This window comes from Xanthomonas sp. DAR33341 (genome assembly GCF_003992815.1).
GTDB lineage: Bacteria > Pseudomonadota > Gammaproteobacteria > Xanthomonadales > Xanthomonadaceae > Xanthomonas > Xanthomonas cissicola.
Genome location: NZ_QEYV01000017.1, coordinates 115,344 through 173,014, shown reverse-complemented (window position 1 = coordinate 173,014; position 57,671 = coordinate 115,344). Strand labels below are relative to the sequence as shown.

Here is a 57,671-nt window from a genome sequence, read left to right as displayed (position 1 = left end):
CGAGCTTGCGCTCGGCCTTGGCCCGCCCGCCGTTTACCCGTACCTGGCCGCTGCGGACCAGCTTGTAGATCAGGCTGCGCGGGGCGCCCTTGAGCTGGCCAAGCAGGAAATTATCCAGCCGCTGCCCAGCACGGTCTTCCGGAACTTTGAGAATGCGCACGCCGACGCGGTCGGCCGGCGGCTTGGGGGGCTGGGGGTCGGTCATCCGGCTCTTTATTCTGTTACACTCGGCGAGCGAGATAAGGGTTTGATTTTGTTGGAAGTTGATTGGCCAGAAGCCTGACTTCCGATGATTCCGGCACAGTGCGCGACCACCGCCCCCGGGGCGGCCATGTTAGCGGCTCACCGGCCTACCCGGCCATCGCCGGCGGTTTTTGACCGCTGCGCTGAACATGTCCCGTGCGCTGCCCCGGTTCGTCCGGACGCGGCTGCCGGCCCTGAAACACCTATAAAACTTAAACAAGCGCTCCCGCGGCCTGCCGTGGTGTTGCAGCGCTGGAAACTCTGGTCAGGCCTGTCCGCGCGTTGCGCGAAGGGCCGACAAGCTGTTCCAGAGGCGAAACGTCACGGCGTTCCGCGCGGTAGAGCGCGTGAGGAACGCAACAATGAAGCGAATGCTGATCAACGCAACGCAGGCCGAAGAGCTGCGCGTGGCGATTGTGGACGGCCAGACCCTGTACGACATCGACATCGAACAGCCGTCCAAGGAACAAAAGAAGTCCAACATCTATAAGGGCCGTATTACCCGGCTTGAGCCTTCCCTGGAAGCGGCGTTCGTGGACTACGGCGCCGAGCGTCATGGCTTCCTGCCGTTGAAGGAAATTTCCCGCGATTATTTCCAGGCCGGCGTCGACCATAACAAGTCGACCATTCGCGAGCTTCTGCGCGAAGGCCAGGAAATCGTGGTGCAGGTCGACAAGGAAGAGCGTGGCAACAAGGGCGCCGCCCTGACCACGTTCATCTCGCTGGCCGGCCGCTACATGGTGCTGATGCCCAATTCGCCGAGCGCCGGTGGCGTTTCGCGCCGCATCGAGGGTGAAGACCGCGCCGCGTTGAAGGAAGCGCTGGACAAGCTCGACATTCCTGACGACATGGGCGTGATCATCCGCACCGCCGGCGTGGGCCGCGATGCCGAAGAACTGCAGTGGGATCTGGACTATCTGCTGCAGACCTGGAAGGCGATTGCCGAAGCTGCGCTGAGCAAGCCGGCCGCGTTCCTGATCTACCAGGAATCGCGCCTGATCATCCGCGCCCTGCGCGACTACCTGCGGGCCGATGTCGGCGAGATCCTGGTCGATACGCCGGAGCTGTACGCCGACGCCCAGGAGTTCATGAAGCAGGTGATGCCGCAGAGCCTGCGCAAGCTCAAGCACTACACCGACGATATCCCGCTGTTCAACCGCTTCCAGATCGAATCGCAGATCGAAGGCGCCTATGAGCGCAACGTGCGCCTGCCCTCGGGCGGCTCGATCGTGGTGGACCAGACCGAAGCGCTGACCGCCGTCGACGTCAACTCCTCGCGCGCCACCAAGGGCAGCGATATCGAAGAAACCGCGTTCCAGACCAATCTGGAAGCGGCAGAAGAAGTTGCACGCCAGCTGCGCCTGCGCGACCTCGGCGGCCTGGTGGTCATCGACTTCATCGACATGGCCTCGTCCAAGCACCAGCGCGAAGTCGAAAACAGATTGCAGAACGCGCTCAAGTACGACCGTGCGCGCGTGCAGTTGGGCCGTATCTCGCGTTTCGGCCTGATGGAAATGAGCCGTCAACGGCTACGTCCGAGCCTGGGCGAATCCAGCCAGATCGTCTGCCCGCGTTGCGACGGCCATGGCCGCATGCGCAGCGTCGAGTCGCTGTCGCTGTCGATCATCCGCGTGGCCGAAGAACACGCCATGAAGGAAAACACCGGGCAGGTGCTGGTCCAGGCGCCGGTGGAAATCGCCAATTACCTGCTCAACGAAAAGCGTAGTGCGCTGCGTGAAATCGAGCAGCGCCATGAGTCGCCGATCATCATCGTCGCCGACGAGCAACTGCACACGCCGCACTACGAAGTCACGCGCCTGCGCGAGAACGAGCCGGGCGAAGAGAGCGGCAAGCCGAGCTACCAGCGCGGCACCCCGCGCAAGCTGCCGGTGCATGCACTGACCAAGGCGCAGTTGAATATTCCTGCCGCTCCGGCGGTCACGTCGATCAAGCCGAGCCAACCGGCACCGGTGCGCGAAGAAGCCCCTGCCCCGGTCGCGCCCGTCGCTGCTCCGGCGCCGGTGGTGACCGTGCCCATTCCGGCACCGGTCACTGGCGTGGTGGGCTGGCTGAAGCGGATCTTCGGCGGCGTCGCGCCGGTTGCCCCGGCCCCGGAGTCGACCCCGCGTCCGCGCCAGAACGATGCCGGCCGCAATAACCGTAGCGAGCGCGGCGAGCGTGGCGGTCAGCGCCGCGATGGCCGCGATGCCCGCAACGGCGGCAACGCTGGCAACCAGCAACGTGGCAATGGCGGCAACGGCAACGGCGCCAACAAGGAACGCCGTGACGAGCGTCGTCAGCCTGCCAACGCCCAGGGCGCGCAGAATGGCGCACAGACACAGCAGCAGGTGCAGGCGCCCAAGCCGCCGCGCAACGAAGCGCAGGCGCCAAAGCCGCAGCAGCAGAAGCCCAAGCCGCAGAACCAGAGCCCGCGTCCGCCACGTGCGCCTGCACAGCAGGATGGCGCGCCGGCCGAGCGTCAGCCGCGTCCGGCACGCCAGGATGAAGGCACGGCAGCGGCGCAGACCCCGACCCCCACTACCGCAACGGCAACCACGTCGAGCGTGGTGTCCGCCATTGCCGATGCCGCTGCCGCTGCACCCACCAATGCGCAGACCAACGCTCATGAAGCGGCGCAGGCGCATCCGGTCGATGTCACAGTGAGCGAATCCACCGCTGATCGCGGTGCCGACGCGAATGCGGCTGCACCAGCTCAGGAGGCCGCAGGCGACGATGCAGCCAATGGGGAAGGCGGAAGCCGCCGTCGCCGCGGTCGTCGTGGTGGCCGTCGTCGTCGTCGTGGCGCTGGCGCCAACGGAGAAGGTGGTGCCAGCGTCGATGGTCTGGAAGGCGACGATCTGGACAGCGATGCCGACAACGATCTCGATGGCGACAGCGAAGGTGAAGACGCTGGTATGCATGCGCATGCCTCGGCCGCACCGCGCGCCGGCCAGCCGGAATTCGACTTCGACGACGACGCACCGGCACCCGCGGTGCGCGCCAAGCCAGAACCCGCGGTCCAGGCAACCGCCAAGCCGCGTCCGGTTCCCAAGGAGCGTGCAGAGCCACAGGTCGGCAGTGATACGGCCTCGACCACCGCGCCGGTTTCAAATACCGTGCCGGCATCGCAGCCGTCAGCAACACCCGTTGCCAACGCTGACGCCGCCCGCGAGCGCCCTGCTGCGCCCGTCGCGGCTACGGACGCAACTGCCAAACCCGCGCCAGCTGCCACAGCGTCGACGGTGGCCGGCACCGATGGTGCGGCAGCGCAGGCTGCGGAACAGCGTCCCGCAACGGTCGCTCAGCAGGCATCCGCTACCCCGGCACCGATTGCCGCTCCCGCGCCAGGGGTATCCGCTCCGGCAGCTGCAGTGGCTCCGGCACCGGCTGCCGCATCGCCTGTGAGCAGCGATGCGGCGACAAGCAGCCCGCAGCAGCCTGCGCCTTCGGCGCCGGCAAGTGCGGCTCCGCCTGCCGCTGCCCAGGCCGCGAAGCCCGACCAACAGCGACCCGCTGCGTCGGCGGACGTCGAAACGCCTTCGGTGCAAGCCGCTCCGGTGCAGCCGGCACGTGCAACGCCTGCTGAGGACCTATCGGCACCTGCGGCAGCTTCCCCGGCGTCGCAGGCCGCGGTGGTCACGGTCACTTCGCCGCACGCCGAGCAGTCTGAGTCGCAGGCGCCATCTTCCGAGGTGGCAACGACCTCTACCTCGACGGTTGTGCAGGCAAGCCCGAGTGCAGACACCGCGCCCGTGCGCAGGCCGTATGCTCCGGTGCAGACCACCATGCTCGATGCGCTGAGCCCGAACGAGGCTGCGCCAGCGGCCTCCTCGGCCAGCAAGCCTCCGGCAGCCCCTGCAGCCGCGCAGGAATCGCAGGCAGACAAGCCCAAGCCGACGGTGGTTGTGTCCGAAGCAGTCAAGCCAGTTGCTCCATCGGCCGAAGCCGACCAGCCGCGGGATGACGACAGCAACAAGCCGCGTGGCGATCACTGATCGCCAGGTGACCCGATCGGCTAGCCTGGTTGGATAGCAGGCCATGTCAACATCGAAAACAGCGGTCTTCGGGCCGCTGTTTTTTTATGCGCCACCTGCACTAACGCGAAGCCGCATCCGCCGGCTGTGATCCCGGCGAGGCATCTGCGCTCCACGTTCTTCCACACGAGCGGTCGATGTTTTTCGCCACTTGTGTCTAGTGGTTGCAAAAACCCTTCGACCAGGAATTGCGACGACGCCAGAACTTGCTGGCAATGACGACCATCGTCGCGGAAAGGTCCCTGTGCGAGACCTGTGTTCATGCTCATTGCATGGGGCCTCAGGACGCACGCCGCCTGGTTCCGACGTAGAGCGCGCCTCTAGCAGGCCAGGCTAATTCGCGCACCCATGCGTTTGCGCAATCCAGCTGCGGCTGCTGAAGGGCGAGACACGTCATTTCTGAGCACGCTATGAGCCCTCTCTCTGCCATGTTGTTCGCCCCGACCTTGCGATGCAGCGCAGCCAGTGCGGCGCACCCAAGGTAACGGTTCACAGCACCCGGGAGGGATCGGTCAGACCGTATTGATTGGCCAGCCGTGCCAGCGCGATGTTGTCCTGGATGCCGACCTTCTCAAACAGGCGTGCCTTGTGCGTGTTGATGGTCTTGGCGCTGAGGTTCAGGCGCTTGGCGATGTCTTCCTGGCGCAGCCCTTGGGTCAGCAGCAACGCCACTTCCAGCTCGCGGGGCGACAATGCATCGAACGGTGAACCGCCACCTTCCAGATTGGACAGAGCCAGGTTCTGCGCGATCGTGTTGCCGAGGTAACGCCGTCCCAATGCGACTTCACGCACCGCGCGCAGCAACTCGTGCGCGTCGCCGCCCTTGCCCACATAACCGGAGGCGCCTGCCTCGAGCAAACGCTTGGGCAAAGGGCCGTCTTCGAGCACGGAGACGATGATGACCCGCGTGCCGTAGTCGCCCTTGACGATGCGCTCGGTAATTTCCAGGCCGCTGACGCCGGGTAAATGCAGGTCGCACAGCACGATGTCCGGTTTGAGTTGACGAATCTGCGGCAATGCAGCTTCGCCGCTCTCTGCTTCACCCACCACATCGACATCCACTTCCTTGGACAGAATCATCTTCATGCCTGTACGCACGAGTGCATGATCGTCGATCAGAAAAACTCTGATGGTCATCCTTGTTTTCCTCGCTAGCGGCTGGCTGGTGCAGCCTATCTCCGTGAATAATTCAGGGCAAGCTCGATGCGACGTATTACGCCCAAGTTAGAGCGTTATGCAGCGTCAATAGAGCATGCATGACGTGCGCGTGGCGCGATGTCTCAAGGCAAGATGCTGCAACGTGTGCCGATGATGCGGGGGCCTGGGCGAGCGTTGCATCGGGCAATGCAGTCGCGCTCGGTCAGATTTTCACTGGCTAGGTGGTACGGTCGGCGTCCACCAAGGGGTTTAATTCGGGATCCAGCGCAACGCGTTCGTCGAAGACGAAGCAGCGACCGTCGTAGCCTTCGCCGCCGACCTCTTCGAAGTAGCCGAGGATTCCGCCCTCCAGTTGCAGCACGTTGTCCATGCCATCGGCCTGCATCCACAGCGCGGCCTTTTCGCAACGAATGCCACCGGTGCAGAAGCTGACCACCGTGGCGTCGGCCAACGCAGCACGATGCGGTTCCAGCGCGCCAGGCAAGTCGGTGAACTTGTCGATCGGCAGCGTCAACGCCCCCTGGAAGGTTCCGTATCTCACTTCCTGCGCATTGCGCGTGTCCAGCAACACCAATGGGCGGCCGCGATCATCCTGCCCGTTACGCAGCCACTTGCGCAGCACGGCAGGCGTCACCGAAGGCGCACGACCTTGCAGCGGCGATGCATCGTCGCGCCGAAAACTGATGATCTCCGGCTTGATCTTGACCTTGAGCCGCGCAAACGGCTGATGCTTGCTTTCGCTGTACTTGATGCGCATCTGCGCAAACCGCGTATCGGCCTGCAGCCAGGTATAGAACGCGCCGATCTGCTCGGCAGCGCCTGCCAGAAACAGGTTGATGCCCTCCTCGGCCACCAGCACCGATCCTTTCAGCGCGTGCTGTTCGGCTTGCGCGAGCACGCTGGCGGCAAGTGTCTGCGGATCCTGGATGGTCACGAACTGGTAGGCGGCGGTATTGGTCATCATGCGGCTATTTTAGAGCCGCGGGCAGCCCCTAGCGAGCGCCGTGAGCGGGGCGCCCAACGCGGTGCAGCAGCGCGCCTGCAACCGCGTCCTGCTGCGCACTCAGCCGCGCAACAGCACAAACGGCAGCAACACCAGCGAGGCGACGATCAGCATGCCGATCAGCGTCACGATCACGAACACCGGTCGCCTGCGCAGCAATGCGCCAAAGGTCTCCGCAGTGCCGGCTGCAAGTTCTTCCTGTCGCTGGGCACGCGCAAACGCGCCGCGCTGCGCCTGGTAGGCATCCATCGCCGCCTTGGCGCGTGGATAGTCGGCATCGTCGCTAAGCCAGATACCGCCGGCGGAAATCCCCCAGTTGCTGGGGCGCGTTTCGTAGACCTGCACCCGCTGCTCGCGCATCAGCGCCCGCACCTCGTCGGCTTCGTCTTCGGGAACATTGCGCAGATTGAGCAGCAGCTTGGCCATGCCGCGATGATACCGGGAGCCAGGTGCGATAATGGCCGCCTTTCTTCATGGACCCTGCCATGCGCCTTTTGTTGACGCTCGTCGCCGCCCTGTTGCTCGCAAGCTGCGCACCCACCCTGCCGCCCTCCGGCGGCACCATCGCCAGTTTCGAGCGGATCGACCGCAACCTGGGGACCGGCGCAGAGGCCACACCAGGGGCCATGGTCACCGTGCACTACACCGGCTGGCTGTACGACGAAAAAGCCGCCGACAAACATGGCAAGAAGTTCGACAGCTCGCTGGATCGCGCCGAGCCGTTCCAATTCGTACTAGGCGGCCACCAGGTCATCCGCGGCTGGGACGATGGCGTGGCCGGCATGCGTGTCGGCGGCAAGCGCACCTTGATGATCCCGCCCGATTACGGCTATGGCGACAACGGCGCCGGTGGCGTGATACCGCCCGGTGCATCGCTGGTGTTCGATGTGGAATTGCTGGGCGTGCAGCCGCGTTGAGTGCCTGATGATGACTGATCTGAGCAGGCAGCGGCTGGCCGTGATTGGCGGTGGGCCGGCCGGTTTGATGGCGGCGGAAGTGGCCTGCGCGGCGGGCCTGGCAGTGGATCTCTACGATGCCAAGGGTTCGGTGGGACGCAAATTCCTGATCGCTGGCAAAGGCGGCTTGAATCTCACGCATTCCGATTCGATGCCGCTGTTTGCGCAACGCTATCGCGAACGTCAACAACCGGTTTCCGAATGGTTGCAGGACTTCGATGCTGATGCGCTGCGCGATTGGGCGCGAGAGCTCGGTGTCGAGACCTACGTCGGCAGTTCCGGCCGGGTCTTTCCGATGGATCGCAAGGCGGCCCCCCTGCTGCGTGGCTGGGTGCGCCGGCTCAAGGAACAGGGCGTCGTGTTTCATGTGCAGCACCGTTGGCTGGGCTGGTCTGAAAACGGCGCACTCCGTTTCGACGCACCCACCGGCACGGTGGAGTGCAGTGCAGAGGCAGTCGTGCTGGCGCTTGGTGGCGGCAGCTGGCCGCAGCTTGGTTCCGACGGGCAGTGGCAAGCCTCATTGCAGCGATGCGGGATCGCGGTAGCGCCCCTGGTGCCGGCCAACTGCGGCTTCGATATCGATTGGAGTGCGCACTTCGTGCAGCGTCATGCAGGTGCGCCGCTGAAACCGGTCGTTGCGCACTGGCAGGACAGCAACGGCATGCAGCATGCATTGCAGGGCGAATGCGTGGCCACAGCGAACGGCATCGAGGGCAGCTTGATCTATGCCTTGGCCGCGGACCTGCGCGCGCAGATCGATGCGCACGGCGTCGCCGAACTCGTGCTGGATCTGATTCCCGGCCGCTCGTTCGAACGCGTGCATGCCGAACTGGCCCAACCGCGCAAGGGACGCAGTTTCAGCGAGCATCTGCGCCGACAGGTCGGCATCGATGGCGTCAAGGCGGCTCTCCTCTACGAAGAACTCGGCAAGCAGGCGGGAGACGATGTGGCGTTGGTCGCACGCACGCTCAAGCAGTTGCCGCTGCGCCTGTTGCGGCCGCGTCCGCTCGCCGAAGCGATCAGTTCGGCGGGCGGCGTACGACTGGAAGCGCTGGACGACCAGCTGATGGCACTCGCGCAACCTGGCGTGTTTTGCGCCGGCGAAATGCTCGATTGGGAAGCGCCAACCGGCGGCTATCTGCTCACCGCCTGTTTCGCCAGCGGCCGACGCGCCGCACGCGGCGCTGTGCAATGGCTAGCGCAGCGCGACGTACGCGCTACAGGCGATCGCTGACCGCCGCACGCGGCCACACCGATTTGACGTCGTACACCACCGCGCCCGGTTTGCCGAGCGCGGCGATCCGCTCCACGTCGTAGTCGCGATACTGCGCGTGCGCCACCGCCAGCACGACGGCATCGTAGGCGCCGTCTTCCGGCATCTCGCTTAAGCGCACACCGCCGTGCTGCAGCGCTTCAGCCGGGTCTGCCCACGGGTCGCAGGTGTCCACCTGCACGCCCGCGGCCTGCAGCAACTGCACCAATTCCAGGGCGCGGCTATTGCGCAGATCCGGGCAGTTTTCCTTGAATGTCGCGCCCAGTACCAGCACCCTCGCCTGCGCTAGCGCGACGCCACGCATGGCCAGCATGCCGCACACGCGCTCGGCTACATGTCGGCCGACACGATTATTGACCTGCCGCGCGGTGTGGATCAGGTCCGGGTGATAGCCCACGCTTTCGGATTTGTGCATCAGGTAGTACGGATCCACCCCGATGCAATGCCCGCCGACCAGGCCAGGGCGAAATGGCAGGAAATTCCACTTGGTTCCTGCGGCCTCGAGCACATCCAGGGTGTCGATTCCCAACTTGTCGAAAATCAACGCCAACTCGTTGACCAGCGCGATATTGACGTCGCGCTGGATGTTTTCGACCACCTTTGCCGCTTCGGCCACGCGCATCGACGGAGCGCGCCAGGTGCCGGCAGTGATGATGCTGGTGTATAGCGCATCGACGGCATCGGCGGCGTCTGCCGTCGAGCCCGAGGTGATCTTGCGGATATCACGCAGACGCCGCTGGCGATCGCCGGGATTGACGCGCTCGGGGCTGTAGCCGCAAAAGAAGTCGTGGTTGAAACGCAGCCCGGAGGTTGCTTCGAGCAAGGGCACGCAAACTTCTTCAGTGGTTCCTGGATAGACCGTGGATTCGTAGATCACCAGATCGCCGGGCTTGAGGGCGGCGGCGATCAAGGCCGTGGCGCTACGCAACGGCTCCAGATCCGGTTGCTCGAAGCTATCGATCGGCGTCGGCACGGTCACGATGAAAATGCGACACCCAGCCAGATCCGCAGCGTTTGCGCTGTAGCGCAAGTGCGTTGCGGCACCCAATTCGGCATCGTCCAGTTCCAGCGTGACATCGTGGCCATCGCGCAGTTGCGCAACGCGCTGCGCATCGATGTCGAAGCCCACGGTGTCGCGTTGCTCCCCGAATGCAACCGCCAATGGCAGGCCGACGTAACCTAAGCCGATGACGGCGATGCGCCCCTGTGCGGGGCCGAGAAGCGTGGTGCCGGACATGCGGTTCCTTGGAATGGTGCGCAGCCGGTGGCGGCGCGCTATGCGGCGGCAGCATAACGCAGGCCGCATGAGCCAGGCAGTGCAGGAAGTACGCTGCAAAGATTCACAATCGCCGCGCAATCAGGCACGCTATCGCAATGCCCGGGTGGCGAAATTGGTAGACGCAAGGGACTTAAAATCCCTCAGCTGTGAGGCTATGCGGGTTCGACCCCCGCCCCGGGCACAAATTAAGCCGCGACTGAGAACGCACGATCAACGTTGCGATGCAAAGACAGTGGTGATGACGACAGCCAGATCGACCAGGCCCAGGGCGTTGCCCACGCTGCAGGCGTTGGCCGACATGCATCGCAAGCGTCGGCAGCCGTGCTACTAGAGCGAAAAGCGCCCGAATGCGCCGCCCACGGCACTGTGCCTGGCCTGCGCGCGCACTGGCAATCTACCCTACCGTGTCCGACAGGCGAACATCTGGTTGCTCAGGTGATGGACTTTGCCAGCGATCAGTTTTCACCTGATGCGTTCGCGCGGTGCGCAATCGCCTGCCCGCCTGCGATCGTTCGCAGCGTTCGCAAGCGCCAAGCCGATTACTTTTTCGGCAGACTCGCCGCGCGCCACGCGTTGTATCAGCAAGGCCTGGTCACTCACCCTGACACTGTGCAGATCGCAACCGGCGACGCACGCGAGCCGGTGTGGCCGAAAACTGCCGCAGGCAGCATCAGCCATAGTCACCGGCTGGCCATTTCCGCCGTCGCGCCTGCCGATCGGTGGCGTAGCATCGGCATCGATCTGGAACACCTGGCAAGCCCCGACGCCCAAGCGGCGTTGCGGGCCACGGTGGTAAACGCCTCGGGGCTGGCTTTGCTGAAGACGCTGCACGATGCCGGCGACTTGGCGCTGGATGCATTGCTGACGCTGGTTTTTTCGGCGAAGGAAAGCCTGTTCAAAGCGAGTTTTGCAGCTGTCGGACGCTACTTCGACTTCTCGGCGGCGCAGGTCACAGGTGTGGACGTGGCCGCCGGCTATCTCCAGCTCAGGCTTTGCGAATCGCTCTGCCCGTCGCTGCCGGCGGGTCACCTGTGCCCTGTCGGCTTCGCTTGGGTCGATCCGCAAACGGTCGTCACCTACCGCGTCTGGTGACTGCGTCTACGCAGGAACACCGATCTTGCAGGCAAAGCGCCCCACGGTTGCCTTCCCCCGCGGGCGCCGGCATGGCGTGGCCTGTCCACGCGATAACGCTGTTCCGCCAGCCTCCAGAATGCGCTGGCGAGCACCGCGCTTGCCCAACCCTGCGCGTGGCGCGCTCCACGCAACAGGGCAGTCACATTGCCATCGGAGTTCGCTGCGAGGCGCGCTAGGCCGAGGACTCCATGCGCCGTTCGTCGGACCCGTTTGAACGAACCGATTGACTCCACCAGCGCGCAAGCTGATGCACATGCGGAGCGCGCAACATGCTGAAGTGATCGCCGCTCGCATGCCAGATGCGCAATTCGCTTGCCAGCGCCCGCCATCCTGCAGCCTGCTTCTCGTGCTGGGTACGGTTGTCCGCCGCATCCAGCAACGGATGGTCGGCCAGCACCAGGCGCAGGCTGCCCGGGTAGCGGAAAGCAGGGCGGTAGACCGTGCGAAGTGCGGTCCCAAAGACCTGCACCACGCCATGGATGGCATCGGGCGGCGCACGATGCGGTAACAGTCCCGCACGCACCATGCCTGCCCGAACCAGCTCCAATTGCTGCGCGTGGTCCAGCGTCGGGAACAGGAGGGGATCAATCCCCAGACGCGTCCCTCTGGAGAGCTGCAGCGACTCGATCAGGCGTTCAAGCACGGCGGTGGCGGTGTAAGGCTTGCCAACTGCACCATCACCGCCAGGCGCTTCGGCGTCGAGCAGCGTCAGCGATGCGACGGTGCGCCCATGTGCAGCCAGCTGGCGGGCCAGATCGAAGGCCACCCATCCGCCAAACGAATGACCGAGCAGATGGATCGGATGGCCGGGAAGCTCCTTGAGCATCCATGCAACATAGGCCGTTGCGGCGGACTCGACAGTGCCGTGCGGGAGCTGGTCACGCTGCAATCCGCGTGGCTGCAGACCGTAGACCGACCAGGCATCGCCCAGTGCAGCGGCAAGATCGACGAATCCGGCAACGTTCTCCGCCGCTCCCGGCACGCACACCACCACTGGCTGCTGCAGGGCTCCGGTCTGGATACGGGTCAAGGGCACGTGGAGTTGCGGACCACGAGGCAGCGATTGCTGACTGGCTTCCAGCTGCTGGCTGATCGCCGCACCCAACGCAGCGACATGCGGCGTTTGCAGCATCGTGTGGTGATCCCCTGGCACGGTGATGCAGGTCAGCATGTCTGCGCCAAGCAACGCTTGCCATGCCAGCGCTGCATCGCTGGCCGACCGGGGCGCCAGGGCCTGCGCCGCAGCGAACAGATGGACCGGCATATGGATGGCCATCGGCAGGTAGTGTCGCTGTGCATAGCCGTGTGCGAACTCGCGCGCCAGCGATTGCGGCAGGCTGGCGTCGTCCTGGTCGGCCCACGCGGACGGCAACCAGCCGCGCGAGCGGCACAGTCTGATCAATGCCGTGTCTTCCCACTGGCCAACCTGCGCCGCGAGTGCCTGCAGGTTGGCCTGGGCAGAGGCACGTTGCTCATCATCCGGCAGCGCGGCCAGGCAGTGCTGCAGCAGGAGGCGCTGCGGCGCGTGCGCAGGATCGATGTAGGCTGGACCGAGATCGAGTTGCGAGGGATGATAGGTATCGATCAAACCAACGAACTCGACCAGCTCATCTACAGCGAGCAATTGGGTGGCAATCTCGTACGCCAACAGCCCGCCGAATGACCAGCCGGCAACCCGGTAAGGTCCGTGCGGCTGCACCGCGCGCAGATGACGTAACAGACGCGCCGCAAGTTCCTGCACGGTACGTGGCTGGGGCGCGCCCAACGCAACAGCGGACAGCCCATAGACCGGCACATCCGGAGCAAGGTGCTCGCCCAGGGGCGCAAAATACAGATCCAGACCGCTGAAGTCATGTACCAAAAACAGCGGGCGCTTGTCGCCGCCCATCCGCACGGTGACCACGCCCGGTGGCGTTGAGGTCTCCCGCCACCGCTCGATCGCTGTCGCCATCGCCGCCAGACTGGTATGCGCACTCAGCACAGATAACGGCACCGCCGTCCCTGCCCGCTTCAGCAGGCCATTGAGGCGTACCAGCAGCAGCGAATGACCGCCCAGTGCGAGGAAATCGTCGTGCCGCCCGATGCGATCGATGCGAAGTAACTGCGACCACAGCGTATGGAGCAATGTTTCCAGCTCGCCTTGTGGCGGCGTGTCGTCGTGGCCAGCATGATCATTGCGTGCCGGCAGCGGCAAGGCATGCCGATCCAGCTTGCCGTTGGCGGTCAGTGGCAATTGCTCCATCTGTACATACGCAGACGGCAGCATGTAATCCGGTACGCGGGTCAACAGATGCATGCGTAACGCCTGTGCATCGTGAGCGAGGTTCGCTGCCACGTCTGTCTGGTAGTAAGCCACCAGCTGTTTCGACCCCCGCACATCTTCACGCTGCACAACCGCCGCAATCGCAACCGCCGGATGCGTCTGGAGCGCGGACGCGATTTCTCCCAATTCAACACGGAAACCGCGCACTTTGACCTGCCCATCGGTGCGGCCCAGGTATTCGAGCACACCGTCCGCCCGCCAGCGCACCAGATCGCCACTGCGATACAGGCGCGCATCCGCCTTGCCGCTGAAGCGGTCGGCAATAAACCGCTCGGCGGTCAGCGTCGGTTGATGCAGATATCCCAGCGCCACACCATCGCCGCCGATGTACAACTCGCCCGCCACGCCGATCGGCAGCGGCGTGCCATGCGCATCCAGCACATAGACACGGGTATTGCCGATGGGACGGCCAATCGGAATGGGGCCGGAGACTTCGGTGATGCAGTGGATGGTTGCGAAGGTCGTGGTCTCGGTCGGCCCGTATCCGTTGAGCAACCTCTGCGGCGCCCCTTCGGCCAACACCCGCGCTACCACTGCCGGGTCGAGGACGTCACCGCCCACGATCAGATAACGCAGCTGCGCAATGGCCGGAAGCAACACGGCTGCGTGGTGATGGAACAGCCCGGCCGTCAGCCACAGCACGTTGACGGCCTGGTTCTGCAAACACTCCCGCAGCCGGTCTGGCGACAGCACGATGTCCTGCGCAATCACCACTACGCAGCCGCCGGTGAGTAGCGGCGCCCACACTTCCAGGGTACTGGCGTCGAAGGCCGGATTGGCAGCGAAGGCCACCCGATCGCCGGGCTGGAACTTGGCATAGCCGTTGTTGCACACCAGCCGATTGATGCCCCGATGCGCGATCCGCACGCCTTTAGGAACACCGGTCGAGCCGGAGGTGTACATCACATAGGCGTCCGACGCGCTTGACTGGGACAACTGCGGATCGTGCGTGGGCGATGCGCTCAAGTCGAGCAGATCCATGTCCAATCGTGCAGCACCATCGGGAAGCGGCTGGTCGCTACGACTGACGACCCAGCGCGCTGCGCTTTCATCGAGAATCTGCTGCAAACGTTGGTCTGGCGACTGCACATCCAGCGGCAGATACGCTGCGGCACATTTGTTGATGGCCAATTGCGCGACCACCAACTCCAGCGAACGTGGAAGGCGAATGCCCACGTACTGGCCCGCCCCTACTCCCAGGCCGATCAGGTAATGCGCAAGCTGATTGGCCTTGCGGTTGAGCGCTGCATAACTGCACCGATGCGCTCCATCGATCACGGCTGGCGCCTCCGGCGTCAGTGCCGCCTGCTGCTCGAACAGCGCATGCACGGTCTGTGCATGTGGATAGTCGCGATCGGTGGCGTTGAAGGTGTCCAGCAGCTGTCCGAGTTCGTCGGCAGGCAGCACGCACAGCTGACCGACCGGCAGGTCCGAGCACTGCTCGAGCGCATCGACCAACTGCGCAAGTGCGCGTTGCATGAAAGCGCACATGCGTTCGGCACCGATGTCCGCACGGGTTTGCACGCTCAGCGCGAATTGGTCTCCAAGATCATCCACGCTCAGCAGCAGCGGATAATTGGTGCGCTCGCTGCTGCCAAGTGCATGCACGCCATGCCAGGCAGCGGATGTCGCCGCGTCTGCCGGTAGCGGCGGACTATGCCGATAATTGAGCAATGCGTTGAACAGCGGCGTCGAAGCGGGAATGCTGCAGCAGCGCTGCGCCAATGCCAGCGATGCATGTTCGTGTGCCATCAGCGCCGTCAAGGCATCGTGCGTGCGCCGCGCGGCGGCCGCGGCAGGCGCATCGAGTCTGATCCGGATCGGCAGGCTATTGATGAACATGCCCAAGGCGCGATCGGCAGCGGGGCCGCCCTGCATGCGCCCGAGCAAGACGCTGCCGAAGACGACATCATCGCGACCCACGCCCGATCCCAGCACCATCGCCCAGGCCAGGTGATGGAGGCTTGCGACGCTCAGATGCAGATCTCGCGCCTGCCGGCGAAGCCGACTGGCGAGCATGGGATCGAGCAGTACGTCGGACTGCTGAAGCGGTTGCAGATGGCCGGGCGTATCTTCTGTGTCGAAAGCCAGCGTTGGCGTATCGATGTCTCCCAGGCATTGCCTGAAGAAGGTTTCGTGCTCCTCCTGGGTCTTGCCCCGCAGCGCCTGGGTCACATACGTACGGTAGGGCGTGGGCGTTGGCAGGCCGGCGTCACCGACTGCGGACAGGTGCTGCATTTCCTCGCGAATCACCGCCAGTGCGCTGTGATCCAGCACGATGTGATGGAACAGCAGTAACGCCACCAGCCTGCCATTGTGCGGATCCTGCGCGTAATGCAATTGCAGCAAGGGTGCATGGGTGAGAGCGAGACGGTACTGGCATGGATCGAATCGCGCCTGCAGTTGCTCCAGCACATCTCCATCGTCCGGGTTCAACTGCACCGGATCGCAAACTACACGTGCCTGTCGCCAGACGATCTGCACCGGCGCAGCCAAGTCCTCCCAGGCCACACTGGTACGCAGGATGTCGTGTCGATCGACCGCGCGCTGCAGGAGTGCGACGAACGCGTCCAGGCACGGTTTGTCGTCGAAGGCCAACTGTGCCTGCAGCAGATAGGGGTCGCCCTGGCGCGCCATCAGATGGTGATACAACACCCCCTCTTGCAGCGGTGCCAGTGGATAGATGTCCTGCACGTTTGCCGCCCCACCCGGCACTGTGGCCACGATGCGATCGATCGTGGCCTGCGACAACTCCACCAGTGTCAGCAGCTCCGGGGTAATGCGTGCGCAGCCGGCCGGTATCAGGTTCGGCGGCACCTCCAGTTCCTGGCTGCGGCCAAGCGCTGCGGCCGTTGCCGCCAAGGTGGGCTGTCCCAGCAGTGCCCGCACATCCATGCCAAGACCCTGCTGGCGCAGCCGTTCCACCAATGTCACCGCCAGCAGGGAGTGCCCGCCGAGCTGGAAGAAATTATCGTGGCGCCCGACCCGCTCCACCCCCAGCACCGCCTGCCAGATTTCGGCCAGCTGCTGCTCCAGCGCATTGGCCGGCGGCTCATACGTCTGCAGGTTGCGTTGCGCGGCATCGGGCGCAGGCAATGCGTGCCGATCCAGCTTGCCGTTGGCCGTCAGCGGCCACGCGTCCACTGGCACAAAAGCCTCGGGCACCAGGTACTCCGGCAAGTGCACGCGCAAATGCCGCTGTAGCTCGGCCGCTGTCGGCGCCTCGGCGGTGGCGATCACATACCCCACCAGCCGCCGCTCGCCCGCCACGTCCTCGCGGGCCAGCACCACCGCTTCGCGCACCTGTGGATGGGCCAGCAGATGCGCTTGGATTTCGCCCAGCTCGATGCGTCGGCCACGGATCTTGACCTGCGCATCGTTGCGGCCGACATAGTCCAGCCGGCCATCGTCCAGCCAGCGACACAGATCGCCGGTGCGGTACATCCGCGCGCCCGGATAAAACGGGTCGCCGCCGAAGCGCTCGGCCGTCAGTGCCTCACGCCCCAGATACCCGCGGGCCACCCCTGCACCGCCCAGATACAGCTCGCCCACCACACCCAACGGCGCAAGCTGCCCCTGGGCATCGAGCACATACGCGCGCAGGTACGGCAGCGGTCGACCGATGGACGGGTTAGGCACCCCAGGGGGCACCACGCCGCTGCTGGCCACCACCGTCGTCTCGGTCGGACCGTAATTGTTGTACACGCTAAACGGCAGGCCCTCGGGCACCTGCCGCAGACGATCGCCACCGACCAACAGACACCGCAGACGCTGGGGCGTCATGCCGGCGGCAAACGCATGCTCGGCGATCGGCGTGGGCAGGAAGCTCACATCCAGCTCCTGCGCACGCCACCACTGCAGCAGGGATGCCACATCCGCACTGTGCGCGGCGCTGGGCATCACCAGCACGCCACCGCTGCACAGGCTTGGCCAGATCTCCCAGGCCGCCGCATCGAAGCTCAGACCGGCCAGGCTGGAACTGCGCGTCCCCTCGCCCACCCCGAAGGCCGCCGTGTGCCAGGCCACCAGTTGCGCCAGCTGCCGATGCTCGACCATCACCCCCTTGGGCTGGCCGCTGGAACCGGAGGTGTAGATCACATACGCCAGATGCGCGGCGGTCAGGCCGGGAACCTGCGGATTGGTGCACGGCAGCTCGCCTGCGGCGGCATTGTCGATGTCGATCAATGGCAGCGCCGCAGCGCCCAGCGCCGAGCGGGTGGGCGCATGCACCAGCACCGCGCGCGGGGCGCTGTCGTGCAGCAGATACGCCAGCCGCTCGGCCGGATAGGTCGGGTCCAGGGGCACATAGGCTGCGCCCGCCTTGAGAATGGCCAGCAGGCCGATGATCAGCTCCGCACTGCGCTGCACGCAGATCGCCACCCGCTCGTCCGGCCCGATGCCCAGTTGCAGCAACCGATGCGCCAGCTGGCTGGCCCGCGTATCGAGCTCGCGGTACTGCAGGCGCTGGCCGTCGCACTCCAGCGCCACCGCCTCAGGTGTCGCCGCGACCTGCCGCTCGAACAGCCCGTGCACGGTGTCCATCCGCTCCGGCACGCGATGCTGCAGGTTGAAGCCCAGCAAACGCTGGCGCTCTGCTGGCGGCAGCACGCACAGCTGGTTGATCGGCGTCTCCCGCTCATGCTCGAGCGCGTCGGCCAGCTGCTGCAATGCGGTTTGCATGTAGGCACACATTCTGGCGGGCACGCCGTCTGCCGAGGCCTGCGCCGTCAGTTGGAAACCATCGCCAAGATCATCCATGGAGAGGCTCATCGGATAGGTGCTACGTTCTTCTCCCCCCAGAACATCAATCCCCGGCCACGCCTGCAGCACGGTGCCATTGAGATTGGCCCGACTCAGCCGGCGATAGTTGAACAATGCATTGAACAACACGCGCTGTGTGTACATGCGGCTACAACGCTGCGCCAGCGACAGCGAAGCGTGTTCATGCGCCAACAGCTCACTCAGCCAGGCATGCGTCTGCTTGATGACGGCACGCACGCTGGCCCGACCCAAGCGAACCCGGATCGGCAACGTGTTGATGAACATTCCGATGGCACGTTCGATCTCCTTTCCCTGCGTTCTCCCCAGCATGACGGTGCCGAAGACCACGTCCTGCTGCCCCGACGCTGCGGAAAGCACCTGCGCCCAGGCGACGTGACACAACGTGGCAACGCTAACCCCCAATCGCCTCGCATGTACTTGCAACCGCTGCGCAATCGAGGCGTTGATCTGGATGACTGCCTTGCGCACTTGCTGGTCAACCACACCTTGATCCTGCAACCCGAATGCAATGGTCGGCTCGCACACATCGCCGAGCATTTCCTTGAAAAAGCGCGCGTGTTCCTCTGCGTGCTGATCGCGGCGGGCATGCATGGTGTAGGTGCGATACCGGAACGGCGGCGGCAATCGTGCGCCGTCTCCGCGCAGATGGCTGTCGATCTCTTCCAGCAACCCTGTCAGGGACGCAGCGTCTCCGACCAAATGGTGGAACAGTAGCCCGCCCACCCAACGTTGGCCGACGCCATCGTAGGCATAGCACAGACGCAGCAAGGGAGCTTGCCGCAGATCGAGTTGCTGACGCGCCGGATCCAGGTGGGCACGCAGCAGTTGTAGGACATCCTCCTCAGCAGGACCCACCGCAACCTCGATCATCGGCACGGTCGCCTGCCGCCAGACCACCTGGAGCGGCGCATCCAACTGCTCCCAGATCAACGCAGTGCGCAGAATGTCGTGACGTGCGACCACGCACTGGAGCGCGGCTGCGAATGCATCCAGGCGAGCCCGATCCGAAAAAACGAACAGCGCATATTGCAGATAGGGATCGCCCTGAGTCGCTGTCAAATGATGGTAGGCAATGCCTTCCTGCAGTGGTGCCGCCGGATAGATGTCCTGCACGTTGCGCGCACCACCGGGCACCGTGCTGACGATGGTATCGATTGCTTGCTGTGACAGCTCCACCAGCGGAAGCAGATCCGGCGTGATGCGGTCGCACCCTTCTGGAATGCGCGGCTCGGGAATCTCCTGGTCGCGACTGGCGCCAACCGCCGCCGCCATCCCCATCACGGTGGGTCGAGCAAGCAGGGACTTTACATTGGCTTCAAGGCCATGCTGTCGCATCCGCTCCAATAACGCGACGATTAGAAGGGAGTGCCCGCCAAGCTCGAAGAAGTGATCGTATCGACCGACTTGCTCGATCTTCAGGACATCGCTCCATAGAACGGCAAGCAACTGTTCGGTCGACCCCTCAGGCGACACATACCCCTGCTGGGCATACGCCTGTGCATCGGGCGCAGGCAAGGCATGACGATCCAACTTGCCATTGGGTGTCATCGGCAATAGGTCCATGCGGATGTAAACCGCAGGCACCATGTAATCGGGAAGCCGCTGCTGCAGCTGCTCGCGCAGACGCTCGGCAGTCACCTCGAGCGCGTCGCTCACGTAGTACGCCACAAGACATTTTTCTCCCGATGCGGCAGTGTGAATCACCACCGCCGCATCGGCCACCAACGGATTGTCCAGGATCCTGGAGCTCACCTCCGCAGGCTCGATCCGAAAACCGCGCAATTTGATCTGGTCATCGTTACGCCCGAGGTACTCGAGCGTTCCGTCGGGCATCCAGCGCGCCAGGTCGCCGCTGCAATACATTCGTTGCTCCGGCCCAGTGCCGAATGGATCGACCACGAAGCGTTGCTCGGTCAACTCTGGACGATTGAGATAGCCACGCGTGACCTGGCTGCCAGCTATGCACAGTTCTCCGGCCACACCAGCAGGAACCGTCTGCCTATTCGCATCCAGCAGATAGACACGCATATTGTCGATCGGCCGCCCGATCGGAATGGTGGCTAATGTGCCTGCGTCCCAATCCAGTGGGATTTCATACGCCACGCATCCGACCACCGTTTCGGTCGGCCCATACTCATTGACCACGCGCGCATGAGGTGCAAGCTGACGCAATCGCTTGACCGTCGATGCGTGCAAGGCCTCGCCACCGACTACAAACAACGACAGCGACGGAGTACCGCCACAAGCAGCCAGCTGCTGCGTCAAGACATCCAGGTGGGCCGGCGTGATCTTGACCAAGCACAGTGGCTGATCGGCGCAGACTCGCTTCAACAAGGCCTCGATCTCGTCCCGCTCAGGAAGCAGTTCGGTGGTACCGCCACATAGCAAAGGCAGGTAGAGACTGGTGACGGTTGCATCGAACGAAAGCGACGACGACACCACTGCGCCTTGCCGGGGGTGATAGTGGTCGATCGCCCAATGCAGGTAGTTGCTCAGGGCGTCGTGGGGAACCATCACCCCCTTCGGACGACCGCTGGAGCCGGAGGTATAGATCACATACGCCAGATGGCACGGCGCAAACCCTGCGACCAGCGGAGTATCGGTGGGCCGATGCAGCCACTCAGGCGTATCCACATCGATCAGGATGGCGTTTGTGTCCTCCAACAGATCGCGCGTTGCCGAATGGACGATGAGCGCACGCGGTGTGCTGTCGGACAGCATGTAGGCCAGCCGCTCGGACGGATAACGCGGATCCAGCGGAACATAGGCACTGCCTGCCTTCAGGACCGCAAGCAACGCCACCACCAATTCGGGGCAGCGCTCCATGCACAAGGCGATGCGCTGGTCCGGCCCAATCCCAAGTGCAATCAAGTGATGCGCAAGCTGATTCGACCTTGCATTGAGCTGGGCATAGGTCAGGCGCAAGTCACCAAAGGCCACTGCTACCGCATCCGGTGTCCGCTGCACCTGCGCCTCGAACATCGCAGGCTCTGCGTTTTCCTGCCGCGACTCCAGGTATCCAGGCATGCCAGCTCATCGGCGGTACATAGTTCGATCTGGTTCAAAGGACGGCTCGGGTGCGCCACCACCTGCAGCATGAGCTGGACCAGACGCTGCGTCATTTGTGCTACCTGGTCGACAGCAAAATAGCCCTTGTTGTAGATCGCATGGAGCCAAGCAATATCGTCATTGGCGTTGCGCCTGACGTACAACGACAACGGATTGCATTCGCGATTATTGGATGCCTTGACAAAAACTCCTCGCGCGACTCCGAAGCGATACACGTGTCCGGTTTGCTCGAAGGAAAACACCATCTCGAAAAAGCGCGTCGCACCACTCTTCCACAATCCACAGGCACGCCCCATCTCGCTGACAGGAAAGCGCTGATGACGGTAGTCCTTGCGCAATTCTCGCGACACTAGTCGCACCGCATCAATGAAAGGCATCGCAGGGTCGAAGCGCATGCGCACCGGATTTATCTGTGCGCACAGTCCAATCGAATTCTTGAACTGGTGACCGGCACGATTGAGGATCGGCACGCCGACGACCAACTCTTCACGCTGTTGCGTGCGAGAGAAGTAGGCATAGAGAAGGACAAGGAGGATCTGAAACTGGGATACGCCGTGATCGGTGGCTAGCCGTGTCAGTCGATCCAGCAGATCGGCAGGAAATTTATGAACAAAGTTGACGCTGACACCCGACACCTCCGCAGTGGACATTGCCCCCGGGGCAGTGGAGAACAGGGGCTCTGGAAGCACGGAATACTTTGCCAGCCAGTATTGACGATCGGTCTCGTACTGCGCGGAGTGCTGGTAGGAACGATCGCTCTCGATGAAGTCACGGTAGGATCTGACGTCCACTGTCGCCGGACGGCCCTCACGCATTTCGCTGTAGAGGCGGCCCAGAGTTTCTATCGTCAGGAACAAGGACCAGCCATCCATCAGGATGTGGTGCAGGCTCACCATCAGATACCACTTGCCAGCATCGAAGCGGCACAACGAAAGGCGCATCAGCGGCGTGCCGTCGAACTGAAACGGCGTCTCCATGTGCTCCTGGATCCATTGCTCCAGCCATCCCTGACGGTCCTGCACAGACGTAATATCGGCGAATGGCACGGGCAGATGCATCGTCTCAGCGAAGCACTGCAGCGGGATTCCCTCCTCGTCCACGTCTTCCGTTATGCACATCCGCAGGACTTCGCATTGATCGACTAATGTTTGTGCCGCATGCTGCAAGCATCCGACATCGATATCGCCATCGATCTCGATATAGCCACCGATGTTGGAAGAAACCGACTGCCCGAGCATCAGTTGTTCCAACCAGATCTCTCTCTGAGGACTGCTCAGCGGAAAGACAGACCGATCGGTCGTTTGCATTGCATAGTCCTTGATGATAGGTACAGTTCGTCCCGTGACGCTCCGCATGAAGAATGCGGCGACCGAATACTGTTGCCCAAGTGATAGGGGAGATGATGGGCGCTACTTTTTTATATTCCAGCCTGCCCATTTGATTGAGGCACAGTTACCCTCCCAGAACGAGATCTGGCACCATCGAGAGGTCATTCCCTTATTTTCTATTGGAAAACTTCACTTTATCGAGTGGCGCGGGCAATGCCATCGATGTATCGATCATGGTAATCGCATCTTCAAAAGGATTCGGTGGCGGGTATCGCACGTGTCGAGCGGCGCCATTGATAGCACGTCAATGACAAAAAACGTCGCGCAAGCGCACTCCACCGGTGCTTCTTATTTCTTATCGATTTCCAGGAAAATCCTTTGCGCCATCAATCAGATTGCTTCGCACCGGATTTTTATGGCCATCGCGTAGATCTGAGCATAGATGGTTGTGTGTTCGTCACATTTCTGCTCGACTGGCAATCAGAAGAAGATCTGTCTTCCGAGGGGTACGGATGGCCGACGTATTGTTATTAATGATGTCTGGTAAAACTCAATCATAATAAGCAAGCATGTATGACGCAGACCGCGCCATCGTGCGAGGCCGCTTTGCGCAAAACTTATCTCGATTGGCTTGAGATCTCGGTCGAGCGATTGCCGATGTGATAACAAGATTACTCCTGGACGCAGGGTCTAGCGCCCCACCCATTCAGCTCCCACCATTCGTCACGACCGTCGCATGTTCTTCGTGCGTCACGCTTGACCACTGTTAGCGCCATCAGCGATGCCACACATAGCCGCACGGCGCAGCAAAGACAGTGCACCCATCGTTTCGAAGGGCAGCCAAAAAATCGTATGCAGGTCGCGGCATAGAGAGCCACGCAGGTGCGTTCCTCAAGCACCTGATCCCAGTGCCGAGCTGATGGCACGCGTAAACGTGCATCGGCGCCAGTGGACGAGACTTGCTGGCTCTTGCACACGCATCAACGACCGTTGATGCAGTTGCTGTAGATCGGACGTGTCCCACACTACGGTAATCGCGCGATACCGCCCGTTCCTGCACCCAAGTGCAAAGAGGTATTGAACGCAATGCTAGCGTTATAGCTACAACCGAACCATTGCGATTCCAGCTAGCCTCCACTGCACACAGCCATCAGGTCGATCTGCCATGCAGGCAGACCGCCGGCTAGCGACACCTCGACGACCCGGCCCCGCAATCAAGACGGCGACTGAGCACGACGGCATGAGCCCAAAACCAAAACACTGCAGGCGGCCTGCCGTTGGACCGCATCGTCATCCCGCCAGGAGGCGTCTGCACGGATGTCTCCTTCCCTGATGCACTCAGCACAGTTGCTGCGACACGCATGACGCGCTCGCTGATCCGCGAATCGCGCAATAGCCACACCATCCGTCCTAGCGCCTGCCACCAGCAAACAAAAAAGGACCCGAAGGTCCTTTTTTGAAGATGCATTGAACGGCACCTTGAATTTGGAGCGGGAAACGAGACTCGAACTCGCGACCTCAACCTTGGCAAGGTTGCGCTCTACCAACTGAGCTATTCCCGCGTGGAGCAAAATTGTACAGCGTATTACTTCGTTGCGCTAGCCCTGTCGTCGTTATCAATGGCAGGAATACCGCATGCGATGTGGAGGCCTGGGCCGGAATTGAACCGGCGTACGCGGATTTGCAGTCCGCTGCATAACCACTCTACCACCAGGCCGAAACATCAAACCCAAGGCATCCTGCCTTGAAACAACGAGACCCCTGACGCGGGATCCTGTCTACATCTGGAGCGGGAAACGAGACTCGAACTCGCGACCTCAACCTTGGCAAGGTTGCGCTCTACCAACTGAGCTATTCCCGCTTGGGAGGCGAAATTCTACAGTGAACGGGATAGCTGTCAACTGTTGCTTTCGATTTTTTTCGGCTTGTTGCTGATCGCTGCTTTCTCGTCGGCGCGCAGGCTTGGCCACGCGGCCTGCAGATACTGAAACCCTGACCACAGCGTCAGCAAGGCCGCAATGGCCAGCGTCCAGTAGCCCGCACGAAAAATCAGGTTGCCCAGCCAGATTTCATGCGTAGGCATCTGCCCTGGAGTGACCGAATACAACAGGCACAGCAACGCCACCATTTGTGCGGTGGTTTTGATCTTGCCGATGGCCGCCACGCGCACCTTGGCGCGCTGGCCGATCTCGGCCATCCATTCGCGGAGTGCAGAGACGGCAATCTCGCGTCCGACGATGACTGCCGCCCAGAACGCCATCCACGGCGTGGGATGGCCCTGCACAATCAGGAACAGCGCCACCGCGACCATCAACTTGTCGGCGACCGGGTCCAGAAATGCGCCGAATGCGGAATATTGGTGATAACGCCGCGCGACCCAGCCATCCAGCCAGTCGGTGATGGCGGCCAGCGCAAACACGCCAGCGGACGCGAAGTTCGTCCACGTGTAGGGCAGGTAGAACACCACGACCAACACCGGGATCATCACGATCCTCAGCAGTGTCAGCCACGTGGGGATGGTCAACTTCATTGCGGACTTGCCTCGCCTGCCGCATCGGGAAGCGCCAGCCCGTGCAGGTTAGCGTAGATTCGCGCGGCAAGTGCGGCATTGACCCCCTCCACCCGTGCAATCTCGGCCTCGCCAGCGGCCTTGAGCCCGACCAGTCCTCCGAAATGCTTGAGCAGGCTCGCGCGGCGCCGAGGGCCGATGCCGGGGATATCCTCGAGCTTGCTGGTCATGCGCGCCTTCTGGCGGCGCCCGCGGTGGCCGGTGATCGCAAAGCGGTGCGCTTCGTCACGCACTTGCTGGATGAATTGCAGCGCAGGCGACGCCGCGCCCGGCCGTAGCTCGCGCCCGTCGGCCATGATCAACGCTTCGTGCCCTGCCCGGCGCTCTTCGCCCTTGGCCACGCCGGCCAGCAACACGTTCTCGACTCCAAGATCGGCCAGCGCGGCCTGTGCCTGCGCCAGCTGGCCGGCGCCACCGTCGATCAGCAGCACGTCGGGGAGCACGCCGTTCTCTTCCACGGCGCGACGGAAGCGGCGCTCGATCGCCTGCCGCATGGCTGCGTAGTCGTCGCCCGGCGTGATGCCGGAAATATTGAAGCGCCGGTACTGGCCACGCACCGGGCCGCTGGCGTCGAATACCACGCACGAGGCGACGGTCGCTTCGCCCATGGTGTGACTGATGTCGAAACACTCCACGCGCTTGACCGGCTCGGCAAGTCCAAGCAGCTCGCGCAAGGCTTCGCTGCGTGCATGCTGCGCGCTCTGACTGGTGAGCTCGGTGACAAGGGTCAGCTGCGCATTGCGCGTGGCCAGCAGCAGATAGCCGGCACGCTCGCCGCGCACGTTCCACTTCAGCGCCACCTTGTGCTCGGCGGCCGTACTGAGCGCGGCTTCGATCAGCTCGGCTTCCGGAATCTCGCGGTCGAGCAGGATTTCGCGCGGGGGAGAGTGCTCGGCGTAGTACTGCGATACGAACGCGCCAAGAATTTCGTCGGCACTATCTTCCCCGTTGGTCTTGGGAAAGAACGAGCGCGTGCCGAGATTGCGGCCATCGCGAAAACTCAGCAACAGGACGCACGCCTGGCTGGATTGCGTGGCGCAGGCCAGCACGTCCAGATCCGCTGCACGGCCGTCGACGTATTGACGGTTCTGCATGCTGCGCAGCGACGAGAGCAAATCGCGCAAACGCGCGGCGCGCTCGAATTCCAGCGCCTCGCTGGCCTGCTGCATCGAGTGCATGATCTCTTCGCCGAGCTGATCGCTCTTGCCTTCGAGAAACATGGTGGCGCGGCGTACCGATTCGGCGTAATCCGGAGCCGCCACCAAATCCACGCACGGACCACTGCAACGCCCGATCTGATACTGCAGGCATGGCCGCGAACGGTTGCGGAACACGCTGTCCTCGCAACTGCGCAGCTTGAAGAGCTTATGCATCAGGCTCAGCGTTTCGCGTACACCGGTGACGCCCGTGTAAGGGCCGAAATAACGCCCTTGCACCGCACGCGGACCGCGATGCAAGGCAATACGGGGCCATTGTTCGCGCGTCAGCAACACGTATGGGTAGCTTTTGTCGTCGCGCAACGAAACGTTGTAGCGCGGCGACAACGATTTGATCAGCTGGTTTTCCAGCAGTAGCGCTTCGGCTTCGCTGCGGGTGACGGTGACGTCCATGCGCGCGACCTGCGACAGCATCGAGGTCAACCGGGCGTTCTTCGGCGTCCCGTTGAAATAGCTTCCCACGCGCTTGCGCAGCGCGCCCGCCTTGCCGACGTACAACAAGGTGTCGTCGCCCGCATACATGCGATAGACGCCAGGCGCGGTGCTCAGTTGCGCAGCAAACGCTTTTCCATCGAAATCGTTTTGGGGTCTGACGCTCATTCGTCTATCGAAACATCACTCAGTGCGCCGCTTGCAAGGTCGTACCGCAAGATGACATGTGCATCGGTTTCTGCGATCCAGACCGCACCGGCGGCGACCGCCAGACCGGCAGGGCCATGCAGACGACGCGGCAGCGCGACCGTGGTCAATTCGCCGCCGCCCAGGCGTAGGCAGCGCAGGCGGCCATTACCGGTGTCGGCGATCCACAGCAGCGGCGAATCGGCCGCCAATGCAATGGCCTGTGGGAACTGCAGACGCGCCGTGCTGCGTGGGCCGTCCTGATCTCCAAATTGCCAGGTGCCCTGCCCGCCCACCAAGGTCTGCACCAGATCGCCGCGCAGTTGCATGGTGCGGATCGACGAGCCCAGTCCGTCGCAGACATAGGCCACCTGCTGCACCGACGCCAAGCCGGCCGGCTGTGCGAAAGCAGCGAGATGGCCGCTGCCGTCGCGAATTTCAAGGGCACCGGTGCCTGCGCGCGCGGTCAGCGCGGCGCGGCCCAGGTGATAACTCCAGATCCGGTTATCGCCGGCCATGGCGATCAACACCTGGTTGTCGGCGATGGCCAGACCTTGCGGGTAGTTCAGCGCAGAGCCACCGGGCGACGCCAGCGGGCCTTCGACCGGCTCGCCGGAACGACCGGTGCCGCACAAGGTATCCACCTGCCCGCTGCGCAGGTTGATACGACGCAGCGCATGGTTGCCGGTATCGGCGACATACAGCTGATCACGTTCCAACGCCAAACCTTGCGGACGCCGAAATGCCGCCTCGCCGACACCGCCGTCGATGAGATCAGCATTGCCATGCCCGAACTGGCGCAGCACGCGCCCGCTGTGCGTGCACTCGAGCACGCGGTGGTGGCCGGTATCGGCGACATACAACCGGTCTTCGGTCGCCGCCAAACCAGTAGGAAAGCGCAACGCCAGATGCGGCTCGGGCTCGCGCTCGGCCACGCCGTGCAGGTCGGCGTCAGACGGCGGCGGCTGGCCTTCGCACAGGGCAGTCAGGGCCTTGTCCAGATCGCCGGTGACGCCCACCAGGCGCTGCCGCTCGCGGCCGTAGGCATCCAGCAGCACCAGCGTGGGCCAGGATTCGATACCGAAGCGACGCCAGGTTTCCCAGTCCTTGTCGAGCAGGATCGGCGCACTCACGCCGTGTCCGCGCAGTTGTTTAAGCGAGCGTTGCGGCAGGCGTTCACTGTCGAAACGCGGCACCTGCACCACGATCACCTGGAGCCGGCCAGGGCTGCGCGCCTGCCAGTGGGCAAGCTCGGCCAGGCGTTCTGCGCACCACACCGAGCTGGCGTTGACGAACGCCAGCACCAGGGCACGCCCGCGATGCTCCTGCAAGGTGGAGGGCCTGGCATTGAGCCAGGTGGGAAATTCCGGCAGTTCCTGGGTGAGCTGGGCGTTCATGCGGTGATTATGCCCAAGCGCGATTAGCCGCGGGTGAGTCTGGCAACGGTGAGGCGCGCGGCAGTGTCGACCAGCTGCCATACCTGCTCGAAGTCATCCATGCTGCCGGTATACGGGTCGGGGATTTCATCGCGCGCGTCGATGCCGGCCCAGGGCAGCCACAAGGCGAGCTTGTCGCGCTGCGCCGCCGGGGCCAGCCGCTGCAGATCGCGCAGATTGCTGCCGTCTGCGCATAGCAGCCAATCGAAATGCTCGACATCCGAGTGCTTCACCTGGCGCGCGCGAAGACCCGAAATATCCACGCCGTGACCGCCCGCGCAGCGGATCGCGCGCGGGTCCGGCGGATCGCCGGCATGCCAATCGCCGGTCCCGGCCGAATCGACCTCGATGCGCCGCGACAGCCGTGCCTTGTCCAGTTGCGCACGCAAGGCACCCTCGCCCATCGGTGACCGGCAGATATTGCCCAGGCAGACGATCAGCACCTTCATGCAGAAGCCACCCGCATCTGCGCGCGAACGAGATCGTCCGCGGTATCGATGCCTGGCGGAAACGGCTCAGGCGTCACCGCCACGGCGATGCGATAGCCGGCTTCCATCACGCGCAATTGTTCCAGCGACTCGGTGCGCTCCAGCATGCCGGGCGGCATGGCTGCGAAGCGTTGCAGGAAGCCTGCGCGATAGGCGTAGATGCCGATGTGACGCAGCCACTGACCTTCTGCAGGCACGCTATCGTGCTGGCTGGCGAAGCTGTCGCGGTGCCAGGGAATCGGCGCACGGCTGAAATACAGCGCGTCGCCGCCGGCCGTGCGCACCAGCTTCACCACGTTGGGATCGAACAGGTCGTGCGCGTTGTCCACCGTCGCGGCCAGCGTGGCCATCTGGGCACCGGAGCGCTGCAGCAGATCTGCAACAGCGCGGATGCCCGCAGCCGGCGCAAACGGCTCGTCGCCTTGCAGATTGACCACGCAGGCCTGGTCGTCCCATCCGGCAATGCGCGCGCATTCGGCAAGGCGGTCGGTGCCGGAAAGATGCGCGGTGCCGGTCATCGCCACATGCACTCCGGGCAGATGCTCGATCGCCGCTACGATACGCGCGTCGTCGGTGGCCACCCACACCTCGCGCGCACCCGCCAGCAATGCACGCTCGGCCACGTGCTGGATCATCGGTCGATCGCCGATCAGTTGCAGCGGTTTACCCGGCAGCCGCGTGGAAGCGTAACGGGCGGGAATGGCGACAACGAAATCGGCAGGCGTGGTGGGTGTCATACGTGCGCGCTCTGGATGCAGTAGGAAGTGGGGGAAACGAGAGAACCGAATCGCTTGATGCCGATGTGTGATTGAGCGAAGTGGCGGTATTCAGTTGGCGCTGCGCTGCACGACATCAAACCGCGCCGCGCGCCCTGATCGCAGCGATGCGCACCAATATTTTCGGGTAGACCTTTACCCGAGTGGTGCGAGATTTCATCCAGCATGGATGACACATCGCAGCCGCAAGAGCGCACTCAACGCCTGGCTCGGGATGCTTGGCCAGCAACCGTCCAACTGCAAGCTGACTTGCTCACACGCCCTGCCGGCTCGCCAATTTGTTCAATCGGTCCAGCAGGCTCACCCAGAACGCGGCCGGCAGTTCCGCCTTCAGTGGCACGCTGTACAGCCACTCGTTGGCGAACGGACGGCATTTCACCGCGTCCTTTTCTGTCATCAGCACCGGCAGGCGGCTTCCGAAGCTGAAATCCGCGGCGCGATAGACGTGATGATCCGCAAACGCGTGCGGCACCACGCCAATGCCGCGCGCGCGCAGCATGGCGAAGAAACGTTCCGGATGCGCGATGCCCGCCACGGCATGCACGCGCTGTCCGGCAAGCATGCTCAAGGGCTGCGCACGCTTGCCGTCCATTGGCTGCACGCTGTCGATGCTCAAACGCATCTGCCATTCGCCGAAACCGGCATCATCCGGCGCCTGCGGTGCGGCAGTTGCACTGGCCTGGCCGAGATTGACCACGCGAAAATCGCAATCCTGCGCCCGCGCGGCCGGTTCGCGTAGCGGCCCAGCAGGCAACAGGCGTCCGTTGCCGTAGCGCCGCTGGCCATCGACCACTTCGATTTCGACATCGCGGGCCAGACGGTAATGCTGCAGGCCATCGTCGCAGATCACGATGTCGCAGCCCGCCTCGACCAGCGCCCGCGCAGCAGCGAGCCGGTCGCTGTCGACGCGCACGCGCGCACCGGTCTTCCAGGCGATCAACACCGGCTCGTCGCCGCCGAGCGCCACCGGCGTGTCCGCTTCGACCCAGCGGGCGGTACCGGCGTCATCGCGGCCGTAGCCACGGCTGGCGACGCCAGGGGTCCAGCCGGCTTCCTGCAGCTTCGCGACCAAGGCAATCGTCAGCGGCGTCTTGCCGGTGCCGCCGGCGGTGACATTGCCGACCACGATCACCGGCACCGGCACACCGTGGCGCCTGCGCCAGCCGCGGCGATACAGCGCCCGTCGCAACGCGATCGCAGCGCCGTAGACCGGTGCCAGGATGCGCGCCGGCAGCGGAATCGGCGTGTTGTCGTACCAGTAACCCGGGGTGCGGGTGCCGCGCTTGCTCATGCCTGGCGTTCGCGGAATTGCATGCCGTGCAGGTGCGAATACAAGCCGCCCTGCGCCAGCAATTGGTGATGCGTACCACGCTCGACGATCCGGCCCTGGTCCATCACCAGCACCTGATCGGCATGCTCGATGGTGGATAGACGATGCGCGATGACCAGCGTGGTGCGGTCAGGCATCAGCTTGTGCAACGCATCTTGCACAAGTCGTTCGGACTCGTTGTCCAGCGCTGCGGTGGCCTCGTCCAGAATCAGGACCGGCGCGTCCTTGAGCATGGCGCGTGCGATCGCCAGACGCTGGCGCTGGCCGCCGGACAGGCGCCCACCCTTGGTGCCGACATGCGACTGCAGACCTTCGGGCAGCTGCGCGACAAACTCCATTGCATTGGCGCCCAGAATCGCGCGCTCCAACTGGCCGGCATCGGCGTTGCGCATTTCGCCGAACGCCACGTTATCGGCGATGCTGCCGTCGAACAGCATCACCTGCTGGCCGACCAGCGCAATTTGCCGACGCAGATCCGCCAACGCATACGCCTGCACCGGATGCCCGTCGAGCAGGATCTGCCCGGCCTCGGCTTCGTAAAAACGCGGAATCAACTTGATCAGACTGGATTTGCCGCTCCCGGAACGCCCGACGATGGCGGTGACGGTGCCCGGTTGCGCAACGAAGCTGACATCTGCCAGCGCCGGATTGACCTGGCCGGGGTAGCGCGCCGTGACATCGCGAAATTCGATCAAGCCCTTGGCACGTGTCAGCGGCACGGTACCTTGATCCGGCTCGTCCGGGCTGTCGAGCACCGAAAACAGACGCTCGGCCGATGCCAGGCCGCGCTGCACCATGTTCTGCACATTGGTCAGCTGCTTGAGGCCAGGAATGATCGTCAGCATCGAGGTCATCAGCACGACGAAATCGCCGGCCGTCAGTCGCCCGGCCAAGGCCTGCGCACCGGCCACGAACAGCAATGCCGACAAGCCGATCGCGCCGATCATCTGCACGGTGGCAGTGGAAATGCCGCGGGTGGCTTCGACCTTCATCGCCAGGCGCAGGTTGCGATTGGCCAGCGCGCCATAGCGCTCCATTTCGGTCTGCTGAGCCCCGTAGATCTTGACCTCCTGATGGCTGGACAAGGTCTGGTCGGCGGCCTGCAGCAGCTGCGCACCGCTTTCCTGAATGCTGTGGCTGATACGCCGGTAGCGCCGCGCCACCTTGTCCATCACCCAGGCCAGCACCGGGGCCAGCACCAGGATGGTCAATGTCACCTGCCAGCTATGCCACAGCATCAGCGCCAGCGCACCGATCACCTGCAGCGATTGCTGGATCATGACCTTGACCGCATCCACTGCGGCCTGCGCAACCTGGTCCGAATCCGAGCCCAGGCGTATCAACATCGACGGCACCGGCTCCGAATCGAAGCGTGACCCTGGCAGGCGCAGATACTTGGCCATCACCTTGATGCGCAGATCGCGCGCGATGCTGCGTGCGGATTTGCCCATCGCCATATCGGTGATGTAGCCGGCCACGCCGCGCACCACGAACAGCAGGATGATCTGCACCGGCAGCCAGCGACTGACCTCGGCGTTCTTGTAGATGAAGGTCTCGTCGGTGATTGGCTTCATCAACGCCAGAAAACCGGTGGTACCGGCCGCTTCGATCAACGCAGCGATCAGCGCGGCCACCAGCAACAAACGATACGGCTTGGCAAACGCCAGCAGGCGACGGTACGTGCGCCAGGAAGACACTGGCGCCGGGCGGTCGATGGAGATGGTCACTGGCGGGTTCCGTTGGTGCTTGTCTTGCCGGTCGTACCGGTGGCGCTGACCGGAGGCGCGGTGGCGATAGCGATACGCCGGAAGCCGAGCTGGCCCAGCGCATCCTGCGCGGTCACCACGGCCTGATACGGGGTCCGCGCATCGGCGCGCATCAGCACGGTCTGTTCGCGGTCATCGCCGGCGATCTGGGCGATGGTCTGCTTGAGCGAGTCCACGTCCGAACGCAGCACTTCCTGATCGTTGATGAAATAACGCCCATCGGCATTGACCAGCACGCTCAGCGAACGTGGCGGTGTGCTGCTGTGTTGGTCGCTGGCGGTCGGCAGCTGCAATTGCAGCGTGGAGCGTGCGTCGAAGGTCGTGGTCACCACGAAAAAGATGATGAGGACGAGGATGACGTCAATCAATGGCACCAGGTCGATATGCGGCTCGTCCTGGCTTCGGTCGCTGCCGATGCGCATCCGTCAACCCTTTGCCGTGACAGGCTTGCCGCCCGCTGCAGCCGGCGCGAAGGCTGCCGGCACGACTCGGCCATCCATGGTGTCCAGCAACAAGATGGCTTCCTGCTCCATCTCGACGATGTAACCGGCGATCCGCCCCTTGAAGAAGCGATGCGCCATCAATGCCGGAACCGCGATGATCATGCCGGTGGCAGTGCACACCAGCGCCTTGCCAATGCCGCCGGCGAGCTGATTCACATCGCCTACGCCGTGATCGAGGATGCCCATGAACATCTGGATCATGCCGACCACGGTACCGAGCAGACCCAACAATGGCCCAGCCGATGCGATCGTGCCCAACGCGTTCAGATAGCGCTCCATGCGATGCACCACATGCCGGCCGGTGTCTTCGATACGTTCGCGGATCACGTCACGCGGGCGGCCACGAACGTCCAGCGCCGCGGCCAGCAAGGCGCCCAACGGCGAATTGCGGCGCAGCGACTCGATGTGGGTGGGATCCAGGTTGCCGCGCGCGGCCCAATTGCGCACTTCTTCACCCAGGCCCGGCGGCGTCACCTCATTGCGGCGCAGGCTCCACAGACGCTCCAGCACGATCGCCAGGGCGATCACGCCCAGCAACAGCAACGGCACCATCGGCCAACCGCCTGCCTTGACCAGCTCCAACACGATTCGATTCCTCCGGCAACGCGGCCGCCTGTTCGCTGACCGATAGGATAGCAGCCGACCGCCGCCGTTCCGCAGCATCCCATAGCCGCGGCTGCCAGCGCCGTCGCTCGCGCAGTTGCAGGCCCGCGGCACCGAGCCAAACCCGGATCGCTCCCGCCTGGGCGGTGTCCAACACCTCTGCCCCGCCTGACTTCCAACGTTGCACGACCTCGGCGCGCGGATGCCCGAATCTGTTGCCATGACCGGACGACACCAACGCCAGGCGTGCTCCGGTGGCGGCGATGAAACCGGCTTGCGAGCCATCGGCGCTGCCGTGGTGCGGGACGATCACCAGCTCGGCACGCAGGTCCGCGGCGTGCCCGCGCAGCAGGCGGCGCTCGACGATGTCGCCAATATCGCCCGGCAACAGTGCGCTCGCATACGCGGTTTCGACCCGCAGTACGCAGCTGGATTGGTTGCGCAGGTAAGGAAAACCCGCGCCGGGATGCAGGAAGCGAAAGCGCACCCCGTCCCACTCCCACTGCTGCCCGGCGCGGCAGCGTGCGGTGACGTCCAACGGCGCACCCGGTGGCGCAGCCGTGCGTGCCACCGGCAGCCCCGTGCGCACTGCGGCATAGCCACCAGCATGATCGGCATCGGCATGGCTAAGCACGATGGCGTCCAGCCGGCGCACACCAAGCGCGCGCAACGCCGGCAGCACGACGCGCTCGCCGGCATCGAAGCCGTCGCGCACCGCCGGACCGGTATCGAACAACAGCGCATGGCGTTGCGTGCGCACCAGCACCGCCAAGCCCTGACCCACATCCAGCACCTGCACTTCCGCCTCGCCTGCGGCCGGTAGCTCGCGATCCGGCCAGAGCAGCGGCAACCACAGCAGCGCCGCCAACGATTTACCCGGCGTCGCGCGCGGCAGCAACAGCCAGAACGCACCGAGCAAGGCGGCGATCAGGGCAACCCCATCGGACTCGGGCACCCACCACAACGCCAACGCGGTCTGCCCAAGCCAGACGAACCCCGGCCAGGTCAGCTCAAAGCACCAGCCCGCAAGCTGCCATGCCCACATGCCGGTCCCCGGGTAGATCGCCTCAAGTGCGGTCCCCAACAGGCACAGCGGTACCACCACGAAAGTCCACCACGGAATGGCGACCAAATTGGCGAATGGCCCGACCAGCGACGCCTGCCCGAACAAGCTGACCGTCAACGGCAGCAGGCCAACGGTGGCCACGGTCTGCGCAGACAGGAAGCCGCGCACGATGGCGCGATCGTCAGACGGCAGGCACCAGACCAGCCATGCCACGCCGGCGAAGCTGAGCCAGAAGCCAGCAACCAGCACGCTGAGCGGATCCCACAGCAACACCGCCAACAAGGCGAGCGAAAGCACATGCGCGGTCGAGGCGCGTCGCCGCAGCACCCTGGCGAGGGCCACCACCGCAATCATCAACACGGTGCGTACCGTCGGCAGCGCCAGACCAGCCAGTAGCGCGTAGGCCGCAGCGCCGAGTAGCGCGGCAATCGATGCCGCATGCAGACGCGGCATGAATGTGCCCAGTCGCGGCTGCCAGCGCCATATGCCAGCGATCAGCAGCGCGAAGAATGCCCCGACCAGCCCGACATGAAATCCAGAGATGGCGATCAGATGGCTGAGCCCGGTCGCGCGCAACGTTGCCCATGCCGTATCGTCCAGCCCCCGGGTATCTCCGAGCGCGAGCGCCCGCAGGTACGGCGCAGAGGGGCCGCCGACACGCTCGGCGATGCGTTGCGACATCCGTTCGCGCCAGGCATCCACGCCTTGCGGCGGTACGGTCTGGTGTGCGGTTGCAGGGATGCGCACATAGCCGGTCGCAGCGATGCGCTGCGCCAGTGCCTGGCGCTCGGCATCGAAGCCTCCGGGATTGCGCAAGCCGCGTGGCGCACGCAGCTTGAGCCGCAGCTGCCAGCGCGCACCTGCATGTAGCGCCGCGCGCGGGCCGATGCGCTCGGCATCAAAGTCGTCGTACCAGGCCACCTGCAGGAGCTTGCCACGCAGTGCCGCCGGCTGGGCCGGAGCCTCGTCCACGCGCAGCTGAAAGCGGGTACGGCGTTGCTCGGCGATCGGTAGCCCGACAATCTGCCCGCGCACGGTGGCATCGCGTGTTTCATCCTGCGGAAGCAACTGCGCCTGCAGCGCGCCAGTCACCTGCCATCCCATCGCTCCGAATCCAAGAAGTGCCGCAGCGCCGGCCAGCAATAGCGCACTCCAGCACGGGCGCAGCCACACCGTCGCGCCGCTGCCCAGCAACGCAACGCACACGCAGCCGACATAAACCATGCGCGGCAGCAGTATGGGCGACCAGGCGCACGCCACCACGCCCAGCAATAACGCGGCCGCGATGACCACCGCCGATCCCATCTGCGGCGGTGCCGTGTGCGCTGACACCTCCATGCTGTCGGTCGCCATCATGGACCCTATCGATCAACGTCTTCACCTTAGATCGCGACACCTTCCACGCACAGCGGAGATCTACCCAAGCCTGGGTAGGAAGAACACTGCTGCGGCGGTCGCTGATTATGAATACGAACGACGTCCTGCGGCACGTCGCAATCATTTGATGCGGTGCGTAGCACAGTGCACACGTGAAGATGCATGCCGCAGCAGATCGAGCGCTCAACGGCGCAAGCACGCCCTCTGGCCCAGCGTTCGCCCCGATTTCATGGTGTCACCGCTATGGTGAGATCCGTTTTTTCAGGAGCCTCCCCCATGCGTAAAGGCATTGCATTGATCGTCGGTGTGACCGGCATCTCCGGTTACAACCTTGCCAACGTGCTGCTCGCCGACGGCTGGACCGTGTACGGCCTTGCACGTCGGCCACTGCCCCACGACGGTGTCATTCCGGTGGCCGCCGATCTGCTGGACGCCGACAGCACGAACAACGCGTTGCGTGGTCTACCGATTACCCACGTGTTCTTCTGCACCTGGACGCGTCGCGATACCGAGCGCGAGAACGTCCAGGCCAACGGCGCGATGATGCGGCACCTGTGCGATGCGCTCAGCGATGCGCCGCTGCAGCACATGGCGCTGGTCACCGGCACCAAGCACTACCTGGGCGCGTTCGAAAATTACGGCAGCGGCAAGGCCGAGACGCCGTTTCGCGAAAGCGAGCCGCGCCAGCCGGGCGAAAATTTCTACTACACGTTGGAAGACCTGCTGTTCGCGCATGCCGAGCAGCATGGTTTCGGCTGGAGCGTACATCGCTCGCACACCATGATCGGCATGGCCAACGGCAGTAATGCCATGAACATGGGCGTGACGCTGGCGGTATATGCATCGCTGTGCAAGCACACCGGGCAACCGTTCGTGTTCCCAGGGTCGCAAGCGCAATGGAACAGCCTCACCGACCTTACCGATGCCGGGCTGCTTGGCCGCCAACTGGCCTGGGCCGGGCTTAGCCCCGCGGCGCGCAATCAGGCCTTCAACACCGTCAATGGCGATGTATTCCGCTGGCGCTGGATGTGGGGTGAGATTGCGAAGTTCTTCGAGCTCGACGCTGCGCCCTGCCCCGCTGTGCCGGAACCGCTGGAAGCACGCATGAGCCAGACCGCACCTGCCCTGTGGGCAGAGGTGGCCGCGCAACACACGTTGGTAGAGTCCGACGTCAATCGGCTTGCATCGTGGTGGCATACCGATGCCGACCTGGGCCGCGAGATCGAGTGCGTCAACGACATGACCAAGAGCCGTGAATTGGGCTTCCTCGACTTCTACGACAGCCGCGCCTCGTTCTTCGAACTGTTTACCCGCCTGCGGGCACTGCGCATCATTCCTTGACCGATGCTGTGGCATCTCCGCAGGCCGCACTGGCCTGCGGAGATCGTGCGGCATGTGCCCTGGCAGTCGCGCTGCATGCGATCGTTCGCTGCCACTGCACTTCAAAATGCGCCCCCATTTCGGCTACCGGGCATGGCACCAGTGTCCACTGCAAATGCCACGCTCATCCGCAACGCGATCGGTCTGCCGATCGACCGCGTCGCCATGTGCTTACACCGCAGACGGCGCCAATTCGCGCAGCTTGCCCTGGTGCAGCTCCAGCACGCGGTCCAGGCGCCGTGCCAAGCCGCGGTCGTGCGTCACCAGTACCAGGCTGGTGCGCTGGGCGCGGTTGAGTTCCAGCATCAGCTCGAACACGGTACCCGCGGTCTTGTCGTCAAGATTGCCGGTGGGCTCGTCGCCCAACACGCAGCCCGGCTTGTTGACCAGTGCACGCGCCACCGCACAGCGCTGACGCTCGCCGCCGGAGAGTTCGCTGGGCTTGTGTTCGACGCGATGCCCAAGCCCGACCGATTCCAGCAATTGCAGCGCCTGACTTTTGGCAACGGCCACATCCTTGCCGGACAACAGCACCGGCATCATCACGTTCTCCAACGCGGTGAATTCCGGCAACAAGTGATGGAACTGGTAGACGAAGCCGAGCGCCTGATTACGCAGCTTGCCGCGCTGCGCGTCGGACAGCGCCGACATGCGCTCGCCGGCCACATACACTTCGCCGGAGGTGGGAATATCCAGCCCGCCGAGCAGATGCAGCAAGGTGCTCTTGCCGGCACCGGAGGCGCCGACGATCGCCACGGTTTCGCCGGTGGCCACCGAGAGATCCAGGCCATCGAATACCGGCGTGCGCATCTTGCCTTCGGCGTAGGTCTTGGCCAGCGCTTCGGCGCGGATCACCGCAGTTGCCTGTTTTGGTGTTTGCACGAGCGTTTCCCGGATCTCATTCATAACGCAGCGCCTCCGCCGGCTGGGTGCGCGAAGCGCGCCACGCCGGGTACAAAGTCGCAAGGAAACTCATCACCAATGCCACCACGGTGATCACCACCACGTCCTGGGTTTGCATATCGGTCGGCAGGCCGGTGATGTAGTACACGTCTTCGGGTAGCAACTTGACGCTGAAAATCGTTTCGATCACGCCGAGGATGCGTTCAAGATTGAGCGTTAGCACGATGCCGCCGATCACGCCCATGAAGGTACCCATGAAGCCGATCAGCGAGCCCTGCACCATGAATACCTGCATCACCCCGGCCGGCGACAGCCCGAGGGTGCGCAAGATGGCGATATCGGCCTGTTTATCGGTCACCAGCATCACCTGCGAGGACACCAGGTTGAACGCGCCCATCGCCACGATCAGCGACAGCAGGATGCCCATCACCGTCTTTTCCATCTTCAACGAGTGGTACAGGTTGGCGTTTTCCTGGGTCCAGTCGCTGACCCGATACGGGCCGTGCAACCTCACCGCCAGATCGCGCGCCACCGGCCAGGCCTGATCCATGTCATGCAGGCGCAGGCGCACGCCGGTGACGCCATCCATGCGCAGCACGCGCGCCAGGTCCTGCATGTTCACCACGGCGAGGCCGCGGTCGATTTCGTTGTATCCGGCCTCGAAAATACCGCTCACGGTAAAGCGCTTGAGCCGCGGCATCGCGCCCAGCGGCGTCGCCTGGGTGTCGCTGAGCAACACGACGATGCTGTCGCCAACATCCACGCCAAGCCACAACGCCAGCTCCTTGCCGATGACGATGTTGTACGACCCAGGCGTCAGGCTGTCGACCGAACCCTGCTGCATCTTCTTGGCCAGCACCGACACCTTGCCTTCTTCGGCAGGAATCACGCCGCGCACGATGGCCGGCTGCTTGCGCGGGCCCTGCAATAAGGATTCGGTTTCGATGTAGGGCGCGGCACCGGCCACGCGCGGATCGGACATGGCGACCTCGACCGCATGCTGCCAATCGCGCATCGGCGCGCCTTCTGCACTGACGGTCGCGTGGGCAGCCATCTGCAGCAGGCGGTCGCGGATCTCCTTCTGGAAACCGCTCATCACTGCAAGCGTGGTGATCAGCACGGTCACGCCCAGGGCGATGCCCAGGATCGACGCCATCGAAATAAACGAGATGAAGCCATTGCGTCGCTTGGCACGCAGATAGCGCAAGCCGATGGCAACCGGAATAGGTTTGAACATGCGGTTCAACCGGGAAAGGGACGCTATGGTGCCACTAGCGGCCGCCCGGACGAAATGGCGTGGGCCTGAGCGGCCAGACGCAGTTCACGTCGTTGCGGCGCCGGCAAGGTGTCCGGCCAGAAATGCAGGCGCTCGCGCCGACCATCCGCCCGCTTCCAAGACACCACCGCAAGCGGCCCGCGCCAGCGCACCTGCAGCTCTTCCACCTCCACACCGTCAATGCTGGCGGGCGTTTGCGTCCATGGCACCAGCAATTGCCTCACTGGCGAACGCAACAGCTGACGCACTGCTCGCCCGCCTGCAAGCACCGCGTAGGCAGACAACAACAGGGCCAACCACAGCGGTACGCCGCTGCGCCACACCGCCCACACGGCGAGCGCCACCAACACGCCCAATGCGCAGATCAGCCAGCGCGAGGGTCGCCACTCAAGCCGGCAGGGCGCGAATATCGGCGATGAGTGCGGCGTTGGCGGCATCGGGGCAAGCCTCGTATCCCATGAACCAGCGCCACAACTTATCGTCTTCGCAATCCAGTAGCTGTAGGAAAACCGCGCGCTCGGCGTCGGGGGCCTGCGCCCAGCGTTGATCCAGGTAGCGCCCGAACAATTGATCGAGTTCGCGCATTCCGCGCCGGCAACGCCAGCGCAACTTTTTCAGCAGGGTTTGTTCGTCCATCTCACTCTCCACCGCACCGCATGGCGGTCCGAAAACGACAGCGGCACCTGACCCAAGGGCCGGTGCCGCTGCGAACCACATCCCCGTGGTGGGGAATCAATGCCGTGCGATCAGGCGCGACGCGCCATCATCAACTTCTTGATTTCGGCGATCGCCAGCGCTGGATTCAAGCCCTTCGGGCAGGTCCGTGCGCAGTTCATGATGGTGTGGCAGCGATACAGCTTGAACGGGTCTTCCAGATCGTCCAGACGCGCACCGGTGTCTTCGTCGCGCGAATCGATAATCCAGCGGTAGGCCTGCAGCAGGATGGCCGGGCCAAGATACCGCTCGCCATTCCACCAATAGCTCGGGCAGCTGGTCGAGCAGCAGGCGCACAGGATGCACTCGTACAAGCCATCGAGCTTGCGGCGGTCTTCCGGCGACTGCAGGCGCTCGCGATCCGGCGGCGGCGGCGTCTGGGTGCGGATCCACGGCTTGATCGACGCGTACTGCGCATAGAAGTGCGTCAGGTCCGGCACCAGGTCCTTGATCACGCTCATGTGCGGCAGCGGATAGATCGGCACCTCGGACTTGCCGCACGCGGCAATCGCCTTGGTGCAGGCCAGCGTGTTGGTGCCGTCGATGTTCATCGCGCACGAGCCGCAGATGCCCTCGCGGCAGGAGCGACGGAACGCCAGCGTCGGGTCGATCTCGTTCTTGATCTTGATCAGCGCGTCCAGGACCATCGGGCCGCATTTATCCAGATCGATCTCGTAACTGTCGGTGCGCGGGTTGGCGTCGACGTCCGGATCCCAGCGGTAGACCTTGAAGGTGCGCGTGTTCTTGGCGCCCTTTGCAGGGTAATGCTTGCCCTTGCCGATCTTTGAATTCTTGGGGAGGGTGAACTCTGCCATAGCTGCTCTCGTTGGCTCAGGCGATGCGCGGTGCGGACGACAACCGCACCGTGCGCATGAAGGTAAAGATGACGGATGCCACTGCCGAAACAGTCGCGCAGCGGCCGGCCACCTGCCGGCGCTGCTCCAGGGTCATGCGACGACCAAACTGCTGCACCGGCTCGCTGCCACGCGCAGAGGCGATGGCGAGCGATGACAAGGCAACGGTGGGTCGCTGCATGCGCATCGATCAGTAAACGCGCGGCTTCGGCGGGACCACGTCCACATCCTTGCTCAGCGTGTACATGTGCACAGGGCGGTAGTCGAACTCGCACTTGCCCTTGTCGTCGACGGTCACCAACGTGTGCTTCTGCCAGTTGACGTCGTCGCGGTCCGGGAAGTCTTCGTGCGAATGCGCGCCGCGGCTTTCCTTGCGCTGTTCGGCCGAATTGATCGTCGCCACCGCGTTGAGCAGCAGGTTGTTCAACTCATAGGTCTCGATCAGGTCCGAATTCCACACCAGCGAGCGGTCCGACACCTTGACGTCCTCGAAGGTGGCGAAGATCTCGGCCATCTTGTCCACGCCTTCTTTCAGCGTCTTGCTGGTGCGGAACACGGCGGCGTCCGACTGCATGGTGCGCTGCATGTTGTCGCGGATCACGGCCGTCGGCGTGGAGCCGTTGGCGTGACGCAGCTTGTCCAGCAGGCCCAAGGCCTTGTCGCAGGCATCGGACGGCAAGGTCTTGTGCGGCTGATTGGGCTTGACCGTTTCGGCACAGCGGTTGGCGACCGCGCGGCCGAACACCACCAGGTCCAGCAATGAGTTCGAGCCCAGACGGTTTGCACCATGGACCGAGACGCACGCCGCCTCGCCGATGGCATACAGGCCCGGCACCACGGCATCCGCATCGTCGCCCTGCTTGCGCACGACCTCGCCGTAGAAGTTGGTCGGAATGCCGCCCATGTTGTAGTGCACCGTCGGCAGCACCGGGATCGGCTGCTTGGTCACGTCCACACCGGCGAAGATGTGCGCGCTTTCGGCGATGCCGGGCAACTTTTCGTTGATCACTTCCGGCCCAAGGTGGGTCAGGTCGAGCAGGATGTGATCCTTGTGCTCGCCTACACCGCGGCCTTCGCGAATTTCCACCGTCATCGAACGCGACACCACGTCGCGCGAAGCCAAGTCCTTGTAATGCGGTGCGTAGCGTTCCATGAAGCGCTCGCCATTGCTGTTACGCAGGATGCCGCCTTCGCCGCGCACGCCTTCGGTGATCAGGCAGCCCGCACCGTAGATGCCAGTGGGATGGAACTGCACGAATTCCATGTCCTGCACAGGCAGGCCCGCACGCATCACCAGGCCGCCGCCATCACCGGTACAGGTGTGTGCGGAGGTGGCGCTGAAGTAGGCACGTCCGTAACCGCCGGTCGCCAGCACCACGCCGTGGGCGCGGAACAGATGCAGCGAACCTTCGGCCATGTCCAGTGCGAGCACACCACGGCAAACGCCTTCTTCGTCGAAGATCAGATCGAGCGCGAAGTACTCGATCATGAAGCGTGCGTTGTGCGCCAACGACTGCTGATACAAGGTATGCAGCATGGCGTGGCCGGTACGATCGGCTGCGGCGCAGGTACGCTGCGCGGACGGGCCTTCACCATACTTGGTGGTCATGCCGCCGAACGGGCGCTGGTAGATCTTGCCCTCTTCGGTCCGCGAGAACGGCACGCCGTAGTGCTCGAGTTCGATGATGGCCGGAATCGCTTCGCGACACATGTACTCGATCGCGTCCTGGTCGCCCAGCCAATCGGAGCCCTTGATGGTGTCGTAAAAGTGATAACGCCAATCGTCTTCGCCCATGTTGCCCAGCGCTGCGGAAATACCGCCCTGCGCTGCCACGGTGTGCGAACGGGTCGGAAAGACCTTGGTCAGGCAGACCGTCTGCAGGCCCTTCTGGGCCAGGCCGAACGTGGCGCGCAGGCCGGCGCCACCGGCGCCCACCACGACCATGTCGTACTTGTGTTCTGTGATCTTGTAAGCGGACATCGAATTATGGGTTCCTGTTTGGTCGCTGACGACTCAGCTCATGCCCAGCGCGATACGCGCCACGGCAAACACGCTGACGATGGCGCCCAGCACGGCAACAAAGCGCACGAGGGTCTGCGCAATCAGCGCGAGCAGCGAGTCGTGCACGTAGTCTTCCAGTACCACCTGCATGCCCAGCTGCGCATGCCAGAACGAGGCGATGAGGAAGGCGACAAGCAGAATCGCATTCCACGGCTTGGCCACTGCCGCGCTGGCGGCAGCGTGATCGGCACCGATCAGGCTCAGCACGAAGATCAGGAACCAGATCGACAGCGGCACCAATGCGGCCGCGGTCAAGCGCTGGATCACGAAATGTTCGGTACCGGTCTTGGCGGCACCCAGGCCGCGCACATTCTTCAGCGGGGTACGGTAGCGGCTCATACGGCACCTCCGGACAGCAGTACGTAAGCCCAGATGGCAGCGGTGAGCACAAGGCTCAGAACCACCGACAACCAACCCATGCTGATGAACGAGCGCACGGCGTAGCCTTGCCCGAAGTCCTGCAGCATGTGACGCAGGCCACCGAACAGGTGGAAGGCGAACGACCAGGTCCAGCCGAACAGGAAGACCTGCCCATACCAGGTCGCAGCCTGATCGCGGAAACAATTCCAGTGGTCGGGGCCAAGCATCAAGGTCAGCAAGGCGGCGGCAATCGCCAGTGCGCCGACGGTCAGTACGATGCCGGTGGCTCGATTGAGAATCGAGGTCACCATCTGTATCTGCCAACGGTATACCTGGAGATGCGGGGAGAGAGGACGTTCGCGGATCGCCATTCGCTGGGCTCGTTTTCTCGGCTGGGCGGCACTAGGCCGCTGTGGCTAAAAGCTGCTCAAAAATCGATGCAGCGTCCATTTTTTTCCCAGTCGCCGTAGCGCGTTGGCTCGGGGCCGTCGCGCCCACCAATCTCCTTCGGCAGTGGCTTTTTCTCGGGAATATGTTCCTGAGAAGAAGGCTGCGTCTCGGAATCCTGCGCTGGGGTGGGGGTTGGATGGCCTATCATAGTGCTCTCACAACTTGGCGATTTTAGTCCTCCCCTTCCGTGGCTGACAACCTGAATCTTATTCCGCAGGGTTTTGGCTCCCTGCACGACATGCAATACGTCCGACTGGCCGGTACGGATGCAGTGGCGTTTGCGCATGCCCAATTTGCCAACGACGTACAGGCGCTGGCGGTTGGGCAGTGGCAGTGGAACGCGTGGCTGACGGCGAAGGGGCGCGTGATTGCCATCTTCGCACTCCTGCGTGAGGACGACGCACACTTACTGATGCTGTTGCCGGACGGCAACGCGGCCGAGATCGCCACGCAACTCAGCCGTTTCGTGTTCCGCCGCAAGCTGAAAATCGGTATTGCCACGCTGTTTGCCTACGGCGGCTTCGCAGCACCGGAGCACGCGCATGCCGCACGGGCCGAGATCGGAACGCAGCGTATCGAGTTGGATCTGGGCAGCGCCGCGCTGCCGCGCACGTTATTGCTCTACAGCGCGGATGCATTGGCGACGCCTATCGAACTGCCGAGTGCAGATGCGCAGTGGCGGACGACCGATCTGCAACTGGGGCTCGCCCGGCTGGTCGAGGGCCAGCGCGAACAATGGACGCCGCAGCAGTTGGCACTGGACCGCCTGCAGGCGTACAGCGTCAAGAAAGGCTGCTACCCGGGCCAGGAAATCGTGGCGCGGACGCACTTCCTGGGCAAGGCCAAGCGCGCGTTGCAGTTGCTGGAAACCGATGCTGCCGTGGATGCAGGCGATGCCGTCGCGTTGGACGGTAGCGCGATCGGCACAGTGGTGAGCGTGGCCGGGAACCTTGCGCTGGCGGTATTGCCGTTGGAGCTGACGCTGGACGCCGGTACCGCGTTGCAGGCGGGCAGGCATGGCGCCCGGCCGCGCGCACTTACGACGGGGCTGGAGCGTTAGCAGCGAAAACCGTCGCGAGCCGTGCCAGGCGGGCGTCGACGTCATGCAGCACCTCAGTGACAAAGCGACACCCACCGATTCCGAACGCCCGCCGTGCCCGTCTGGCGGCGTCGCTGTTTGACCAGTCGGCCTACGCGGCCTCCAGCCGCTGCCCGGTGGCTGGATCGAAAAAGTGCAAGGCCTGGCTGCGCAATGCCAGGCGCAACGGCTGGCCCACCGCCGGCAAGCTCTGCGGCGGGACACGGATCACCAGCGGCTGACCGCCACGGTCGAGATTGAGGAAGATCTCGTTGCCGACCGGCTCGATCACATCGACACGCGCATCGAAGCCCAGCACCGCATCGTCGGACGGCTGCAAGTGCTCCGGGCGTACGCCGACGATCACGTCCTGGCCGAACCAACCCACATCGACCCGCGCCGCGCCCAGCGGGACGCGCCAACCATCGGCCATGACCAGGTGCAGGCCGTCGTGCGGGTCCAAACGCCCCTGCAGCACGTTCATCGCCGGGCTGCCGAGGAAACCGGCGACGAACAGATTGGCCGGACGGTCGTACAGCGCCATCGGGCTGTCGATCTGCTGGATCACGCCATCCTTGAGCACCACGATGCGCTGGCCAAGCGTCATCGCTTCGACCTGATCGTGGGTGACGTAGATCATGGTGGTGCCAAGCTTGCGGTGCAGCTGCGCAATCTCGGTGCGCACGCTGTGACGCAACTTGGCGTCCAGGTTGGACAGCGGTTCGTCGAGCAGGAACACCGAGGATTCACGCACCATCGCCCGGCCCAGCGCCACGCGCTGACGCTGACCGCCGGACATCGCCTTGGGCAGCTTGTCCAGCATCGGGGTCAGGCCCAACAACTCTGCGGCGTTGTTGACGCGCTCGGCGATGACCTGCTTCGGATGCCCACGCAGCTTGAGCCCGAACGCCAGGTTCTCGGCCACGGTCATGTGCGGGTACAGCGCGTAGCTCTGGAACACCATGGCGATGTCGCGATCCTTTGGCGCCACGTCGTTGACCACGCGCTCGCCGATCTTCAGCGTGCCGGCGCTGATGTCTTCAAGCCCGGCGATCATGCGCAACAGGGTCGATTTGCCGCAGCCGGACGGCCCCACCAGCACCATCAGCTCGCCATCGGCCACTTCGAAACTCGCGCCCTGCACCGCCACCTGGCCATTGTCGTAGACCTTGCGGACACCTTCCAACTGCACTTTCGCCATCGTTCGGCCTCAACGTAAGTTGTGCGCCCTGCCCTCGGCCCTCCCGATGGCGGTGACGCCGCATGCGCTTGCAAGGAACTTCCTGCAAACGAATGCATTGGTTTATTCTGACATGTAATCGTTTTCACATGGCAACATCGATCGCCGGAGGAGCATGCCACCACTCAGTCATGACGCCATTGCCTGCAGTGCAGCTCGCCGCACGCAGCATGGCATGCCATCACGCAAGTGCAGCTATGCCGCCATGGCGCTAACCGCTGATCGCCAGTTGCTGCAACAATCCGGGATTGGGTGTCAGCGTCCATCCCCCGCTGCGCGCACGCAAGTGTCGCTCAGGAACAGACGTACCGACCGCCGGCCGACCGGCGCCTTTCCGCCAAGCTGCTGATAACGATGTCTCCAGAATCTGAAACGCGGTCCATGCACAACACCCTGATCCTGTTCGGCGCCACCGGCGATCTTGCCCAGCGCTATCTCTTTCCTTCCCTGCTGCGTCTGTTCATCGACGGTCTGTTGCCGGAGGACTTCCGCATCCGTGCGCTGGCGCTGTCGCCGCACGACACCGATGCATTTCGCGACGTGCTGCGGCCGCGCCTGACCGAAGCGCTGCCGATCGCGACCGCCGAACAGATCGACACGCTGCTACAACGGGTCGACTATCGCTCGGTGGATCTGCGCAATGCCGATTCGGTGGCCGACGCGGTCCGCGAACTGGCCAGCCGTCGGTGTGTGAGCTATCTGGCGATCCCGCCGGGCCTGTACATCAGCACCTGCCAGGGCCTGGCGCTGGGTGGCGCCCTGGCGGCACCGCATCGCTTGATGCTGGAAAAACCGATCGGCCACGACTCGGACAGCGCCCGCGACATCCTGCAGTCGATCGGCGCGCTGATCGACGAAGACCGCGTGTTCCGCCTGGACCATTACCTGGGCAAGGCGGCGGTGCAGAACCTGATCGCGCTGCGCTTCGGCAACACGCTGCTGGAGGCGGTCTGGAACCGGACCTACATCGAGTCGGTGCAGATCCTGGTCGCCGAAAGCGAAGGCGTCGACGGGCGCGACGCCTACTACGCCCGCTCCGGCGCCCTGCGCGACATGGTGCAGAGCCATATCCTGCAGCTGTTGTGCCTGGTGGCAATGGAGCCGCCGGCCTCGCTGGAAGCCGACCGCATCCGCGATGAGAAGGTCAAGGTGCTGCGCGCCCTGCGCCCGATGACCGCCGAGCACGCCGCGCACGACTGCGTGCGAGGCCGCTACACCGCCGGCAGCATCAACGGCCAGCCGGCGCAGGCCTACCACCCGCCGGAAGGCAGCGACGTGGAAACCTTTGTCGCCGTCACCGCGCATATCGATAACTGGCGCTGGGCCGGCGTGCCGTTCCACCTGTGCACCGGCAAGCGTCTGGCCGAGCGCTCCACCCGCATCGTGGTGACGCTCAAGCCGGTGACGCACTGGCTGTTCGAACGCCCCGACCGCCAGAACGCGGTGCCGAACCGCCTGACCTTCCAGTTGCAGCCGCAGGAAAACATCGAGCTCGGCCTGATGAGCAGCCTGGCTGGCCCGGAATGGGGCGCGATCGAACTGCAGCCGCTGGAACTGGAACTGTCGGTGCCGACCGGCCTGCACCGTCGTATCGCCTACGAACGTCTGTTCGTCGACGCCTTTAACGGTAACCCCGCGCTGTTCGTGCGCGACGACGAGGTCAAGGCGGCGTGGTCGTGGATCGACAGCGTGAGCGACGCCTGGAAAGACGCCGCGCTGCCGCTGCAGCCCTACCCGGCCGGCAGCTGGGGTCCCGAATCGGCCGCCCACTTCCTGCCCCCGGCCACCGACGCACAGGGAAACAACGCATGACCGCTCCTTCCAAGCCGGTGCTGGTTGCCGATATCGGCGGTACCAATGCGCGTTTCGCGCTGGCCGATGTCGACGCCTCGGTGCCGTTGCTGGATGACACCTCGCGCGAATTTGCGGTGGTGGACTTCGGTTCGCTGGGCGAAGCGGCGCGCTACTACCTGGACCAGATCGGCGTGCAGGCCACCCAGGGCGTGTTCGCCGTGGCGGGCCGCGTGGACGGCGACGAGGCACGCATCACCAACCATCCCTGGGTGATCTCGCGCTCGCGCACCGCCACCATGCTGGGTTTCAGTACCTTGCATCTGATCAACGACTTTGCCGCGCAGGCGATGGCGATCAGCCTGCTGCGTCCACAGGACGTGGTGCAGGTAGGCGGCGCCAGCTGGCGTCCGGCACCGATCGATCAAGCGCGCAACTATGGCGTGATCGGCCCGGGCACCGGCCTGGGCGTGGGCGGCCTGATCATCCGCAACGGGCGCTGCTTTCCGCTGGAAACCGAAGGCGGCCATGTCAGCTTCCCGCCCGGCACGCCGGAAGAAATCCGCATCCTGGAAATCCTGTCCGAGCAGTTCGGCCGGGTCTCCAACGAGCGGCTGATCTGCGGTCCGGGCCTGGTCAATATCCATCGCGCGTTGAGCGAGATCGCGGGGGTCGATCCGGGCCCGCTGCAACCCAAGGACATCACCGCACGCGCGGCTGCGGGCGACCCGCGGTCCTCGCGCACCATCGATCTGTTCTGCGCGATCTTCGGTGCGATCGCCGGCGACATGGTGCTGATGCAGGGCGCCTGGGACGGCGTGTTCCTCACCGGCGGGCTGGTGCCCAAGGTGCTGGATTCGCTGCAGCATTCCGGCTTTCGCCAGCGCTTCGAACACAAGGGCCGTTTCTCCGCGATCATGTCGAAGGTGCCATCGCTGGCGGTCATGCACCCGCATGCCGGCCTGCTGGGCGCCGCCGCCTACGCGGTGGATGCACAACGTCAGCACACCGGGGAGCAGCGATGAATCTGCAGGACAACCAGCGCATCACCCTGGTGCGCTACGACGACCCGGCCGAATGGACCGAGGCGGTGGCCAGCGAAATGGCCGACCTGCTGGAACAGGAGATCTCCCGGCGTGGCCAAGCACGCATGCTGTTGTCCGGCGGTACCACGCCGGCGCCGGTATACGAGTCCCTCGCCCACCGGCCGCTGGACTGGTCGCGGGTGGAAGTGGGCCTGGTCGATGAACGCTGGTTGTCGCCGCAGGATCAGGACAGCAATGCCTGGCTGGTCAATCACAGCTTCCTGACCCACGCATCGGCCGCGACCTTCATTCCGCTGGTCCGTCCGGGCAAGCAACTGCCCGAATGCGTGCACACCGCCAACCTGCAGGCCAGACATGCCGAACCGGCCTGCCTGGCAGTGCTGGGCATGGGCGGCGACGGGCACACCGCGTCGTTGTTCCCGGGTGCCACCGACCTGCCGAAGGCGCTCGCCAGCCCGCAGCCGTACGCATCGCTGGATGCCACCGGCTGCCCGGGCTCGAACCAATGGCCGTTGCGCATCACCCTGACGCCCGCAGGGCTTGCCAGCATTCCAACGCGCCTGCTGCTGTTGCGTGGCAAGCAGAAGCTGGACGTGCTGCAGGCCGCGTTGGCCGGCGACGACATCAATGAGTATCCGATCCGCGTGGCGCTGCAGCAGCCCGGTCCGCGGTTGCGGGTGCATTGGTGCGCTTGAGTGCGAGTCCCTCGCAAGAGCCCGCACATCCTTGTGCGGGGATTTAAGAAAAACGCTTTCTTCCCCCGTTTCTCATAGCCGGTAGCCAATGAGCCTGCATCCGAATATCCAAGCCGTCACCGACCGTATCCGCAAGCGCAGCGCTCCCTCGCGCGCGGCGTATCTGGCCGGTCTCGATGCCGCCCTGCGTGAGGGCCCGTTCCGTAGCCGGTTGAGCTGCGGCAATCTTGCGCACGGCTTCGCTGCGTCCGAGCCGGGCGACAAATCGCGCCTGCGCGGTGCGGCCACGCCCAACCTGGGCATCATCACTGCCTATAACGACATGTTGTCGGCGCATCAGCCGTTCGAGCACTACCCGCAGCTGATTCGCGAGACTGCCCGCACGCTCGGTGCTACCGCACAGGTGGCGGGTGGCGTGCCGGCGATGTGCGACGGCGTGACCCAGGGCCGCGCCGGCATGGAGCTGTCGCTGTTTTCGCGCGACAACATCGCCCAGGCGACAGCCATCGGCCTGAGCCACGACATGTTCGACAGCGTGGTGTACCTGGGCGTATGCGACAAGATCGTGCCGGGCCTGCTGATCGGTGCACTGGCGTTCGGCCATTTGCCGGCGATCTTCATGCCGGCCGGCCCGATGACGCCGGGCATCCCGAACAAGCAGAAGGCCGAAGTGCGCGAACGCTACGCCGCTGGCGAAGCCACCCGCGCCGAACTGCTCGAAGCCGAGGCCTCGTCCTACCACTCGCCCGGCACCTGCACCTTCTACGGCACGGCCAACTCCAACCAGGTATTGCTCGAAGCGATGGGCGTGCAGCTGCCCGGTGCCTCGTTCGTCAATCCGGAGCTGCCGTTGCGCGATGCATTGACCCGCGAAGGCACCGCGCGCGCGTTGGCGATCTCCGCGCTGGGCGAGGACTTCCGTCCGTTCGGCCGCCTGATCGACGAGCGCGCCATCGTCAATGCCGTGGTCGCGTTGATGGCGACCGGTGGCTCGACCAACCACACCATCCACTGGATCGCAGTGGCGCGTGCGGCCGGCATCGTACTGACCTGGGACGACATGGACCTGATCTCGCAGACGGTGCCCCTGCTGACCCGCATCTACCCGAACGGCGAAGCCGACGTGAATCGCTTCCAGGCCGCGGGCGGCACGGCATTCGTGTTCCGCGAGCTGATGGACGCCGGTTACATGCACGACGACCTGCCCACCGTGGTGGAAGGCGGCATGCGCGCCTACATCAATGAGCCGCGCCTGCAGGACGGCAAGGTGACCTACGTGCCGGGCACCGCCACCACCGCCGACGACAGCGTGGCGCGTCCGGTCGGCGATGCCTTCGAATCGCAAGGCGGGCTGCGCCTGCTGCGCGGCAACCTCGGCCGCTCGTTGATCAAGCTGTCGGCAGTCAAGCCGCAGCACCGCAGCATCCAGGCGCCAGCCGTGGTGATCGATACACCGCAGGTGCTCAACAAACTGCACGCCGCCGGCGTGTTGCCGCACGATTTCGTGGTGGTGCTGCGCTACCAGGGCCCGCGCGCAAACGGCATGCCGGAGCTGCATTCGATGGCGCCGCTGCTGGGCCTGCTGCAGAACCAGGGCCGGCGCGTGGCATTGGTCACCGACGGTCGCCTGTCCGGTGCCTCGGGCAAGTTCCCGGCCGCAATCCACCTGACGCCCGAAGCGGCGCGCGGCGGCCCGATCGGCCGCGTACGCGAAGGCGACATCGTGCGCCTGGACGGCGAAGCCGGCACCCTGGAAGTGCTGGTCTCGGCCGAAGAATGGGCATCGCGCGAGGTTGCACCCAATACGTCCGTCGCCGGCAACGACCTGGGCCGCAATCTGTTCGCCATCAACCGCCAGGTCGTCGGCCCCGCCGACCAGGGCGCGATCTCGATTTCATGCGGCCCGACGCATCCGGACGGTGCGCTGTGGAGCTACGACGCCGAGTACGAACTCGGTGCCGATGCCGCAGCCGCCGCGGCACCGCACGAGTCCAAGGACGCCTGATCCCCTTCCCTCTCTGCGACCGCTCCGTTGGTCGCCGTCACCCGGAGTTGCAATGACGATTGCCCAGACCCAGAACACCGCCGAACAGTTGCTGCGCGATGCCGGCATCCTGCCGGTGGTCACCGTGGACACATTGGACCAGGCGCGCCGCGTCGCCGATGCGCTGCTCGAAGGCGGCCTGCCCGCGATCGAGCTGACCCTGCGCACGCCGGTTGCGATCGACGCGCTGGCGATGCTCAAGCGCGAGTTGCCCAACATCGTGATCGGCGCGGGCACCGTGCTGAGCGAATTGCAGCTGCGTCAGTCGGTGGATGCCGGTGCAGACTTCCTGGTGACCCCGGGCACGCCCGCGCCGCTGGCGCGCCTGCTGGCCGACGCACCGATTCCCGCCGTACCTGGCGCAGCAACGCCGACCGAGCTCCTGACCCTGATGGGCCTGGGATTCCGCGTCTGCAAGCTGTTCCCGGCCACCGCCGTGGGCGGTCTGCAGATGCTCAAGGGCCTGGCTGGCCCGTTGTCCGAGCTCAAACTGTGCCCCACCGGCGGCATCAGCGAGTCCAACGCCGCCGAGTTCCTGTCGCAGCCGAATGTGCTGTGCATCGGCGGTTCGTGGATGGTCCCCAAGGACTGGCTGGCGCAGGGCCAATGGGACAAGGTCAAGGAAAGTTCGGCCAAGGCGGCGGCGATCGTGCGGCAGGTGCGGGCGGGCTGATTGGCTGGGCGCCATATCCGGCAGGTCGATCGTTGGATGGCTTCGAATCTGCATGTCGATACAGATATGCTGATTCGCCGATGACGGAATGAAGATCGAGTAATCCTGCACGACGGCGATCACTGCAGTGTTCGCTCGTAGGCCGGAGAAAAAATCTTTCCAGGCATCTTGGCCACGCAGCTTTTCTGCTCGAGGCCAAGGCGATGGCATACCGATCTGCTCGAAGCCACGGCGATGACATACCGAAGCGGCAGCGTGGCCGGGGATCGGCGGAAAGCGGCACACGGATGTGCCGCGACGGCGAGTCAGACAGGATGTCTGTCGAGCCGAAGAGCCGATCCCCGGCCGCGCTGTCGCCCCTTACCGGAGCCGCTGATTGGCGGTCAGGTGCTTGGTCGTCGTACAAGCCGAAGGAAGGAACCGTACCCTCACCCCAACCCCTCTCCCAGGGGGAGAGGGGCTTAACGCCTTACCTCGTTCACGATTCCAACGCAGCGCTCGACGGCCTCGTCTTCGGCACACCGCGCGCGCGCCGCACCAGGGCAGCTGCACCACTGCTCATGTCGTCGAGGATCGCGTAGATCGTCGGCAGGAATAGCAGGCTCACCACCGTCGAAAACGCCAGGCCACCGGCGATGGCGCGCGCCATCGGGAAGTACGGCGGGCCATCGCTGAACATCGTGGTGCTGGTCAGCGAAATCGGCACCATCGCCAAGATCGCAGTGCCCATCGTCATCATGATGGGCCGCAAACGCTCGCGTGAGCCTTCGACCAGGGCCTGCGTGCGCCCCATCCCGCGGCGGCGCAGATTGTTGATGTGCTCGATCATCACGATGCCGTTGTTCACCACCACGCCCATCAGCACCAGGATGCCGATGAAGGACATGATGCCGAACGAGGTCCCGGTGATCCAGAACAGCCAGAACACCCCGAAGATCGAGAACAGCACCCCGCTCATGATCGCCGCCGGGAACAGCAGCGACTCGAATACCGCCGCCATCACCACGTAGATCATCACCAACGCGATCACCAGATTGAACACCATCTGGCCCATCGCCTCGCCGTCGTTCTGATAATCGCCGCCGTCGAAGGTGTAGCTGTAGCCGGCCGGGAAACGCATCGCCTTGAGTGGCGCCTCCATCGCCGCACGCGCCTCCGGCACGGTGACCTTCTCGGCGAGATTGGCCTTGATGGTCAACGTGGTCTGCCGATTGGTGCGCCCGATCTGCGTGGCGGCCGGACGGATTTGCACCTCCACCAGACTCAGCAACGGTACGCTGCGGCCATCCTTGGTGCGCACGGTGAAGCTGGCCAGATCTTCAGGCTTGCTCTGCTCGGCGCCGGCAAACCGCACCCACACCGGCACCTCGTTGTCGCCGCGGCGGAACTCGCGCAGCGGCGTACCGCGCAATGCCAACCCGACGAAGCTGGCCACTTGCTCGGCACTGAACCCGAATGCAGCTGCGCGCTCGCGGTCGACGCGAATCGCCAGCTCGCTGGTGCGGTCGCCCGTATCGACATGCACATCCCGCAACTCCTTGCGCCGCGCCAGCAGCGGAATCACATCGTCGGCCAGCGCTTTCAGTGCATCGGTCGAATCGCCGACCAACTGCACTTGCACGCCTTGGTTGCCATTGCCGCCATCGCCCTGGTTGCCGATGCTGTAATCGGTACGCGCAGAGCGCGGCAGCTCCTTGCGGATTTTTTCCAGCAGCGGCGGCAGGTCCTTGACCTTGCTCGCATCGAAGGTCACCACCGTATTGCTGTCTTCCACCTCGCTGAACCATGAGTAGATCTGCGTGATGTGGTACTTGGCGCGATTGGCTTCCAGATAGTTTTCGACACGGCCGATCTCCTCGCCCAGCTGCTCGCGCGTGTACGAGCCTTTCCACTGGTATTGGATGAAGGCCTCGTTGCCGCCGTCGCCACCGAACATGTCGATCTTGGTCAGCTTCATCGGTACCAGGCTGATCGCACTGACCAGAATGATGCCGGCCACGCTCCAGCCGCGATGCGCCAACGTCCATGCCAGCAACGTGGCGTAACGACGCTGCAGCCGCGCGATCACGCCGTGCTCGGAGGTCACCATCGGCGGCGTTTTCATGCGTGCCGACAACATCGGAATCAAGCTGATTGCCACCAGCCACGACGCCAGCAACGACACCGAGATGGTGATGGCGATCTGCGCCATGAAAATGCTGATGTTGTTGGTCTCGCCGAACAGGTTCGGCACGAACACGATGCAGTGGCACAAGGTGCCGGCGCTGAGCGCAATGGCCACGCTGCGCGTTCCCAGCAGCGCGGCACGCTGCGGTTGGTCGGGCATGCGCTCGCGTTCCTGGTAGATGCTTTCTACCACCACCACGGCGTTGTCCACCAACATACCCACTGCCAGCAGCAACCCCATCATCGTCAGGATGTTGAGCGTGACCCCGACGAAATACATGAAACCCAAGGTGATGGCGAAGCAGATCGGGATCGCCAAGGTCACCATCAGCGTCGATGGCCAATGCCGCAGGAAGAAGAACAACACCGTGATCGATAACAGCAGACCCACCGCGCCGGCTTCGGCCAGTTCGGCCAGCGAGGAGGTCACCGCCTTGCCCTGGTTGTCGATCACCTTGACCTGCACGTCGCGCAGCGCCGGTTGGGCGCGGATGTCTTCAACCTCTTTCAACGCCGCCTTCGACACCTCCACCAGATTGGCGCTTCGCTCCTTGTAGACATCCAGGCCGATGGCCGGGCGCCCATCCAGGCGCCGCCCGTAATTCATGCGCGTCGGCTTGAGCCGCACCTCGGCAATGTCGCCCAGCCGCACGCCTTTGGCGTTGAGCACCAGCTCGCGCAATTCCTGCAGGTCGCGCAGTTCACCGATTGGCTGCACCCGGATGCGCTGGCCGTTGTCGTCGATCTGGCCTGCAGACACCGAGAAATTGAGCTTGCCCAAGCGCTCGCTCAGGTCGTTGAGGCTGAGGTCGTGCGCGGTGAGCCGATCCGGCGCGATCGCGATTTCGACCTCGTTCGGTGGCGCACCGGAAATTTCCACCTTGGCCACGCCCGGGATGCGCTCGATGCGCCGCTTGAACTCGCGATCGAGCATGTCGTAGGCGCCGGTCAGATCGGTCTGGCTGGCCAGGCGCACCTTGAGCACCGGCTCGTCGCTGCTGGACCATTTGAAGACCTGGAAGCGCTGCAGATCCTCCGGGAAATCGTCGCGTACCGCGTCCAATCGCTCGCGCGCATCGGATGCGGCGATGGCGATATCGCGGTCCCAGTCGGAGAATTCGATGAAGATGTTCGCGCCGTCGGCGGTGGCGGTCGAGCGCATGCGCTTGATGCCGGTCATCGTCGCCAGCGCTTCCTCGGCCGGCCGCACCAGGTTGCGTTCCACCTCGTCCGGCGTGGAGCCGGTGTAGGGCAATTGCACGAACAGGAATGGCGCGGAAATATCCGGCAGCGCCTCCAAAGGCAGCCGGAACGCCGCGATCAAGCCCACCACCACCAGCGACACGAAGCACATGATGGTGGTGACCGGGCGACGGATGCTGAAGGCGGCAACGCTCATAGGGCCTCCAGCCCGTCGGCGTTGCCTGCCGCCTGCGCGCGTTGCCCGGCCATGCGCCGGCCACGCTCTAGGTAATACGCATCGGCGCGGCGATCCAGCAGGTCGTACACCACCGGTATCACCAGCAGGGTCAGCAAGGTCGAGACCAGCAATCCACCGATCACGGTAATGGCCATCGGCGCGCGCACTTCAGCGCCCTCGCCCATCGCCACCGCCAGCGGCAGGAAGCCGAACAAAGTGCACAAGGTGGTCATGATGATCGGCCGCAGGCGCGAGCGCGCACCTTCGATCAGCGCCTCGCGCTTGGGCACGCCGTCTTCGCGCAGCTGATTGACCTTGTCGATCAGGATGATCGCGTTCTTGGTCACCAGGCCCACCAGCAAAATCAGGCCGATGAACACCACCACCGAGATCGGCTTGCCGGTCATCAGCAGGGCCAGCACCGCACCGACCATTGCCAGCGGAATGGTGAACAGAATGACGAACGGATGCAGCAGCGACTCGAACTGCGAAGCCATCACCAGATAGACCAGGAAGATCGCCAGCCCGAACGCGAACAACAGCGACTTCACCGATTGCGCCAGTTCCTCGCCCTGCCCACCGATGTGCATGCCTACGCCGGCTGCAAGCGGGTCCTTGCGCACCATCGTCTCCACTTCGCGCACCGCACCGCCCAGGTCGATGTCCTTCAGGCTGGCCGACACGATTGCCACGCGGGTCTGGTCGGCGCGATGGATCTCGCTCGGCCCCGTCGTCGCCAGTACCTCGGCAACCGCCGCCAGGCGCACCGGCCGGCTGCTCCCCGGGTTGACGATCAGCTGACGGATCGCGTCCACACTGGCGCGGTCGCTGTGCTGCGCACGCACCAGCACATCGATCTTGCGATCGCGGAAGCTGTAGCGTGTGGCCACATCGCCGCGCACCTTCTTGACGATGACATCGGCGATCTGGCGCGTGGTCAGCCCCAAAGCGCCAGCGCGCTCCTGATCGAAACGGATCTGGATCTCCGGGAAGCCCTCTTCCACCGTCGATTTGACGTCGGCGTAGTGGCCGTTGGCGCGCAACATCGCCGCCAATTTCTGCCCGGCGCGTTCCAGCTCGCCCAGGTCCTGGCCGCGCAGTTCCACTTCCAGCGGCGTCGAAAAACTGAACAACGCCGGTCGCGCGAAATCCACCTGCGCGCCTGGGTGCCCGACCATGCTGCTGCGC

41 protein-coding genes and 4 tRNA genes (2 of these 45 cut by a window edge) are annotated in these 57,671 nt (G+C 64.2%); 12 read left to right on the top strand and 33 right to left on the bottom strand.

Translation table 11 applies throughout. The features are described from left to right. Nucleotides 1–205: the start of an RluA family pseudouridine synthase gene (locus tag EO156_RS05785; protein WP_003489220.1), read on the bottom strand. 782 nt of this gene lie to the left of the window's left edge; the window shows 205 of its 987 coding nt (coding positions 1–205); the start codon lies at nucleotides 203–205; its stop codon lies off the left edge, out of view. A gap of 409 nt (nucleotides 206–614) precedes the next feature. On the opposite strand from EO156_RS05785, the gene EO156_RS05780 reads away from it, so the two are divergent. Beyond that, nucleotides 615–4,238 carry an Rne/Rng family ribonuclease gene (locus EO156_RS05780; RefSeq protein ID WP_029829016.1) on the top strand — a complete coding sequence of 1,208 codons (3,624 nt, stop codon included), beginning with the start codon at nucleotides 615–617 and terminating at the stop codon, nucleotides 4,236–4,238. 528 nt (nucleotides 4,239–4,766) lie between these two features. Here the strand turns inward: EO156_RS05780 and EO156_RS05775 are convergent. From EO156_RS05775 to EO156_RS05765, 3 genes are all read right to left on the bottom strand, one after another. Beyond that, complete coding sequence (locus EO156_RS05775; protein ID WP_003489223.1) at nucleotides 4,767–5,414, bottom strand: response regulator; 648 nt, start codon at nucleotides 5,412–5,414, stop codon at nucleotides 4,767–4,769. A 238-nt stretch (nucleotides 5,415–5,652) separates the two neighbouring features. Next, nucleotides 5,653–6,399 (bottom strand): sulfurtransferase, encoded by a 747-nt coding sequence (locus tag EO156_RS05770; protein WP_026006935.1) that lies wholly within the window; start codon nucleotides 6,397–6,399, stop codon nucleotides 5,653–5,655. A gap of 99 nt (nucleotides 6,400–6,498) precedes the next feature. Beyond that, the gene (locus EO156_RS05765) at nucleotides 6,499–6,864 is read right to left on the bottom strand and encodes a DUF6164 family protein (RefSeq protein ID WP_016849613.1); all 366 of its coding nucleotides are present in this window, start codon (nucleotides 6,862–6,864) and stop codon (nucleotides 6,499–6,501) included. Nucleotides 6,865–6,923: 59 nt separating this feature from the next. On the opposite strand from EO156_RS05765, the gene EO156_RS05760 reads away from it, so the two are divergent. Further along, entirely contained in the window at nucleotides 6,924–7,355 is a 432-nt protein-coding gene (locus EO156_RS05760; protein ID WP_003489230.1) for an FKBP-type peptidyl-prolyl cis-trans isomerase, read from the top strand. 10 nt (nucleotides 7,356–7,365) lie between these two features. Beyond that, the gene (locus EO156_RS05755; RefSeq protein WP_026006936.1) at nucleotides 7,366–8,628 is read left to right on the top strand and encodes a TIGR03862 family flavoprotein; all 1,263 of its coding nucleotides are present in this window, start codon (nucleotides 7,366–7,368) and stop codon (nucleotides 8,626–8,628) included. Here EO156_RS05755 and EO156_RS05750 read toward each other — a convergent pair. Beyond that, the gene (locus EO156_RS05750; protein WP_011051334.1) at nucleotides 8,612–9,904 is read right to left on the bottom strand and encodes a nucleotide sugar dehydrogenase; all 1,293 of its coding nucleotides are present in this window, start codon (nucleotides 9,902–9,904) and stop codon (nucleotides 8,612–8,614) included. The genes EO156_RS05755 and EO156_RS05750 overlap by 17 nt on opposite strands. A 139-nt stretch (nucleotides 9,905–10,043) precedes the next feature. On the opposite strand from EO156_RS05750, the gene EO156_RS05745 reads away from it, so the two are divergent. Both EO156_RS05745 and EO156_RS05740 read left to right on the top strand, forming a co-directional pair. Continuing rightward, a tRNA-Leu gene (locus EO156_RS05745) sits at nucleotides 10,044–10,127 on the top strand. Nucleotides 10,128–10,384: 257 nt separating this feature from the next. Beyond that, the gene (locus tag EO156_RS05740; RefSeq protein ID WP_003489236.1) at nucleotides 10,385–11,038 is read left to right on the top strand and encodes a 4'-phosphopantetheinyl transferase superfamily protein; all 654 of its coding nucleotides are present in this window, start codon (nucleotides 10,385–10,387) and stop codon (nucleotides 11,036–11,038) included. 214 nt (nucleotides 11,039–11,252) lie between these two features. Here EO156_RS05740 and EO156_RS05735 read toward each other — a convergent pair whose 3' ends face one another. The 15 genes from EO156_RS05735 to EO156_RS05660 all read right to left on the bottom strand — a co-directional run bounded on the left by EO156_RS05735 (nucleotide 11,253) and on the right by EO156_RS05660 (nucleotide 36,307). Continuing rightward, nucleotides 11,253–21,212 (bottom strand): non-ribosomal peptide synthetase, encoded by a 9,960-nt coding sequence (locus EO156_RS05735; RefSeq protein ID WP_080671027.1) that lies wholly within the window; start codon nucleotides 21,210–21,212, stop codon nucleotides 11,253–11,255. Next, the gene (locus EO156_RS05730) at nucleotides 21,128–22,561 is read right to left on the bottom strand and encodes a condensation domain-containing protein (RefSeq protein ID WP_029829021.1); all 1,434 of its coding nucleotides are present in this window, start codon (nucleotides 22,559–22,561) and stop codon (nucleotides 21,128–21,130) included. The genes EO156_RS05735 and EO156_RS05730 overlap by 85 nt, the downstream gene beginning before the upstream one ends. Before the next feature lie 1,507 nt (nucleotides 22,562–24,068). After that, a tRNA-Gly gene (locus EO156_RS05725) sits at nucleotides 24,069–24,144 on the bottom strand. A gap of 81 nt (nucleotides 24,145–24,225) precedes the next feature. Next, nucleotides 24,226–24,299: transfer RNA gene (locus EO156_RS05720), tRNA-Cys, on the bottom strand. A 68-nt stretch (nucleotides 24,300–24,367) separates the two neighbouring features. Next, nucleotides 24,368–24,443, bottom strand: a tRNA-Gly gene (locus EO156_RS05715). 36 nt (nucleotides 24,444–24,479) lie between these two features. After that, nucleotides 24,480–25,112 carry a CDP-diacylglycerol--glycerol-3-phosphate 3-phosphatidyltransferase gene (gene pgsA / locus EO156_RS05710; RefSeq protein ID WP_005916703.1) on the bottom strand — a complete coding sequence of 211 codons (633 nt, stop codon included), beginning with the start codon at nucleotides 25,110–25,112 and terminating at the stop codon, nucleotides 24,480–24,482. Next, on the bottom strand, nucleotides 25,109–26,968 hold the full coding sequence (uvrC, locus tag EO156_RS05705; RefSeq protein ID WP_016848683.1) for an excinuclease ABC subunit UvrC: 1,860 nt from the start codon (nucleotides 26,966–26,968) through the stop codon (nucleotides 25,109–25,111). The genes pgsA and uvrC overlap by 4 nt, the downstream gene beginning before the upstream one ends. Next, the gene (locus EO156_RS05700; RefSeq protein WP_016848682.1) at nucleotides 26,965–28,383 is read right to left on the bottom strand and encodes a hypothetical protein; all 1,419 of its coding nucleotides are present in this window, start codon (nucleotides 28,381–28,383) and stop codon (nucleotides 26,965–26,967) included. Before EO156_RS05700 ends, uvrC begins: the two co-directional genes overlap by 4 nt. A 23-nt stretch (nucleotides 28,384–28,406) precedes the next feature. Further along, the gene (locus EO156_RS05695; RefSeq protein WP_011051326.1) at nucleotides 28,407–28,871 is read right to left on the bottom strand and encodes a low molecular weight protein-tyrosine-phosphatase; all 465 of its coding nucleotides are present in this window, start codon (nucleotides 28,869–28,871) and stop codon (nucleotides 28,407–28,409) included. Then, entirely contained in the window at nucleotides 28,868–29,647 is a 780-nt protein-coding gene (kdsB, locus tag EO156_RS05690) for a 3-deoxy-manno-octulosonate cytidylyltransferase (RefSeq protein ID WP_029829025.1), read from the bottom strand. Before kdsB ends, EO156_RS05695 begins: the two co-directional genes overlap by 4 nt. A 292-nt stretch (nucleotides 29,648–29,939) precedes the next feature. Further along, nucleotides 29,940–30,977, bottom strand: coding sequence for a tetraacyldisaccharide 4'-kinase (lpxK, locus tag EO156_RS05680; protein WP_029829026.1), 1,038 nt, complete (start codon nucleotides 30,975–30,977; stop codon nucleotides 29,940–29,942). After that, nucleotides 30,974–32,743 carry a lipid A export permease/ATP-binding protein MsbA gene (gene msbA, locus EO156_RS05675; protein ID WP_033482805.1) on the bottom strand — a complete coding sequence of 590 codons (1,770 nt, stop codon included), beginning with the start codon at nucleotides 32,741–32,743 and terminating at the stop codon, nucleotides 30,974–30,976. The genes lpxK and msbA overlap by 4 nt, the downstream gene beginning before the upstream one ends. Continuing rightward, nucleotides 32,740–33,204 carry a biopolymer transporter ExbD gene (locus EO156_RS05670; protein ID WP_016849489.1) on the bottom strand — a complete coding sequence of 155 codons (465 nt, stop codon included), beginning with the start codon at nucleotides 33,202–33,204 and terminating at the stop codon, nucleotides 32,740–32,742. The genes msbA and EO156_RS05670 overlap by 4 nt, the downstream gene beginning before the upstream one ends. A gap of 3 nt (nucleotides 33,205–33,207) precedes the next feature. After that, a complete protein-coding gene (locus EO156_RS05665; RefSeq protein WP_005916730.1) occupies nucleotides 33,208–33,870 on the bottom strand; it encodes a MotA/TolQ/ExbB proton channel family protein in 663 nt (220 codons plus the stop codon). Continuing rightward, the gene (locus EO156_RS05660) at nucleotides 33,761–36,307 is read right to left on the bottom strand and encodes a DNA internalization-related competence protein ComEC/Rec2 (RefSeq protein ID WP_026006914.1); all 2,547 of its coding nucleotides are present in this window, start codon (nucleotides 36,305–36,307) and stop codon (nucleotides 33,761–33,763) included. Before EO156_RS05660 ends, EO156_RS05665 begins: the two co-directional genes overlap by 110 nt. Nucleotides 36,308–36,607: 300 nt before the next feature. On the opposite strand from EO156_RS05660, the gene EO156_RS05655 reads away from it, so the two are divergent. Beyond that, nucleotides 36,608–37,672, top strand: coding sequence for an SDR family oxidoreductase (locus tag EO156_RS05655; protein WP_005929774.1), 1,065 nt, complete (start codon nucleotides 36,608–36,610; stop codon nucleotides 37,670–37,672). Nucleotides 37,673–37,882: 210 nt separating this feature from the next. Here the strand turns inward: EO156_RS05655 and lolD are convergent, their stop codons facing one another. The 10 genes from lolD to EO156_RS24310 all read right to left on the bottom strand — a co-directional run bounded on the left by lolD (nucleotide 37,883) and on the right by EO156_RS24310 (nucleotide 44,478). Then, nucleotides 37,883–38,617, bottom strand: a complete 735-nt coding sequence (gene lolD / locus EO156_RS05650; RefSeq protein ID WP_016849492.1) for a lipoprotein-releasing ABC transporter ATP-binding protein LolD — start codon at nucleotides 38,615–38,617, stop codon at nucleotides 37,883–37,885. After that, a complete protein-coding gene (locus EO156_RS05645; protein WP_005929777.1) occupies nucleotides 38,610–39,851 on the bottom strand; it encodes a lipoprotein-releasing ABC transporter permease subunit in 1,242 nt (413 codons plus the stop codon). The genes lolD and EO156_RS05645 overlap by 8 nt, the downstream gene beginning before the upstream one ends. Nucleotides 39,852–39,874: 23 nt before the next feature. Beyond that, nucleotides 39,875–40,327: a hypothetical protein gene (locus EO156_RS05640; RefSeq protein WP_029829028.1), complete on the bottom strand. Its 453-nt coding sequence runs from the start codon at nucleotides 40,325–40,327 to the stop codon at nucleotides 39,875–39,877. Beyond that, nucleotides 40,278–40,526 (bottom strand): succinate dehydrogenase assembly factor 2, encoded by a 249-nt coding sequence (locus tag EO156_RS05635; RefSeq protein ID WP_003482785.1) that lies wholly within the window; start codon nucleotides 40,524–40,526, stop codon nucleotides 40,278–40,280. The genes EO156_RS05640 and EO156_RS05635 overlap by 50 nt, the downstream gene beginning before the upstream one ends. 110 nt (nucleotides 40,527–40,636) lie before the next feature. Further along, nucleotides 40,637–41,419, bottom strand: coding sequence for a succinate dehydrogenase iron-sulfur subunit (locus tag EO156_RS05630; RefSeq protein WP_003482787.1), 783 nt, complete (start codon nucleotides 41,417–41,419; stop codon nucleotides 40,637–40,639). 16 nt (nucleotides 41,420–41,435) lie between these two features. Then, the gene (locus tag EO156_RS05625) at nucleotides 41,436–41,639 is read right to left on the bottom strand and encodes a hypothetical protein (protein WP_026006915.1); all 204 of its coding nucleotides are present in this window, start codon (nucleotides 41,637–41,639) and stop codon (nucleotides 41,436–41,438) included. Between the two features lie 9 nt (nucleotides 41,640–41,648). Then, nucleotides 41,649–43,439, bottom strand: coding sequence for a succinate dehydrogenase flavoprotein subunit (sdhA, locus tag EO156_RS05620; protein WP_005916748.1), 1,791 nt, complete (start codon nucleotides 43,437–43,439; stop codon nucleotides 41,649–41,651). A 33-nt stretch (nucleotides 43,440–43,472) separates the two neighbouring features. After that, nucleotides 43,473–43,859, bottom strand: coding sequence for a succinate dehydrogenase, hydrophobic membrane anchor protein (sdhD, locus tag EO156_RS05615; RefSeq protein WP_003482790.1), 387 nt, complete (start codon nucleotides 43,857–43,859; stop codon nucleotides 43,473–43,475). Further along, on the bottom strand, nucleotides 43,856–44,251 hold the full coding sequence (gene sdhC, locus EO156_RS05610; protein ID WP_005916751.1) for a succinate dehydrogenase, cytochrome b556 subunit: 396 nt from the start codon (nucleotides 44,249–44,251) through the stop codon (nucleotides 43,856–43,858). Before sdhC ends, sdhD begins: the two co-directional genes overlap by 4 nt. A gap of 56 nt (nucleotides 44,252–44,307) precedes the next feature. Beyond that, nucleotides 44,308–44,478: a DUF1674 domain-containing protein gene (locus tag EO156_RS24310; protein ID WP_005929790.1), complete on the bottom strand. Its 171-nt coding sequence runs from the start codon at nucleotides 44,476–44,478 to the stop codon at nucleotides 44,308–44,310. Between the two features lie 39 nt (nucleotides 44,479–44,517). Between EO156_RS24310 and EO156_RS05600 the strand changes: the two genes are divergently transcribed. Continuing rightward, nucleotides 44,518–45,390: a folate-binding protein YgfZ gene (locus EO156_RS05600; protein ID WP_016849495.1), complete on the top strand. Its 873-nt coding sequence runs from the start codon at nucleotides 44,518–44,520 to the stop codon at nucleotides 45,388–45,390. A gap of 130 nt (nucleotides 45,391–45,520) precedes the next feature. Here the strand turns inward: EO156_RS05600 and ugpC are convergent, their stop codons facing one another. Beyond that, on the bottom strand, nucleotides 45,521–46,609 hold the full coding sequence (gene ugpC, locus EO156_RS05595) for a sn-glycerol-3-phosphate ABC transporter ATP-binding protein UgpC (RefSeq protein ID WP_016849496.1): 1,089 nt from the start codon (nucleotides 46,607–46,609) through the stop codon (nucleotides 45,521–45,523). A 420-nt stretch (nucleotides 46,610–47,029) separates the two neighbouring features. Here ugpC and zwf point away from each other — a divergent pair, with 420 nt between their 5' ends. The 5 genes from zwf (at nucleotide 47,030) to EO156_RS05570 (ending at nucleotide 52,897) form a co-directional block, all read left to right on the top strand. Next, a complete protein-coding gene (gene zwf, locus EO156_RS05590; RefSeq protein WP_005923374.1) occupies nucleotides 47,030–48,460 on the top strand; it encodes a glucose-6-phosphate dehydrogenase in 1,431 nt (476 codons plus the stop codon). Continuing rightward, complete coding sequence (gene glk / locus EO156_RS05585; RefSeq protein WP_016849498.1) at nucleotides 48,457–49,464, top strand: glucokinase; 1,008 nt, start codon at nucleotides 48,457–48,459, stop codon at nucleotides 49,462–49,464. The genes zwf and glk overlap by 4 nt, the downstream gene beginning before the upstream one ends. Further along, nucleotides 49,461–50,180 (top strand): 6-phosphogluconolactonase, encoded by a 720-nt coding sequence (gene pgl / locus EO156_RS05580; RefSeq protein WP_003482796.1) that lies wholly within the window; start codon nucleotides 49,461–49,463, stop codon nucleotides 50,178–50,180. The genes glk and pgl overlap by 4 nt, the downstream gene beginning before the upstream one ends. A gap of 88 nt (nucleotides 50,181–50,268) precedes the next feature. Beyond that, nucleotides 50,269–52,185, top strand: a complete 1,917-nt coding sequence (edd, locus tag EO156_RS05575; protein WP_003482797.1) for a phosphogluconate dehydratase — start codon at nucleotides 50,269–50,271, stop codon at nucleotides 52,183–52,185. A 52-nt stretch (nucleotides 52,186–52,237) separates the two neighbouring features. Beyond that, entirely contained in the window at nucleotides 52,238–52,897 is a 660-nt protein-coding gene (locus EO156_RS05570; RefSeq protein WP_003482798.1) for a bifunctional 4-hydroxy-2-oxoglutarate aldolase/2-dehydro-3-deoxy-phosphogluconate aldolase, read from the top strand. A 478-nt stretch (nucleotides 52,898–53,375) separates the two neighbouring features. Here EO156_RS05570 and EO156_RS05560 read toward each other — a convergent pair whose 3' ends face one another. Next, nucleotides 53,376–56,462, bottom strand: a complete 3,087-nt coding sequence (locus tag EO156_RS05560) for an efflux RND transporter permease subunit (protein ID WP_016849499.1) — start codon at nucleotides 56,460–56,462, stop codon at nucleotides 53,376–53,378. Further along, a protein-coding gene (locus tag EO156_RS05555; protein WP_016849500.1) for an efflux RND transporter permease subunit crosses the window boundary here: on the bottom strand, nucleotides 56,459–57,671 show its end. Its footprint extends 2,297 nt past the window's final position; the window shows 1,213 of its 3,510 coding nt (coding positions 2,298–3,510); its start codon lies off the right edge, out of view; its stop codon occupies nucleotides 56,459–56,461. The genes EO156_RS05560 and EO156_RS05555 overlap by 4 nt, the downstream gene beginning before the upstream one ends.

Excerpts from the sequence above, each read along its gene's own strand:
- EO156_RS05635 (WP_003482785.1), bottom strand. The coding sequence starts at position 40,526 with ATGGACGAACAAACCCTGCTGAAAAAGTTGCGCTGGCGTTGCCGGCGC.
- EO156_RS05770 (WP_026006935.1), bottom strand. The coding sequence starts at position 6,399 with ATGATGACCAATACCGCCGCCTACCAGTTCGTGACCATCCAGGATCCG.
- lolD (WP_016849492.1), bottom strand. The coding sequence starts at position 38,617 with ATGAATGAGATCCGGGAAACGCTCGTGCAAACACCAAAACAGGCAACT.
- EO156_RS05740 (WP_003489236.1), top strand. The coding sequence starts at position 10,385 with ATGGACTTTGCCAGCGATCAGTTTTCACCTGATGCGTTCGCGCGGTGC.
- EO156_RS05625 (WP_026006915.1), bottom strand. The coding sequence starts at position 41,639 with ATGCAGCGACCCACCGTTGCCTTGTCATCGCTCGCCATCGCCTCTGCG.
- EO156_RS05660 (WP_026006914.1), bottom strand. The coding sequence starts at position 36,307 with ATGGCGACCGACAGCATGGAGGTGTCAGCGCACACGGCACCGCCGCAG.
- EO156_RS05735 (WP_080671027.1), bottom strand. The coding sequence starts at position 21,212 with ATGCCTGGATACCTGGAGTCGCGGCAGGAAAACGCAGAGCCTGCGATG.
- EO156_RS05700 (WP_016848682.1), bottom strand. The coding sequence starts at position 28,383 with ATGAACGCCCAGCTCACCCAGGAACTGCCGGAATTTCCCACCTGGCTC.
- EO156_RS05780 (WP_029829016.1), top strand. The coding sequence starts at position 615 with ATGCTGATCAACGCAACGCAGGCCGAAGAGCTGCGCGTGGCGATTGTG.
- EO156_RS05775 (WP_003489223.1), bottom strand. The coding sequence starts at position 5,414 with ATGACCATCAGAGTTTTTCTGATCGACGATCATGCACTCGTGCGTACA.
- sdhA (WP_005916748.1), bottom strand. The coding sequence starts at position 43,439 with ATGTCCGCTTACAAGATCACAGAACACAAGTACGACATGGTCGTGGTG.
- kdsB (WP_029829025.1), bottom strand. The coding sequence starts at position 29,647 with ATGACACCCACCACGCCTGCCGATTTCGTTGTCGCCATTCCCGCCCGT.
- EO156_RS05750 (WP_011051334.1), bottom strand. The coding sequence starts at position 9,904 with ATGTCCGGCACCACGCTTCTCGGCCCCGCACAGGGGCGCATCGCCGTC.
- sdhD (WP_003482790.1), bottom strand. The coding sequence starts at position 43,859 with ATGAGCCGCTACCGTACCCCGCTGAAGAATGTGCGCGGCCTGGGTGCC.
- EO156_RS05760 (WP_003489230.1), top strand. The coding sequence starts at position 6,924 with ATGCGCCTTTTGTTGACGCTCGTCGCCGCCCTGTTGCTCGCAAGCTGC.
- edd (WP_003482797.1), top strand. The coding sequence starts at position 50,269 with ATGAGCCTGCATCCGAATATCCAAGCCGTCACCGACCGTATCCGCAAG.
- EO156_RS24310 (WP_005929790.1), bottom strand. The coding sequence starts at position 44,478 with ATGATAGGCCATCCAACCCCCACCCCAGCGCAGGATTCCGAGACGCAG.
- EO156_RS05640 (WP_029829028.1), bottom strand. The coding sequence starts at position 40,327 with ATGCCGCCAACGCCGCACTCATCGCCGATATTCGCGCCCTGCCGGCTT.
- lpxK (WP_029829026.1), bottom strand. The coding sequence starts at position 30,977 with ATGAGCAAGCGCGGCACCCGCACCCCGGGTTACTGGTACGACAACACG.
- zwf (WP_005923374.1), top strand. The coding sequence starts at position 47,030 with ATGCACAACACCCTGATCCTGTTCGGCGCCACCGGCGATCTTGCCCAG.
- EO156_RS05695 (WP_011051326.1), bottom strand. The coding sequence starts at position 28,871 with ATGAAGGTGCTGATCGTCTGCCTGGGCAATATCTGCCGGTCACCGATG.
- sdhC (WP_005916751.1), bottom strand. The coding sequence starts at position 44,251 with ATGGCGATCCGCGAACGTCCTCTCTCCCCGCATCTCCAGGTATACCGT.
- ugpC (WP_016849496.1), bottom strand. The coding sequence starts at position 46,609 with ATGGCGAAAGTGCAGTTGGAAGGTGTCCGCAAGGTCTACGACAATGGC.
- EO156_RS05765 (WP_016849613.1), bottom strand. The coding sequence starts at position 6,864 with ATGGCCAAGCTGCTGCTCAATCTGCGCAATGTTCCCGAAGACGAAGCC.
- pgl (WP_003482796.1), top strand. The coding sequence starts at position 49,461 with ATGAATCTGCAGGACAACCAGCGCATCACCCTGGTGCGCTACGACGAC.
- EO156_RS05670 (WP_016849489.1), bottom strand. The coding sequence starts at position 33,204 with ATGCGCATCGGCAGCGACCGAAGCCAGGACGAGCCGCATATCGACCTG.
- EO156_RS05655 (WP_005929774.1), top strand. The coding sequence starts at position 36,608 with ATGCGTAAAGGCATTGCATTGATCGTCGGTGTGACCGGCATCTCCGGT.
- EO156_RS05630 (WP_003482787.1), bottom strand. The coding sequence starts at position 41,419 with ATGGCAGAGTTCACCCTCCCCAAGAATTCAAAGATCGGCAAGGGCAAG.
- EO156_RS05570 (WP_003482798.1), top strand. The coding sequence starts at position 52,238 with ATGACGATTGCCCAGACCCAGAACACCGCCGAACAGTTGCTGCGCGAT.
- EO156_RS05755 (WP_026006936.1), top strand. The coding sequence starts at position 7,366 with ATGACTGATCTGAGCAGGCAGCGGCTGGCCGTGATTGGCGGTGGGCCG.
- pgsA (WP_005916703.1), bottom strand. The coding sequence starts at position 25,112 with ATGAAGTTGACCATCCCCACGTGGCTGACACTGCTGAGGATCGTGATG.
- uvrC (WP_016848683.1), bottom strand. The coding sequence starts at position 26,968 with ATGAGCGTCAGACCCCAAAACGATTTCGATGGAAAAGCGTTTGCTGCG.
- EO156_RS05645 (WP_005929777.1), bottom strand. The coding sequence starts at position 39,851 with ATGTTCAAACCTATTCCGGTTGCCATCGGCTTGCGCTATCTGCGTGCC.
- EO156_RS05560 (WP_016849499.1), bottom strand. The coding sequence starts at position 56,462 with ATGAGCGTTGCCGCCTTCAGCATCCGTCGCCCGGTCACCACCATCATG.
- EO156_RS05730 (WP_029829021.1), bottom strand. The coding sequence starts at position 22,561 with ATGCAAACGACCGATCGGTCTGTCTTTCCGCTGAGCAGTCCTCAGAGA.
- glk (WP_016849498.1), top strand. The coding sequence starts at position 48,457 with ATGACCGCTCCTTCCAAGCCGGTGCTGGTTGCCGATATCGGCGGTACC.